This is a genomic window from Caballeronia sp. INML1 (assembly GCF_023631085.1).
GTDB lineage: Bacteria > Pseudomonadota > Gammaproteobacteria > Burkholderiales > Burkholderiaceae > Caballeronia > Caballeronia turbans.
Map to the genome: position 1 here is coordinate 114,651 of NZ_JALQDT010000010.1, position 55,231 is coordinate 169,881.

Sequence of the window (55,231 nt, forward strand, 5' to 3'; positions counted from 1 at the left end):
CTTCACGAGGAGCGCCGTGATGATCGACGCCACCAGAATCGCGGTGCCGGTCGCGAGCGGCTGGAAGTCCCAGATCGCGCCGTACGGCTGCTTATAGAGCGTGATATAGACGGCCTTGTCGAGTCCGGGCCACGCGACCTTGACGTCGCCGATCAGGAAAATCTTGAGCACCGTCCACACGATCACGACCGCCGACACGACGATCCACGGCACCCAGCCGTGGCCGCCCGAAAGCGCCGCGCGCTTGTCGTCTTTATCGCCGAGGCGCTCGACGTTTACGGCGAAGCGCTCGTCGGCGACGGGCTTCCACACGCGCAGGAACGCGATCGTCAGAATCAGCGAGACGAGCGAGGAGAGCACGTCGGTCAGCGCATAGCTGATGTAGTTCGACGTCACGAACTGCGTGAGCGCGAACGCGCCCCCGGAGACGAGCAGCACGGGCCAGACGCGCGTCATGTTGCGAAAGCCTGCGTAGATGCCGATCACGTAGAACGGCAGGAAGAACGCGAAGAACGGCAACTGGCGGCCGACCATTTTCGCGAGGGCGTCGGTCGGCAGGTGCGTGACCGCGCCGAGCACGGTGATCGGCACGCCGAGCGCGCCGAACGCGACCGGCGCCGTGTTGAAGATCAGCGTGAAGGTGAGCGCTTCCAGCGTCGGGAAGCCGAGCAGAATCAGCAGCGAGCTCGTGATGGCGATCGGCGTGCCGAAGCCCGAGATGCCTTCGAGCAGCGCGCCGAACGAGAAGCCGATCACCACCAGCACGATGCGCCGGTCGTTCGGGAGGTTGTCGACCATCCACAGACGAAACGCTTCGAAACGCCCCGAGCGTTGCGCGACGTTGTAGAGCAGGATCGCGGCGAAGACGATCCACATGACGGGCCACAGCGCAAAGACGGCGCCGGCCGCGACCGAATCGAGCGCGAGCCCGGCCGGGAAACGCCAGCCCGCCACGGCGATCACGAACGCGAGAATCAATCCGGCGAGCGATGCCTGCCACGCGGGGCGGCGCGCCCAGCCCAGCAGCACGAGCACGAGGATGATCGGCAGCGCGGCGACGATAAAGGACGCGAACAGCGAATTGGCGATCGGGGTGAGTAGCTGGTGAAACATCAGGGTCTCCTTCTCTTTGTCATGAGCCGAAGCGGCGCGAAGCAAAGCCGCGATGCGCGTGGAGTTTGATGTTCAGCAGGAGTCGGCCGCCGACTTAAGCAAACGCATAAACGCGCCCACTAAGAATAGGGCGCGAACGGCCTGCGTCAAGTCGTGAATGCCGGTTATTGCGGCGTGGGCGTAGGGCGCGGGCGTGACGAAGCGCGCCGCTTGGGGCGCGTCGTCGATGCGCGAGTGGCGCGGGAGCGTGCGTAAGTGGCGGGCGTCAGCCTTTGGCGACCGCATCGGGCGCGCGATCGTCAGGGCCGGCAGGAGGCGTCTGGCGGAACACCCACACGGTCAACAGGCCGAGCGAGGCAAGCATCCACAGCAAAAAAAACATAAAGGCCATCATGTCCGATCCCCCGATACGGAAAGTGCGCCGATGATGCGCGCGAAGTTTTGCTGCTAGGTGCTTGGATCGCCATTGCGGCGTGGCGAATAGGGGACCTATGTAGCCAGAACTGTGCCAATCGTCTGGCGAAATGTGCCGAAGCCTTGTCGGATAAGGAAAGTGTCCGGGCGCACAGTCGCGCAATCCGCGCGCGAAGGCGTGTGCGCGTCAGAAAATGTTGCAGCCCTGTTACGGGGCGACGGAAAAAACGATTTTCCGTCGCATGTCGCGCGCGCCGACGCGCGGCACCGCGCTCAGTGGCCGTGGCCGCCGCCACCATGCCAGCTGCCGCCGCCGCCGTGCCATCCGCCTCCGCCATGCCCGCCATGCCCGCCGTGGCCGTGCCAACCGCCGCCGTGCCCGCCGTGGCCCCAGCAGCAACCGCCGCCGCCCCAATAACCGAATCCAAACGAGACCGCCGGATAGCCGTAGCCATAGCGGTAATAAGCCGGGTAAGCGGCGTACGGCGGATAGTACGGATAAGGGTACGGATAGGTCTGGTAGTAGTCGGAATAGGGCGAGCCGACTGCGTACTCGTATTGCGGCGGAAGGGTGGCAGGCGACGAAGCGACGGCCGCACCCGACGCCGGCACCGTGAATTCGCGCTGCGTGTAGATCGCGCTGGTGACGGGATAGGATGGATAAGCCGGATAGCCGTAAGGGTAATAACACCCGCTCAGAAGAAGCCCGACGGCGAGCGCGGCGGCGGCCGTTACGAGTCCGGGAATGCTGCGGGCGGAAATCATGATGCTGCTCCTTGCACTACGGCTGGCCGGACTCCGGGATCGATAAAAATCGAACGGTCCGTCAAGAAACAGCTTAGGCCAACGATGAGGGGCAAGCGTCCGGCGTCATGTGACAAAGCATTACCGAAGCGTTTTTCTGTAACAAATTTGAAACGGCGGACTCTTTTATGGCGGCGAAGCGGAACACTTCGCCGCACAGGCAACGGTTTCGCTACTTGCCGACCTGATTCCCGATGATGCCCCCAACGGCGGCGCCGCCCAGCGTCGAAAGTGCGCTGCCGCCGATCACCGCTCCGCCGGCCGCGCCGACGCCAGCGCCGATGGCGGTATCCCGTTGACGCGTGGTCATGTCGCTACAAGCGGTCAATCCTCCCAGAAACGCAACGACCACTGCAGCGGCGCCGATCTGTTTGATGTTTTTCATGTCGACTCTCCAATTCGATGATGAGATGAATCGGCTCCGGTTCGCCCGCGACTACGCGCGACGCGGTGCAACCGTTTCGGCGTCGGCCCAAAGGGGGGCCGCCATGTTTTCGCCGGTTCGTGCACATCTCCAGCAGAAAAGGTGCCTGAATCGTCAGATCAATCTTTCCTCCAGGCGCGACAAGACATTGCGCCCGGTCCCCATAAAAAAACGGCCTTTCGCACGCGCTGTGCGAAAGGCCGTTGTCAGCCAAAAACGAGCATCAGGTCGGCTGATAGATTTCCGAGCCCTTTCTCACGAATTCGATCGCCTTCGTCTCCATGCCTTTGGCGAGCGCCTCGTTTTCGCTCAAGCCCTGCTTCGCGGCGAAATCGCGTACGTCCTGCGTGATCTTCATCGAGCAGAAATGCGGGCCGCACATCGAGCAGAAGTGCGCGACTTTGGCCGAATCCTTCGGCAGGGTTTCGTCGTGGAATTCGCGCGCCTTGTCCGGATCGAGGCCAAGGTTGAACTGGTCTTCCCAACGGAACTCGAAACGCGCCTTGGACAGCGCGTTATCGCGAACTTGCGCGCCCGGATGACCCTTCGCCAGATCCGCCGCGTGCGCCGCGAGCTTGTAGGTGATGATGCCTTCCTTGACGTCGTCCTTGTTCGGCAGGCCGAGGTGTTCCTTCGGCGTGACGTAGCAGAGCATCGCCGTGCCGAACCAGCCGATCATCGCCGCGCCGATGCCCGACGTGATGTGGTCGTATCCCGGCGCGATGTCCGTGGTCAGCGGCCCGAGCGTGTAGAAGGGCGCCTCGTCGCACCATTCCAGTTGCAGGTCCATGTTCTCCTTGATGAGCTGCATCGGCACATGGCCGGGGCCTTCGATCATCACCTGCACGTCGTGCTTCCAGGCGACCTGCGTCAGTTCGCCGAGGGTCTTGAGCTCGCCGAGCTGCGCTTCGTCGTTGGCGTCGTAGATCGAGCCGGGGCGCAGGCCGTCGCCGAGCGAGAACGAGACATCGTATTGCTTCATGATTTCGCAGATGTCTTCGAAGTGCTCGTAGATGAAACTTTCCTTGTGATGCGCGAGGCACCACTTCGCCATGATCGAGCCGCCGCGCGACACGATGCCCGTCATGCGGTTGGCCGTCAGCGGCACGTATTGCAGGCGCACGCCCGCATGAATCGTGAAGTAATCGACGCCTTGCTCCGCCTGCTCGATCAGCGTGTCGCGGAAGATTTCCCACGTCAGGTCCTCGGCCTTGCCGTTGACCTTTTCGAGCGCCTGATAGATCGGCACGGTGCCGATCGGCACCGGCGAATTGCGGATGATCCACTCGCGCGTTTCATGAATGTGCTTGCCCGTCGAGAGATCCATGACCGTGTCGCCGCCCCAGCGGATCGCCCACGTCATCTTGTCGACTTCCTCGCCGATGGAGGAGGTCACCGCCGAATTGCCGATGTTCGCGTTGATCTTCACGAGGAAGTTGCGTCCGATGATCATCGGCTCGCTTTCCGGGTGATTGATGTTCGCCGGGATGATCGCGCGGCCGCGCGCCACTTCCTCGCGCACGAATTCGGGTGTGATTGCCTGGAGCCCGTCCTTGCCGAACGCCGCCGCGCCGAACGCCTGGCCGGGGTGCTGGCGGCCCATCATGGCCGCGAGCTTTTCGCCGTTCGGGCCGCTCTTCTTCAGGCTTTCGAGATATTCGGCGCGCCGCTGGTTCTCGCGGATCGCGATGTACTCCATCTCCGGCGTGATGATGCCCTGCCGTGCGTAGTGCATCTGCGAGACGTTCTTTCCGGCCACCGCGCGACGCGGATGGCGATGCAGGTCGGGGAAGCGCAGTTCGGCCGTCTTCGGATCGGCGGCGCGCTCGCGGCCGAATTCGCTCGACAGTCCCGCGAGCTCCTCCGTGTCGCCGCGACGCTCGATCCACGCGCGGCGCAGCGCGGGCAAGCCCGAGCGGATGTCGATCTTCGCGTCCGGGTCGGTGTACGGGCCGGACGTGTCGTACACGTACACCGGCGGATTCTTCTCGCCGCCGAAGCCGTCGGGGGTGTCCGATTGCGTGATTTCGCGCATCGGCACGCGGATGTCGGGCGTCGAGCCGGTCACGTAGACCTTGCGCGAGTTCGGCAGCGGCGCGATGGCGGCGGCATCGACGACGGCATTCTCGGACAGGAATTTCGGGTTGGCATTCATGTGGCTGTCTCTCCTGTGTGGGACGGTTTTATCCGGACTCGACGCGGACGAACGCCGTCGAGCTCGGCTGATTCAGGAGCTAAACAGGGAGGAACGAGATGGAAAGGTACGGGTCCGGAAGAAGTGGCCTGGATGCTGCGAACCATGGAACCCGAACGCTTCCCTGCGCTGGCATTATCCAGATCAGGTTCAAAGGGTATTTCTCACCCACGCCACACGAAGCGATTTCGTCGAATGAGCCGATGATCGAAATCACGATGTGCAACGCAGGACCCCCGCGTTAGCAGCCGACACGTTACACCGCGGCGTGGCGTCTTGGCAACCATTCGTAAAGTTGTGCAATCGCGTTCCGTGCTTACTGCATAATGTCGAGCGCCGCGAATTCTCGGGGTTTTCCCGGGGATTGCGCGGTCTCTCCTCGCGCAATCCGCACTTCCTTCGTTCCGTCATGTCGTCCAGTCTGGTAGTTGCCGCAGCGTCTGTCCCGGTCTCTTTCGCAGTCATCCGGCGCGCAGCCGTCGCGGAGTAATGCATGTCCGCTCTGCCGCCGCCGCGCCTGCCGTTCAGTTTCCCCGACCGCTTTCCGTTTCGTGCGCCGCGCTCCTTCAAAGGGCAAGTCGCGCTCGCGCTGGCCGTCGTGTATCTCGTGTGGGGCTCGACGTATCTCGGGATTCATCTGTCGCTCGAATCGTTCCCGCCGCTCATGCTCGGCGGCCTGCGAAACCTGTGCGCCGGGGTCGGGCTCTTCGCGATCGCCGTGCATCGCAAGGCGGTGTGGCCGAGCGCGCGGGAAGTGCGCAATGCGGCGATCGTCGGCACTTTGCTGGAGGGCTTGTCGAGCGGGATGATGGCCTACGGCATGCGCACGGTGGGCACCGGCACGGCGGCGGTGATGGTAGCCACCGTGCCGCTCTTCGCGACGATCTTCACCGCGCTCAGCGGGCGCGGCGTCGCGAGAGGCGAATGGTTCGCGGTGGCGCTCGGTCTCATCGGCATCGTGCTGCTGAACCACGGCGATCCTTCTCCGAGTTCGACTGTCGGCACGCTGGCGATTCTGTGCGCCGCGATTTTCTGGGCGGGCGGCGCGCATCTGGCGACGCGTCTGCGGCAGCCGTCGGATCTGCTCATGTCGACGGCCTTGCAGATCGGCCTGGGCGGGCTGATCGCGACGGCGATCGCGCTGGCGTCGGGCGAGCGTCTGACGCACATGAGCGCCGGCGCGGGATTTTCGTTCGTGTATCTCGTGGTGATCGGATCGATGGCTGCATATGTCGCGTATAACTTTCTGATTCGCAATACGAGCACGATTGTCGCGACGAGTTGTCTTTATGTGAATCCGGTGGTCGCGGTCATGTTGGGCGCGTTGTTGCTCGGCGAAGTCGTCACGCAGTGGACCGTGATTGCGACGGTCGTTATTTTGCTTTCCGTGGGGCTTTCTTTTTGGTTCGATTATCGGCGGCGGGGGCTGGCTTGACAGACTTCTTGCCGAAGAGCGCGTAATCGTCGCGAGTCCGTAATCGCTGGGCTGGGTGTCCGTATCGCGGCGCGGATATTCGGGCGCTCCCGAACTTCTATCTTCGGACCATCAGGGTGAAACAATCTGTCTTCGTACTTGCCCGGGCGCCGAGCGCCGGACAGAATCAGCGGCCAGAGCGCGTCGCGGAGCCGTTTTTTCACCGACGTTAACGCTCGCGCGTCGTTTGAGAACCATCGCCGCTATTGCGCGCGGCAGGGGTACGCACACGAATACGTCGGTGCGAGCGCGATCGGCTGGTTGCAAATGCGCATGATCCTGAAATACCAGGTGTTGTTGCGGACCCTGCGTGCCTGCGCCGAGGGCGATCTTGCTGACGCAAGACTCCCTGCTTTTGACCGATATCCGATGCGAAACGCTGATGGAGGATCGCAGCTCAGCAGGTGGTCGCCAAATTCGCGGACAAGTCGTCCGTCTACTCGAACGGCGGCGATCAAGATCTTTTCATTCACGTAATGCGGCGCAATGGCATGGCCGCCGAAGACGAGTTACTCGATTGCACGACGCTCAACACGCCTAATCAGCTTCAGACGCCCACGAGCTTCATGGTGCACTACATGGGTATGTGGCCCGTCCTTCGCGCACTGGTGACGCATCATGGCGAACAGATGAGTCTAGAGCTTGACGCGAGCCGTCGAAGGCATATCCGGAAGGCGCGCTCAAGCGTTCGTGCGTCGGACTGCCGTTTAAGCGCAGAATGCGCTTCGCCCTCGTTGGGCACCCGGCCTAATACATCGGTTCCTCCTCTGCCTTATACACCTGTCGAACGGCTCGCCATTGAGTGACGAAATCGCGAAACTGTTTCATGGGACGTTCCCGGCGAACGCTTGGTCGTAAAAAACCCCTAAAAGATCTTGGCGATTAGGCGGTCCGTGAACAGGCTGATGGCACGTTGCCCCCGTTAATGCAAGCCGCCATTTATAACGAAATGCGCTAATGCCTAAAAGGCAGGCAGATTGGTAAAAAAGGAAGAGATGAGGCCCTCCTTTCAATCGTCTCTCTATAATGCTGGATCGGCAATCAAATAGTAATGCTAACTAATGTTAATCACATAAGACATCTGAATCAGCTGATGAAGAGCCATAAAAAAGCGCACAGTCGCACAGGGATCGAAACCGACAACTGTCTTTTGCAATGAAGTGATTTAACTCACTCAGGTTTGCGTTATTCAATTTATGCTGCGATAAGAGATGAGTTCGGACAGCACCGTCGCACCAAGACGATCGCCTTCAATAGCGAGCTAGGCGCAATCGGCAGGATGAGGCCCTGACGTCGCAGCATCACTGTAACACAGCACGGTTTCAGTTCATGGCCCGAAGATCTTAAACACTCAAGGCTGGAAAGTGATTTTCGCGTGAGCGAAAAGAATGCTGCATTTGGCGACCACTTCGCCGGGAGCCGAACGCAGCGCAGTGTAAATCAAATTAACTATTAAAAGGATTTAATCATGGGGTTCTGTTCTTTCCGATTCAAGCCGGTAACGGTGGCGATCCTCGGCAGCATCGCGGTGCTCGCGACGGCAAACGTCTCGGCTGGCACGATCATAGGTTTTAATAATTGGGTGGAATCGTCCGTCACGCGCGATGGTCTCAACGTTATTGGCGATAACAGTTACATAGGTTCAAGCGGAGTAATGATTGGCGACGTAGGGCTCATTAATATTCCGGACAGCGTGGTGATCGGTAATCACGCAAACGCGTTCTTTGTCGAGGGTTCGAAGGGCCCGGCCGTCGTTATTGGAAATAATGCTCAATCGCGCCCATCGGGCGTCGCTGTAGGTGCTGATACATCTGCTGAATTTTACAGTGCTGTGTTTGGTACGGGAGCGCATGCGAACCCTTACGGCGTTGCCTTGGGCACTGATTCAAGCGCTGATTCTTCAGGCGTTGCGGTGGGAGCCAAAAGCTCCGCTGGCGGCGACGCTGTGGCCATCGGATCGAACTCCTCTGCGTTCGACGGGACGGTTGCTATCGGCACAGGCGCCCGTACCGACCAGGGAGGCGTGGCACTCGGCGCTGGAGGTTTCGCAGCATGGAACGGCGTTGCGCTCGGAACGAATGCGATGTCGGGGGGCGATAGCGTTGCTATAGGCACGGAGGCACGAGCAGACTTTTGGGGGACGGCCGTCGGCCGGTCGGCCTCAGCAGTCTCAGGAGGGTCGGCTTTTGGCGACTATGCAATCGCCACGAACGGTGGCGCTACCGCTATCGGCAGTGATGCTCACGCGGAAGGTAGCTCTAGCACAGCTATCGGAGTAGGCGCCAGTGCATCGGGCCGCAGCTCTGTCGCTATAGGCGCCTCCAGTGAAGACGGTGGTGAGCAGAACGTTGTCAGCGTCGGCGGTGGCATGCTCAATATCCACCGTCGTATAACAAACGTCGCAGATGGCATTCACGGCAACGACGCCGTGAACATGAACCAGCTAAACGCCGTGAGCCAGCTCGTCGCGCAAAACACCGCCGACATCCTCGCGCTCCAGAGCGACGGCAATGGCCGTGTCGAAGGCACGATGCTCCGCTCGACCATGCGGGCCGCAGCTCCGATGGTCCTCGGCGCTGCCGCGCCTGCAGTCTCCGACTCGCTCTTTGCGGCGAGCGGCGAAGCCGGCGAAACCGCCACGGCAGCGGGCGTCCACGCCACTGCCATGGGTGCGAACGCCAGCGCCAACGCCGACAACTCGGTGGCCCTCGGCGCGAACTCCGTCGCGGATCGAGCGAACACGGTCTCCGTCGGCGCGGCAGGCAGCGAACGTCAGATCACGAACGTCGCGGCCTGCACGCAAGGCACGGATGCGGTCAACGTCAATCAGTTGAACGACAAGATCTCGCAGGCCAACGCCTACACCGATCAAGCCGTCGCAGGCGCTAACGCCTACACCGAACAGGCAATCGAAGGCGCGAAGCACGACATGGAACGCTACGCTGATCGCGCAGCGGCATCGACCCTGGCCATCCCGAGCATTCCGGTGCTCAACCCGGGCGAGAAGTGGGCCGGTGTGGCAGTCGGCAACTACGGTAGCGCGACCGCCGTCGGCGTCGCCGCGGCCTATCAGGTGACGATGAACTTGAACCTCGGCGTCGGTGTTTCGTCGGCGAATGGCGGTTCGACTGCCGTCAAGGCTCAGGCAGGCTACCGCTGGTAAGCGCACGTCGATAGAACTGGCGGCATTCCGCCAGTTCCATTTGACGACTCTCGGACCCGGGCACACCGATATAGGTATGCCCGGGTTCACCGCTTGTAACGCCATTCAGGAACTACAACCGCCAGGCGTCCTGTTGCAGTTCTGCGAGGGCGCGTGTCAACACTTCATCCCAATCGCCGCGTTCTTTCTGGTTGAAAATCCGCATGCCCGGATACCACGGCGTGTCTCCATGATCACGCATCCAGCGCCAGCAGCTTCGATGCCGATCGAGCAACCATACGCGCTTGCCCATTGCGCCAGCGAGATGGGCTATGGATGTGCCGACACAGACCACGAAATCCAGCGATGCGACGAGCGCGGCCGTATCGGCGAAATCCTCTATCTCATTGATCCAGTCGACGATATGAGCACGTTGCCGGCGTAGCAGTTTCTTCGCGTCGCTCACTGGTTTCTGCAAGCTGATCCAAACTGCATGCGGCCACGAGATGAACGCGTCGAATCTCGACCGGCATGTTTCGTCCCGCGTCCACTTCCGGTATCAGCGTGCGGCCGGCGCATGCAAGGCCGATACGCGGCAGCGACGAGTTGTGCAGGCCGGCGAGACGTTTCGACCATCGTTGCGCTGCGCGCGGTTCCGCGTGCAGATACGGGATCGCGGTCGGGCTTGTGTCGACATCCGGTCCGAATGCCATAGGCAGTGACAGGAGCGGAGCTGTACTTGTCCTTGTCGCAAGTCGACGCGCGTCGCGTCGTTATTTGGGAACTGGAGCACGACACGGAAGAAAGAGCGAACGTGGGTTTGCGCCGTCGTCTTTCCCAAACTCCCATCACGAGGCACCGCCGATCTGACTTGACGGCACTCGTACCCGAAAATTTCGGTGAGTGAACCCCGCTTCGCCGCTTGTAAGATTCGGCCAATAATGGCGCGTCTGCGCATCTCGTCCACCTTCCGCATCTTCTCTCCCGAAGCAATCCTCTAACGAAAGCAAAGCCTTCTCTCGCAAGGCTTTGCGGCCTCTCCGAGGGATTACGCACCGATCAAGGGCACGTCGATTGCTCAATGCCTTCACCCGTCATGGCGGTGTCATCGAAGCTGACAACGCCACCGACGGCCGAGGAAAGTCAACCCGGGAGAGTCGCGACGTCGAACGCGAATGCGCAGTACGCGCCACGCAATCGCGCCGCGGACTCAGAGAACGATCAAAACAAAGGAAGGTGGAACCATGAAGCTCATCCGCACCGCTGCCGCGCTCGCCGCCGTCGCCGCTTTGCTCTCCGCTTGCGGAGGAAGCTCCGACGATGTGGGCAAGGAAATCGGCGTCACCCAGCCGCAGGTCCATTTCATTCACGCGATTCCGAGCGGCCCGAACGTCGACTTCTACGACAACGCCAAGATCCTGCAGCCGAATCTCGCCTACAAGGCGGTGACGAATTTCGCGAACATCGACACGGGCCAGCACAGCTTCTCCTACGCGGCCGTGAACACGACGACGCAACTCGCCACCGATACGAGCATCTCGAATGCCGCGAAAGGGCATGAGTACACGGTGATCGCGCTGCCGGACGCGGGCTTCGTGCCGTCGATCGCGGTGATCGACGATCCGTTCGACAAGGGCCTGCTTTCGGGCAGCGCACGCGTGCGCGCCTTCAACGCGTCGACGAACGCGCCGAATCTCGATGTCTATCTCGTCGCGCCGGGGACGAACATCGCGAGCGTCAGCCCGACGATGGCGGGCGTCGCCTACAAGAACGCCGTGCCCGCGACGACGCAGGATTCCATCTATGTCTCGGGCGGCACGTATCAGTTGATCGCGACGCTGCCGGGCTCGAAGACGCCGGTATACAAGTCGGCCTCGTTCGATCTCGTCAACAACGCGGACTGGCTCGTGACCACGCTGCCTTCCGGAAATGCGGCCTCGCAATTGGTGCCGGAAAAGATCCGCGTGCTGGTCGCGCAGGGCGGCAACACGCAACAGCCGGCGCTGGAATTGCCCGACACGCAATGACGTTTCGCGCCTGAAGCGACGAAGCCCGGCCGCGCGCATCGGCCGGGTTTTTTTTTTCGCCCGTCACGCGCGCGAGGGCGACGCAAAAAAAATCCCGCCACGCGAACGTGGCGGGAAGACAGGGAACTACCTCAACGCTATGGAACGCCCTGAGCGCGTGCGCCGCGATCACGCGGCGCACGTCGCCGCTTACTTGTGCTCCTCGGCGGAATTCGAAATGGCCTGACCGCCCTTCGAGATGTCCTGGCCAGCTCCCGAAACGGTGTTGCAGCCCGCGAGAGCCGCCGTGCCTGCAATCAGCAGTAGAGCGATGAGTCGAGTCATGTTTATTCCCCTTTGGAGTTGAAATGCGTGACAGGAATTGAGTTCGCGCATTGTGTCGAATGACGGGCGCCTTGTCGTCGCCCCGTCGCCCCCGCTTACCTGTGTGAACAATCATAAAAAAAGCGCGCGGTCTCAGGCTGTCGGCACGCGTGCGATTTTCCTGTCGGCGGCGTCTGCATTCGATGTCGGCATCGTCCTACGCGGACGGCATGGCGACCGACGCGCCCGCGCTGCGCTCGCGCGGCATCGACACGCTGATCGCCGTGCCATGCGGCGACGCGCGCTCGATCTCGAAGCGCCCGCCGCGCGCCGATACGCGCTGGCGCATGCCGACGAGTCCGTGCGTCTGCGTGCGCTTGAGATCCTGCGGCCGGATGCCGATGCCGTCATCGGTGATCGAGAGCGACACGTTCTCTTCATCGACACGAAGCGTCACGCGGATACGGCTCGCGCGCGCGTATTTCGCCGCATTCGTCAGCGTCTCCTGCGCGACGCGGAAGAGGGCGATCTCGATCGCCTCGCCGAGCTTCACGTCATCGCCCGGCAGATCGAACTCGACGCTCCAGCCGTTGCGTTGCGCGGCTTCGTCGACGAGCGAGCGCAGCGCGGTCACGAGACCGAAGCTGGCAAGCACGGTCGGCCGCATGTCCTCGATGATGCGGCGCTTCAGTGCAATGCCCTGATCGAGATTGCCGAGCGCGCGAGCGAGTTTTTCGGCCATCGCCGGCTCGCTGTCCTTCAGCTTGCCGCGCACCCACGCGACATCCATCTTGCTCGCGGTGAGGATCGAGCCGAGCTCGTCGTGCAGTTCGCGCGCAAGCTCCGTCTTCTCGTTTTCGCTGACCGATTGCAGGTGCCAGGCGAGCGCTTCGAGCTGGCGCGTGCGCGCGAACACGAGCTGATCCAGCTCTTCCTGCTGCGTGATGAGCGCCTTCTGCACGCGCGCCTGCTTGTCGAGCTGAATGCCCAGATTGCGAAAAAGGAGGATGAACAACACGATGTTGAGCGCGCACAATGCCGCGACGCAAAGCGTCGAGATGCGCTGATCGGCGCGGCTTGCGTCGAGCGCGTGCTGTGCGCGCTGTTCTTCGTTCAGGCGCAACAGCGACAGCGCCGCGTCCAGCGTCGCGCTCGTGTCGGCCGCCGGCAGCGCGAGCGCGCGCTCACGCAGGGCGGCGCCAGTCGGCGGCGCAGCGAGGCGCGCCGTGCCTTGCGCGATTTCATCGTCGGCGGCGGCGCGGATCTGCGCGAAGCTCGCGAGGGCGGTGTCGTCGCCGATGCGCCGGTAGTACGCATCCAGCCACGCCAGCGTGCGCCGCACGCGTTGCGCCGTTTCCCGGAAGTGCGCCGGGAACGCGCCGTCGGCCTTGAGCGCGAAGCCGCGCTCGTCGGCGGTGAGGGTGGCGATATCGGCGGCGAGCGTCGAAAGCTGCGCGGTGGCGCCCTTCGCTTCGAGGGCGGTTTCGTATTCCGACGCGATCCGGATGCGCCCCGATTCGAGAATGATCAGCCCGCCCACGGTGATGACGATTGCGACCGTCATCGCGACCGCCCAGCTGTACCGGCGCATCCATTCGTTGAAACGCGCCGCGCGGCGCGCGAGGCCGGCGGGCGCCGGCGCTTTTGGATTGTCGGGCTCGTCCGTTGCAAAGGGCGGCGGGTCGTCCGGCAGGATCGCGGGCATCGTGGGTATCGTGGGTATCGCGGCGCGCGGTACGTGGCTCATGGTGTCGGAAGTTCGGCGTTTCACTTAGGCAGCCGATTTGAAAGCGAGTGTCGGTGGATTCCCACAGCAAAAAAGGAGCCTGCCCGAATGCGCCGCGCGGCGGGTATGGCTAGCATGGTTCCGTCATCCATTCACTACGGGGAACGATCATGCTGAAGTGGGCCTTGTTTTTCGCGATCGTGGCCGTGATCGCCGGCGTGCTGGGCTTTACGGGCGTCGCTGCCGGCGCCGCGGCCATCGCCAAATTCCTGTTCGTGCTGTTCCTGATCCTGTGCGTCGTGTTTTTGGTGCTGGGCTTCGTCGTCACGAAAAAAGCCATCGATTAGCGCCGCTTCGCGAGCATCGCCGATCGTTTCCGACCAATCATGAAGGAGCTCACATGCTTCATTACGCTGCTGTCTTCTTCGTCATCGCCATCATCGCCGCCGTGTTCGGCTTCACGGGGATCGCGGCCGGCGCGGCGGAAATTGCGAAGATTCTTTTCTTCATTTTCCTCGTCGTGTTCGTCGTCACCCTGCTGCTCGGCGTGTTCCGGACGTGACGCCCGGATAGGGCGAAAGCCATGAACCATCAAGCCGCGCGCGGAAGTCACGACCGTCGCGCGGTTTTTTCGAGCGATCAGGCATGGCGCATGCATCCGGTTTTTCGATTGGATAGGAGCGGTCTATGCGCGCCGCATTGCAAGGGCCTGCTCCAGCGAAACGTCATGTCACCCATCCCAGAGGAGCGAACCAAATGTCCAAATCGTCTGCTGTAAATACCGGGTCGAACCAGTCCACGGACGCTTTTGTCCTCGATGTCGAGAAAATTCGCGCCGATGCGCGCCAGCACATGGACGAAGGCGCGGTGACGGAGGGCTACGGCGCGGACCGTGAGACGGTCCTGAAGCTGCTCAACGACTCGCTCGCCACCGAAATCGTCTGCACGCTGCGCTACAAGCGCCACTACTTCATGGCGAAAGGCATTCACTCGGAAGCGGTCGCGCAGGAATTCCTCGAGCATGCGAACGAGGAACAGGAACACGCCGATACGCTCGCCGAGCGCATCGTGCAACTGGGCGGCGCGCCGAATTTCGCGCCGGACGGGCTCTCGTCGCGCTCGCATTCCGAGTACAGCGAAGGCAAGGATCTGATCGACATGATCCGCGAGAACCTGATCGCCGAGCGCATCGCGATCGATACGTATCGCGAGATCATCCGCTATCTCGGCGACAAGGACGTCACGACGCGACGCATCTTCGAAGACATTCTGGCGGTCGAGGAAGAGCACGCCGACGACATGGCGGACCTGCTGGAAGGCCGCAACGGGTAAGGGCGATGCCCCGGATACGCAACGCGTATCCGGCGCCTGCATGAAATGACCGATCAACTACTACAAGAACGTCCGGCAGCGCGGACGACGCGAATGATTCGAGTCTTGATAGCCGACGACCACGCGATCGTGCGCAGCGGGTTCAGGCAGTTCGTCGTGGACGAACCCGACATGGAAGTCGCGGGCGAGGCCGCCACCGGCGACGAAGCCATCGCGCTCGTGCGCGCGCAGGCGTTCGACGTCGTGCTGCTCGACATCGCGATGCCCGACAAGAACGGCGTCGATACCTTGCGCGTGATCAAGCAGATCCGGCCGGAGCAGGGCGTGCTGATGCTTTCGGGCTTCCCGGAGAGCCAGTACGCGATCAACCTGCTGAAGGCGGGCGCGAACGGCTATCTGAACAAGGACGCGGCGCCCGAGGAGATCGTGCGTGCGATCCGCACCGTGGCGCGCGGGCATCGTTACCTGTCGGAGTTCATCGCGGATGCGCTCGCCGACAAGCTCGACAAGCCCGCCGCCGAACGGCCGCACGAGCTGCTGTCCGAGCGCGAGTTCCAGATCTTCTGCAAGCTCGCGGGCGGCCGGCTTCCGACGGAAATCGCGCAGGAACTGCATCTGTCGGTGAAAACGGTGAGCACGTATCGCGCGCGCGTGCTCGAAAAAATGCGGCTCTCCAGTAACGCCGATCTCACGTATTACGCGATCAAGAACGGCCTGATCGAATAGCGGCGCACCGTTCGAGATCCGCGAGCAAAGCCGGAGGGCGCCCGACGTGAGCCATCACACCACCACTGACGACCGAAGCGGGCCGCCGACGCCGCGGGCGCCGCTCGCGGTGCTGCTGATCGAGGACTCGCCGCTCATCCGCCGCAGCCTGACCGAGGCGATCGAAGCACTCGGGCCGTGGCGCGTGACCGCGTTCGCCGATGCGCCGCACGACGCGATTGCGCTGCTGTCGGCGCAGGCGTTCGACGCGGTGATCGTCGATCTGCAGCTGAAGCGCGGCTCGGGCATCGACGTGCTCGCGTGGCTCAAGGAGTGCGGCGCGGCACGCTCGCCGGGTGCGTTCGTCGCGGTGCTCACCAATCACGCGCTGCCGACCTATCGCGAGCGTTGCCTGCAATACGGCGTGCATCACTTTTTCGACAAGTCGCTCGAATTCGATCGCGTGCTCGACGCGTTGTGCGACTACGCGCGCGCGCGCATCTGAATCCGCTATCGCCGGCCGCGCCCGCGCCAGTGGCTGAAACCGGCGAGACCCGTCGCGGCGAGACCGGCGAGACAGACGCCCGTCCAGCCCATCGCCTGCCACGCTAGCGATGCGAGTCCCGAACCCAGCGCCCCGCCGATGAAATAAGCGACCATGTAGACCGTGTTCACGCGGCTGCGCGCCTCGGGCTTGAGCGCGTAGATGCGCGACTGATTCGAAATCTGCGCGGCCTGCACGCCGACATCGAGCACGATCACGCCGATGACGAGCCCCGCGATGCTTGTCGCCGAGAACGCGAACACGACGAAGGACAACCCGACCAGTCCGATGCACAGCGAGATGACGGCGCGCGGCCCACGCTTGTCGGCGGATTTTCCCGCGAGCGGCGCGGCGAGCGCGCCCGCGGCGCCCACGATGCCGAAAAGCCCGGCCGCCTGCGGACCCATGTGAAACGGTTCGCCCGCGAGCAGCAGCGTGAGCACCGACCAGAAAATGCTGAACGCGGCGAAGAGCGCGCCGCCCGTGAAGGCGGCCTCGCGCAGCGCGCGGCTTTCCACCGTGAGGTGCCACATCGAGCCGAGGAGTTTGCCGTAGGTGAGCGTCGAGGTCGGCTGGCTCTTCGGCAGCCGCGCGATCACGACGACGGCCAGCGCGATCGTCGCGAGCACGGACGCGCCGAACACGGCCCGCCAGCCGAAGTACTGCGCGACGAAGCCCGACACCGTGCGCGCGAGCAGGATGCCCAGCAAGAGCCCGCTCATTACCGTGCCGACGGCGTGGCCGCGCTCGGCGGCGGGCGCGAGCTCGGCGGAGAAGGGCACGGCTTGCTGCGCGATCGTCGATACGATGCCGATCGCGAGACTGGCGGCGATCAGAACCGCGAGCGTGGGCGCGCTCGCCGCGGCCACGAGCGCAGCGCCCAGCGCCGCGAGCTGCAGCAGGATCAGAAGACGCCTGTCGAAGCGGTCGCCGAGCGGCGCGAGCACGAGCATGCCGAGCGCATAGCCGAGTTGCGTCGAGGCGGGCACCGCGCCGATCAGCCGGGCGTCGTCGGGAAAGCTGGCACGAAAGTCGCCGAGCAGCGGCTGGTTGAAATAGATGTTCGCGACCGAGACGCCCGCAATCGTCGCGAGCAGCCACAGGGTGGCGCGCGAATAGTGCGGATGGCGCACCGGAGGATTGGATTGCGGAGATTCGAGCATGAATCGAGGACGATGGTCAGCCGCCGATCATACTGAAGACGCGCGAGCGCCGCAGCGCGCCGTTAAAAAGGCTGCGGGCCGCCGCCTTGCTCGACGCTCACGCAATGCGTGACGAGCCCGAGATCCGCGCGCCACAGGTGCAGCCCGAACGCAGGCGGCTCCATGACGAATGCATCGGGGCCGCCGGGTTTCAGTTGCAGCGCCACCTGATGCGCGGTCGACGGCACGCACCAGGCGAGCGTGCCGCCGAATCGCACACCGATGGCCCGATGCACATGACCGCACACGATGCGCTCGACGTTCGAATGACGGCGCACGAGCGCATCGAGCGCGCGGCTGTCGTCCGGCGCGAGGCGGATGTCGTCCATGAAGCCGATGCCGCACGCGACCGGCGGATGATGCATGCCGATGACGACAGGCTGCTGGCCGCTCGCGTCGAGCTGCGCTTCGAGCCAGGCGAGGCGCGTGGCGCACAAGCGACCCGCGCCCGAACCGGGATCGAGCGTGTCGAGCGCGATCACGCGCACTTCGCCGACATCGAACGCGTATTGCACGAAGCCGTCGTGGCCCGCGAGTTCGGGGCGATCGCCGAACACCGCGCGCAGATTCGCGCGGTCGTCGTGATTGCCGACCATGACGCGCCACGGGATCGCGAGTGTATCGAGGAGCGTGCGCAGATGCCGGTATTCGTCGATACCGCCCGCATCGACCAGATCGCCCGTGACGAGCACGGCGTCGGGGCGAGGATCGAGCGCATTGAGCACGCCGATCGCGCGGGCGAGAAAGGCGGCCGTATCGACGCGGCCGTAGGCGAGCGTGCCCTGCGCCGTGATGTGCAGATCGCTGATCTGGGCGAGCAGCATGGGCGTCGATCTCCTCGTCGCGGGCGGATTTCGGACTTAATCGTCGGATGCGGCGACGGGCGGCTTCGGCGCGAGCTTCGCGGGAACGAGCCACTGGAAGCCTGTCATCGACGTCTCGCTGAACGTGCATTCGGCGGCCGCGGGCACCGGCGCCGACCTGGTGGCCGGCGGCTTCGGCGGCGTGTGGATGGTCCCGTGCACGACCACGCGCGAGCCATGATAACTCGCGCCGGAGCCCGTGATTTTCAGCGGCGCGCTGGCGGCGTCGGGGTAGTCCGCGCGCACCCTGTCCTTGCAGGCTTCGACGTTCTTGTAATAGGACGTGCAGCCCGAGACACAAGCGAGGGCAATGGTGAGCAGGACGAGCAGCGGGTGGCGGGTGCGATGGTTCATCGAAGGCGTCGAAGCGAAAAGAGGACGGGGCGAAACTTTATATCATGCGCGCCGCGCGAGGGTCGGACCGGGCGCTTGTTTTCTCGCGCGATGCGGTAGCACAATCGGCACTGTCATTCGATCAGCGCGTTGCGTACCGATGGAGACGACCGCCATGCAGAAGGACATCGAAGTAGGCGACTACTTGCTCGCCATGCAGGCCACGCCCCGGCCGATCGAGCCCGACGGCGACGCGGACGCGGCTCCGTCCGAGGGTTACGCGATCCGCGTGCGGGTAACGCGGATCGACCAGAAACCGGTGCACGGTTCGACACTCGCCGACGACTCGGGCGAAATGACGGGCGACCACGGTCCTTTCGAGACCGTCGCGGAGGCGATCGCGCATGGCGAGGCGTGGGGACGGCATTACGTCGCGCGCGTCCTGGGGCACGCGGTGTAGCGGCGGGGGCCGCGAAAGGGGGGAAGCAGTCCCCGCGTCAGGCGGGTGCAGCGCGCGGGCGAGCATCGCTAGACTCTGGTGCATCGACCGGACCATCGCCGAGGCCGCCATGATGCCCGTTGCCCTCTATATCACCCCGAACTACATCGCGTCGGTGCGCAGCGGCAAGACGCGCGACTGCTTCGGCGGAACGGTGCGTTTCATCGGTGTGGATGCGTTGCCGTTCGATATCGAGCATGTGTGCCTGCTCGACCGCGATACGGCGATCGAGGCGCTGTTCGATGCGGTGAGGGATGCAGAGCGGTTGTTGAATGCGGTGTGAGGGTGTTTGCTCAAGATCTCGGAAGGCGGGTCGTTATTCCGACGACCAAATCCTTTACCGAAAACTAGAACTACACCGCCGTTGAACGATTAATGGGCGCAGGGCAATCGCGCCTGGTGCCGGGGACCGGACTCGAACCGGCAAGCCGTGAGGCGGCGGATTTTAAGTCCGCTATGTTTACCAATTTCATCACCCCGGCAGGGCGGACGCGATTCTACCATTGCCCGACAGCGCGCCAAAGCCGCGCCCGCCGCCGTCATCAGGCCGTTCGACAAGTGCTGGACCCTCCCGCATAATCGGCGGCACCGATTTCGGCGCGAGGACATACGATGGGCAAGACCCGGCTCGAAGCATTCAGCGATGGCGTCATCGCCATCATCATCACGATCATGGTGCTGGAATTGAAAGTGCCGCACGGCGATGACTTCGCCGCGCTGGCGCCGCTCCTGCCCGTTTTCTGCGCATACGTGCTGAGCTTCATCTACGTCGGCATCTACTGGAGCAATCATCATCATCTCTGCCACGCGATCCAGCGCGTGAACGGCCGGGTGCTGTGGGCGAATCTGCACGTGCTTTTCTGGCTGTCGCTCTTTCCCTTCACCACGAACTGGATGGGCGAGAACCATCTGACCGCCGTGTCGACCGCCTGCTACGGCTTCGTGCTCTTCATGACCGCCGTCGCGTGGTACATCCTCACCCGCACGCTCATTTCGATGCACGGCGAAAACGCCGCGCTCGAACGCGCCGTCGGCGCGGACCGCAAGGGCAGGCTTTCGGTGCTGCTCTATCTCGTCGCCATCGGTGTGTCGTTCTGGCAGCCGTGGATCGCCGCGACGCTCTACGCGCTCGTCGCGGCCGTATGGCTCGTGCCCGATCGACGCATCGAGCGCATCCTCGCGAACGAAGAAACGTGATGCGCATCGGCCTCATCTCCGATACGCACAACCTCGTGCGCCCCGAAGCGCTCGAGGCATTGCGCGGGTGCGCGCACATCATTCACGCGGGCGATATCTGCAAGCACGGCGTGCTCGATGCGCTCGCGTCCCTTGCGCCGCTCACCGCCGTGCGCGGCAACAACGATGTCGGCGATGACGTCGCGCGATTGCCCGGGGACGCGCGCATCGAACTGGGCGGTGCGACGATCCACGTCGTCCACGATATCGCCGACGCGCCGAAGCAACTCGATGGCATCGACGTCGTCGTGACCGGTCATTCGCACAAGCCGCTCGTCGAGCGGCGGGGCGGCGTGCTCTTCGTGAATCCCGGCAGCGCGGGGCCACGGCGCTTCAAGTTGCCGATCACGCTCGCGTTGCTCGATATAGACGATGGAAAACCGGACGCGCGCATCGTCGCGCTCGTGACATAAAAAAGGCCGGCGCTCACGCACCGGCCTTGCGCCTTCAGAAAGCCTGACGCCTTACGCGCGCACCGTGCCTTCCGGGAACGCGTCGTCCATTTCGGCGGCTTCGCGATGGCCGCGCAGGATCGCGTGCGCTTCCGACTTCGACGCCACCGCCGGCGGCGAGCCCTTCAGCGGCTTCTTCGCCGTTTCGTGCAGCGCGAGCACCGACACGATACCGATGAGCGACGCGCCCATCAGGTAGTACGCGGGCATCATCAGATTGCCGGTCTTCTCGACGAGCCATGCCGTGACGAGCGGCGTCGTGCCGCCGAAGAGCGACACCGACACGTTGAAGCCGATCGCGAGCGCGCCGTAGCGGATCTTCGTCGGGAAGAGGGCCGGCAGCGACGACGGCATCACGCCCGTGAACGTCGAGAGCAGCGCGCCGAGGATCATCATGCCCGCGAAGATCGACGGGACCGTGCCCACGCGGATCAGCGAGAGCGACGGAATCGACAGCACCAGCAGGCCGATGCAACCCGCGAGCATCACGGGCTTGCGGCCGATGACATCCGACAGGCGGCCAGCGATGAGCGTCAGCGGCATCATCAGCACCATCACGACGAGCACGATGAAAAGGCCGTGCGTCTCATTGAACTTGAGCGTCGCCGACAGATAGCTCGGCAGATACGAGAGGGCCATGTAGTCGGTCACGTTGAAGATCAGCACGAGGCCCACGCATTGCAGCAGCGGCTTCCATTGCTGGATCAGCGTCTCGCGAAACTGCGCCTTGGTCGTCTCGTGCGCCACCGCTTCCGCCTTCTCGGCTTCGCGCTGGAACGCCGGCGTTTCTTCGAGCTTCATCCGGATATACAGACCGATCAGGCCGAGCGGACCGGCGATCATGAACGGAATGCGCCAGCCCCAAGACAGCAGTTCGCGCTCCGACATCACCGCAGTGAGCACCGCGACGACGCCCGCGCCGAGCACATAGCCGACGAGCGTGCCGAACTCGAGAAAGCTCGACATGAAGCCACGCTTCTTGTCCGGCGAGAATTCGGCGATGAAGGTTGCGGCGCCGCCGTATTCGCCGCCCGTCGAAAAGCCCTGCACGAGACGCGCGACGAGCAACAGCACCGGCGCCATCACGCCGATCGACTCGTAGCTCGGAATGATGCCGATACAGAACGTGCCGACGGCCATCATGATCATCGTCATCGCGAGCACGCGCTTGCGGCCGATGCGGTCGCCGAGCGGGCCGAACACCATGCCGCCGATTGGGCGCACCAGGAACGCGGCCGCGAACGTGCCGAAAGTCGCGAGCAACTGCGCTGCCGGGCTGCTCGACGGGAAGAACACCTTGCCGAGCGTCACGGCGATGTAGCTGTACACGCCGAAGTCGAACCATTCCATCGCATTACCGATGGCCATTGCGCCGACCGCGCGCTTGAGCAGGGATTGATCGACGATGGTGATGTCGTCGAGGGTGAGATCGGACTTCTGACTGGATGAATCGTGTGTGCGCCAAACGCCCTCGTGAAGAGAAGACATAGTTCGAAAAACTCCGTATTCGATCCCGAGAGCTCGCGAAAGAGCTTCGGGCGCGCCGTCGTCAGGACAGCGCGTATTGCCGGGACAGTGCAGTTTCGCGACGGCGCCGCTTGCATTGCGGGGAACGTACGCAAATGGCTCCGCGCAGCGATCTGACGGAAGCAGATGCTGAAGAACGAAAAGAAAACGCGGTGCCGGTGCTTCGCGGTGGGTCGCGAAATTGCACTCGGATGAAACAAACGAATTTGACGTGCGGACGGCGAACCCGGCGAAACCTGAGTTGCCGCGGGTGGGCCGCGACGTCGGCGAAAAAACAACCTGAGACGAAAAAGGCCGGCGTGAGTCTGGCAAGACCAGCTAAAAAACCGACGCGCCTCTTTGTATGAAAACTGTCACTACCGCCGTGTGTCCGAACTGCGATACGCCGAACTCATGCGCGTGAATGAGGGTGAATTACTGTTGATAACAAACAAATGATAACACGATGACAGACGATGTGCAAACCGGCCGATGTTGGCAAGGTTCCGCGGGAGCCCCGATCCCTTGCCTGCTATAGGATTGCGCTGAATTTCGGTCCATTCACCTGATGGTCCAGCCGGTACATTTTGCGCAATGCGCGGCAACAAAAAACCGGCCGCTCTGGGCCGGTTGTAGCAGTGCGATCGAGCCGCGAATTCAGCTTTGCGGAGGGACGTAGCCCGTGGCGGTATCGGCGCCTTCGCCGAAGAAATATTTCTCGGTCTGCTTGATGAGGTACTGGCGCGCGCGCGGATCGGCCATGTTCAGACGATTTTCGTTGATGAGCATCGTCTGCTGCTTGAGCCAGCCTTGCCAGGCTTCCTTCGAGATCGTTTCGTAGATGCGCTTGCCGAGCTCGCCCGGCAGCGGCGGAAAGTCCAGTCCTTCGGCTTCCTTGCCGAGCTTCGCGCATTGAACCATTCGGGCCATTGTGAGTTTCTCCTCTGTATCGGGGGACGAAGCGCAGTTCGCGCTTCTCAAAGCGAATTCAAAGCTGTTTCATCAGGACGAGCGACTTGCGCTGCCAGTTGTAGAGGCGCCGGCGATCCTCGGGCAGATCGTCCACGGTCACCTTCACGAAGCCGCGCTTCAGGAACCAGTGCTCGGTGCGCGTCGTCAGCACGAAGATACGCGTGAGCCCGCGCGCCCGGGCACGCTGCTCGATGCGCTTGAGCAAGCGCTCGCCGTCGCCCGAACCTTGCGCTTCCGGCGCGACGGTCAGGCACGCCATCTCGCCGATGCGCTCCTGCGTGTAGGGATAGAGCGCGGCGCAGCCGAACAGCACGCCATCGTGCTCGATGACGGAGAAGTGGTCGATATCCCGCTCGATCTGGTGGCGCCCGCGCCGCACGAGCGTGCCGTCGCTTTCGAGCGGCTCGATCAGCGTGAGGATGCCGCCGACGTCATCCGGCGTCGCTTCACGCAGGCTTTCGAGGTTCTCGTACGAGATCATCGTGCCGACGCCGTCGTGCAGGAACAGTTCGAGCAGCACGCTGCCGTCGAGGCGATACGGAATGATGTGGCCGCGCGCCACGCCGCCGCGGCATGCGCGCACCGTATGCTTCAGATAGAACGCCGTGTCGCCTTGCAGCTCGCCGCTTTCCTGCAGGCGATAGGCGTCGTCGAGCGACAGCTCGCGGATGAGTTCGTTTTCCGAATCGACGAGACCCGGAATTTCGGTCACGAAGATGATCTTGTCGGCACGCAGCGCGATGGCGGCGGCGGACGCGACGTCTTCCATCGACAGATTGAACGCCTCGCCGGTCGGCGAGAAGCCGAGCGATGACAGCAGCACCAGCTTGTTCGACGCGAGCGACTGGCGGATCGAATCGCCGTCTATCTTGCGAACGACGCCCGTATGCTGGAAATCGACGCCGTCCAGAATGCCGACCGGTCGCGCCGTCACGAAGTTGCCCGACACGACGCTGATGTGCGCGTGGGCCATCGGCGTGTTCGGCAGGCCCTGGCTGATCGCGGCCTCGATGTCGAGACGCACTTCGCCGGCGGCTTCCTTCGCGGACTCGAGCGCGCGGGCATCGGTGATGCGCAGGCCATGCGAAAACGACGATTCGACGCCGTGAAGACTCAATTGCTCGTCGAGCTGCGGGCGCGAGCCGTGCACCAATACGACGTGGATGCCCATCGCGTGCAACAGGCCGACGTCCTGCACGAGCGCGTTCAGACGACCTTCCTGCACCAGTTCCCCGCCGAACGCCACGACGAACGTTTTGTTCCGAAACGCGTGAATGTACGGCGCGACAGAGCGCATCCAGTCGACGAACTGAGCGTGGAGATCCGGCGCTTCGGGCTCTGCGGCCGGCGGCGACGCGGTCATCGTGAGGTCGGTTTGGGAATTCATCCCGGGATTATAATGCGACGCTATGCCGAATGTTTCTCGTCCATCACGTCCCGATCAGGCGGGCAAGTCTCAGTCCGCCGATAAATCCCTCGATACTCAGGAGCAGTTGCGACAACTGCGTGAAAATCTGCTGCGCGATGCGCGGGAGGGCGGGGGGGCGTCCGGCGATTCCGGCGAACCTGCGGGGCTGAGCAAGAAAGAGCTCGCTGCGCGACGCTTTGCGGCGGGCGCGCCGGCCGCGTCCGCGCCGTCGGGCAAGGCGGCGGTTGCGCCGCTTCAGAAGGGCGGCGAGGCCGGTAGTCCTGCTAGCAAGCAGGGCGCCGTGGCGGCGACGAAACGACCGCCTGCGCCCCAGAAGCCGCAAGCTGCGCCGCCTGCCCGCGATCGGGCGAAGCCGAATCCCGCGCTAGCGGGGAAAACGGACCGCGCTCCGGCGCGCGCGCCGCATTCCGGATCTCAACTGCCCGCGCCGGCGAAACGCGATGACGCGCGTGCGCCGCGCGAGCCGCGCTCTGAATCTCAGCAGCACGCACCAGCAAAGCGCGATGACGCCCGTCGCGCGCAACACGCGCGTGCGCCGCGCGAGGAACATCGAGCCGAACGGCGGGAGAGCGGCGCTCCGCCCAAAGCAGCCGATACACGCAGCAACGACCCCCAACGCGTCGAGCGTCGAAACGAGCATCTCGCGACCAGCGCGCGTCGCGAGCCCGTTGGCTCGGCGCCAGCGGCCGAACGCGCGCCGGCAGCGCGAGAACGCGAGGCTCGCGAGCCTCGTCCGCCGCGCCCGTCACGCATCGTCACACCGAATCCGATTCCGCCGATCACCTTCCCCGAAGCACTTCCGGTATCCGGCCGACGCGAGGAAATCGCACGCGCGATCGCGGCGAATCAGGTCGTGATCGTCAGCGGCGAAACCGGCTCGGGCAAGACCACGCAACTTCCGAAAATCTGCCTCGCCCTCGGGCGCGGCCTCGGCGCGGGCGGCAGCGGTCTCATCGGCCATACGCAGCCGCGCCGTATCGCCGCTTCGGCCACGGGAAGGCGCATCGCGGAAGAGCTCGGCACGCCGTTCGGCGAAGTCGTCGGCTACAAGGTGCGCTTCACGGACAATCTCGCGCCGGGCGCGTCCGTCAAGCTGATGACCGACGGCATCCTCCTTGCCGAAACGCAGACCGATCCGCTGCTCAACACGTACGACACGATCATCATCGACGAGGCGCACGAGCGCAGCCTCAATATCGACTTTCTGCTCGGCTATCTGAAGGAAATCCTGCCGAAGCGCCCCGATCTGAAGCTGATCGTCACGTCTGCGACTATCGACGCCGAGCGTTTCGCGCGCCATTTCGGCAGCGACGACAAGCCCGCGCCGGTAATCGAGGTGAGCGGGCGGCTGTATCCGGTGGACGTGCGTTATCGGCCGATTGAAGAGCAAAGCGAGGCGATCAAAAATGCGCAAGGCACGGCGCCCAGGCGCAACGACCGCAGAACCGACCGCGACCTGATGGAAGCCATCGTCGATGCCGTCGACGAACTGTGCCGCGTCGGCCCCGGCGACGTGCTCGTGTTCCTGCCCGGCGAGCGCGAAATCCGCGACGCCGCCGAGGCGCTTCGCAAGCATCATCCGCCGCACACGGAAATCCTGCCGCTCTTCGCGCGCCTTTCCGCGCAGGAGCAGGAGCGCGTGTTCAGGCCGTCGAACGCGCGGCGCATCGTGCTCGCGACCAACGTCGCGGAGACGTCGCTGACGGTGCCGGGCATTCGTTACGTCGTCGATACCGGCATGGCGCGCGTGAAGCGCTATTCGTATCGCAACAAGGTCGAGCAATTGCAGATCGAGCCGGTGTCGCAGGCGGCGGCGAATCAGCGCGCGGGCCGCTGCGGGCGCGTCGCGGACGGCGTATGTATCCGGCTCTACGACGAAGCGGATTTTCAGGCGCGGCCGCGCTTCACCGATCCGGAAATCCTGCGCTCGTCGCTGGCCGCCGTGATTCTGCGCATGAAGTCGCTGCATCTGACGGCGATCGAAACCTTTCCGTTCATCGAGCCGCCGCCGGGCCGCGCGATCGCGGACGGCTATCAACTGCTGAACGAACTCGGCGCCGTCGATGACGACAACGCGCTCACGCCGCTCGGCCGCGAGCTCGCGCGCCTGCCGCTCGATCCGCGCGTCGGCCGCATGATCCTTGCCGCGCGCGATCATCTGGCGCTGAAGGAAGTGCTCATCATCGCGTCGGCCTTGTCGGTGCAGGATCCGCGCGACCGGCCGATCGAGGCGCAGGAGCAGGCGGATCAGGCGCATCGCCAGTTCGTCGACGAGCGCTCCGAGTTTCTGCAATGGACGCGCATCTGGAAGTGGTTCGAGGACGCCGTCGCGCACAAGAAGTCGAACAAGCAGCTCGCCGATGCGTGCCGCGCGAACTTTCTGTCGCACCTGCGGTTGCGCGAATGGCGCGACGTGCATTCGCAATTGCTGACGGTCGTGCGCGAGCACGGCTGGCGCCTGAACGACTCGGATGCGACATTCGAGCAGGTGCATCTGTCGCTTTTGACCGGCCTGCTCGGCAACGTCGGATTGAAAGCCGACGACGAGCCGCATTATCTCGGCGCGCGCGGCATCAAATTCCATCTTTGGCCGGGCTCGGCGCTCCTGAAGAAAGCGGGGCGCTGGGTGATGGCGGGCGAGCTCATCGAAACGAGCCGGCTCTATGCGCGCACGATTGCGAAGATCGAGCCGGAATGGCTGGAAACTGTCGGCGCGCATCTGCTGAAGACGTCGATTTCAGATTCGCATTGGGAAAAGAAAGCCGCGCAGGTCGTCGCTTACGAGCGCGCGACGCTTTACGGGCTGACCGTCTACGCGCGCCGCCGCGTGAGCTTCGGCAAACAGGATCCGAAGCATGCGCGCGAGCTGTTCATCCGTGGCGCGCTCGTCGAAGGCGAGTTCGATACGCGCCTGCCGTTCTTCGCGCACAACCGCAAGCTCGTCGCCGACATCGAGCAGCTGGAACACAAGTCGCGTCGCCAGGACGTGCTCGTCGACGATGAACTCATCTACGGCTTCTACGATTCGCTGATTCCCCAAGGCATGTGGACGGGCGCGGCGTTCGAGCGCTGGTATCGCGACGAGCAGAAGAAAGAGGGCAACGAGAAGCTCCTTTTCCTCTCCCGCGACGACCTGATGCGCCACGAAGCCGCCGGCGTCACGACCGACCTCTTCCCGAAGCGCATGACGATGTCGGGCATCGAGATGTCGCTCACCTATCACTTCGAGCCGGGCTCGCCGCGCGACGGCGTCACGCTCGCGGTGCCGCTCTACGGGCTGAATCAGGTCGATGCTCGCCGCGCCGAATGGCTCGTTCCCGGCATGATCAAGGAAAAAGCGCAACTGCTGCTGAAGTCGCTGCCGCAGAAACTGCGCCGTCATGTCGTGCCACTGCCTGAATACGCGGCGGGTTTCGCAGAGCGTCATGCCGGGCCAAAATTCGGCGCGGGCGCGCTCGTCGATTCGCTCATCGCCGATATTCGCGGGCAGACGCAAATCGCCGTCAAGAGCGCGGATTTCAAGCTCGAAACGCTGCCGGCGCACCTCTTCATGAACTTCAAGGTGATCGACGAGCACGGCCGCCAGCTCGCGATGGGCCGCAATCTCGCGCAACTGCGCGCGGAGTTGGGCGGCCAGGCGCAACAGCAATTTCAGAAGCTGACGTCGGCCGCGGCGTTCGACGCGCTCTCGGGCGAGTCGGAATCGGCGCCGCAAACGCAACCGGCCACTGTCGGCACCGCGCTCTACGAAAACCTCACCACCTGGAACTTCGGCAAGCTGCCGGAATTGCTGGAAATCCGCCGTCGCGGGCAGACGCTTTTTGGCTATCCGGCGCTCGTGGATCGCGGCACGCATTGCGACGTCGAAGTGTTCGATTCACCCGAGGAAGCGGCGCGCATCCATCGTGCGGGATTGCGGCGGCTCTTCGCGCTGCAACTGCGCGAGCCGATTCGCTATCTGGAGAAGAATCTTCCGGGCTTGCGCGAAATGTCGATGCAGTACATGGCGCTCGGCACGGCGGACGAGTTGCGTGACCAGATCGTCGAGACGGCGCTCGATCGCGCGTGCCTGCAAGACCCGCTGCCCGACGACGACGGCAGTTTCCACACCCGCCGCGATGCCGCCAAAGGCCGCCTGACGCTGCTCGCGCAGGAGATCGCGCGGCTCGTCGGCGCGATTCTGGCCGAATACGCGGCGCTCGCGAAAAAGCTGGCGCAGGCGAAGACGTTCACATCGGCGTATGCGGACATGCAGGCGCAACTGAGCGCGCTCATTAGCAAGCGCTTCGTCATCGACACGCCGTATGCGCAGCTCGCGCACTTTCCGCGCTATCTGAAGGGGATCGGGCTGCGCATCGACAAGCTCAAGGCCGATCCGGCGCGTGATGCCCGTCTTTCCGCCGATTTGCAGCCGCTCGCGCAGCACTATCAGCGCGCTATTTCGCAGCGCGGCGGCGTCGCGGACGCGCGGCTTTCCGAGTACCGCTGGCTGCTGGAAGAACTGCGCGTGTCGCTGTTCGCGCAGGAATTGCGCACGCCAATGCCCGTTTCGGTGAAACGGCTCCACAAGGTCTGGGAGTCGATGCAGCGCTAGGCTGCGGCCAGCACGCGGCAAAATCTGCTATTTCTTGCGCCGCTTCAGCGTATTGCGCAAAAAGCCGCACCCGGTCAACGCGCCGCGCGAGGCAAACGTTCTACAATGACGCCTGCCTTCCGAAGCCTATTTTCCATGCGCAATATTTTCCATCCCGGCCGTGTCCGCACGGCCGCCGCACGCGCGGCGCTTGCCGTCGGCGCCGCTCTTGTCGCCACCGCGGCGTTCGCCAACAACGTGATCGTGCTCAACTCGGCGGAAGCCACGCTGAGCCTGATCGACGAAAACACGCGTCAGGTCATCGGCACCGTGCCGACCGGCAAGGAGCCGCACCACCTGATGCCGACGCCCGACGGCTCGTCGCTGATCGTCGCAAACTCGGTGTCGAACAACCTGATGTTCGTCGATCCGAAAACCGGCGCGTTCCAGCGCTGGGTGCAGGACATCGAGGATCCGTATCAGATCGGCTTTTCGCCGGACAAGAAATGGTTCGTGTCGACGGGCCTGCGCCTCGACCGCCTCGACATCTACCATTTCGACGGCAAGAACGTGAATCTCGCGAAGCGCCTGCCGCTCGCGACGATGCCGAGCCACATCGCGTTCACGAACGACAGTTCGACCGCGTTCATTTCGCTGCAGGTGTCCGGTGAAATCGCCGCGATCGATCTGGCGACCCAGACGGTGAAATGGAAGATGAAGGTCGGCAAGGTGCCCGCCGGCGTCTGGCTCACGCCCGGCGACAAATTCCTGCTCGTCGGCATGACGGGCGCGGACTACGTGGCCGTGGTCGACTGGCGCAACCAGAAGGTCGTCAAGACCATCACGACGGGCAAGGGCGCGCACAACTTCCGCTCGATGGTCGACGGCAAGCACGTGCTGGTGTCGAATCGCGTCGCGAACACGATCAGCATCATCGACGAGGACACGCTCACGAACGTCGGCGATATCACCGGTCTTCTGCCGGGCCCGGACGACATGGAACTTTCCGCCGACAAGAAGTATCTGTGGGTTACGTTCCGCTTCGCCAAGCACGTCGGCGTGATCGATCTGGCGAACCGTAAGCTGATCGAAACCATCAAGGTCGGCCGCTCGCCGCACGGCATCTACTTCTACAATCGCGCACCGGTGACGGCGCCCAACGGGGCATGAGCGGAGCAGAGGGCGCTTTACGCGCCCTATACTACGATTGAGGAAAGGCCGGCGCACCGGACGGCCCAAGCACCACGGAGCACCATGTTTCATTCCATTCTTTCGTCGCTGGACGGTCTCGTTTCCTGGCTGCAGACGCTTCTCTATGTCGATGTCGTGCAGCCGGCGCTGTTCAAGATCGGCATGATGGACTACGACGAGGACACCTACGACGCGCTCTACTGGGTGATTGTCGGGGTCCTCGAAGTGCTCGCGATGTACGCGATCCTGCGCCCGCTCGAAGCGTTCCGCCCCGCCGAGGAATGGAAAGACCGAAAGGGCGTGCGTGTGGACGTGCTCTATACGTGGATCGTCAAGCTCGGCATTCTCAATCTGTTTTTCTTTTTCACGTTCCAGCCGCTCTTCGATTCGATGCAGAGCTGGCTGCGCATCCATGACGTGCCGAACCTCGAGATCGACAACCTGTGGCCCGGCGTCACGACGCAGCCGCTCGTCACGTTTTTCATCTATCTGCTGATCCTCGATTTCGCCGGCTACTGGTATCACCGCCTGGAGCATCGCTTCGGCATCTGGTGGGAACTGCATGCGGTGCATCACAGCCAGCAGAAGATGTCGCTCTGGACGGACGATCGCAACCATCTGCTCGACGATGTTTTGCAGGCGAGCTTCTTCGCCTGTGTCGCGCTCGTGATCGGCGTGGAGCCGTCGCAGTTCGTTGTGCTCGTCGCCATTACGAATTTCATGCAGAGCGTGCAGCACGCGAACATCCGGCTGCACTTCGGGTGGCTCTTCGACCGCATCGTCGTGAGTCCGGCGTTCCATCGCCGCCATCACGCAATCGGCTTCGGTCACGAAGGGACGACCTACGGCTGCAACTTCGGCGTGCTGTTCTCGTTCTGGGACATCCTGTTCCGCTCGGCATCGTTCAACCGCACCGTCGAGCCGACCGGCATACGCGACCAGCTCGGCGCCCCGGGCGTGAAGCCCGTGCACTACGGCGACGGTTTCATCGAACAGCACTGGCTCGCGTTCAAACGCATCGCCGCGCGCCTTTCGGCGCGGCGCGCGGGCGCGTCCGCGTCCGACAACTCGGCGGCGGTCTGAACTTTCCGTCGAGACCAGCGCCCGCGTGCGGCGCTGGTTTATCCTGTCGGTTCCTCTTTTTCCTTCTTCGAATCACGCATGAGTGACCTGCTGCGTTCGTTCGTGCGCGCGCTTGCGAACGTCTTTCATCCGCGCATGCTCTGGCTGACGCTGATGCCTTTCGGCGTTGCCACCGTGGTGTGGGGCGCGCTCCTCTGGTTTTTCTGGCAGACGCTCACCGGCGCCGCGAACAGCTGGCTCGACGGCTGGGCGCTCACGTCCGCGATGTACCGCCTCTTCGATACCGTCGGCTTCTCGTCGCTGCACGCGGTGATCGCGCCATTCCTCGTGGTCATCATGACGGTGCCGCTCATCGTCGTCACGGTGCTGCTGCTGATCGCGACGCTGTCGATGCCCGGCGTCGTCAAGCTGCTCACGCGACGGCCGAAAGGGCATTATTCGTCGCTCGAAGAACGGCGCGGCGGCACGTGGTACGGCAGTCTCGGCCACTCGGTGCTGACGACGCTCGTGTGTCTCGTGTTGCTGGTCGTCACGCTGCCCTTGTGGCTGATTCCGCCGTTCTTCGCGTTGATTCCGCCGCTTATGTGGGGCTGGCTGACCTATCGCGTGATGACTTACGACGCGCTCGCGCTGCATGCCAGCGCGGAAGAGCGCCGCGCGATCGTGCGCGATGCGCGGTGGCCCCTGCTCGCCATCGGCATCGTGAGCGGCCTTCTGAGTTCCGTACCGACGATGCTCTGGGCGTGGTCCGTGTGGCTCTTGCCGCTCTTTCCGGTCGTCGCCGCCGTGACGATCTGGGCGTATGCCTTCATCCTCGTGTTTTCCGCGCTGTGGTTCGCGCATTACTGTCTGCACGCGCTCGAGCGCCTGCGCGCGAACGAGCCGGGTTATCCGGCGATCACGGTCGAATCCCGCGACGTTTCACTGTAAGAACAAAGGGGCACACATGGGCATTGGCGTCATCATCATCGGCGACGAGATTTTGTCCGGCCGCCGCACCGACAAGCATCTGCCGAAAATCATCGAATTGCTGAGTGCGCGCGGCCTGTCGCTCGACTGGGCCGAATACGTCGGCGACGATCCCGCGCGCATCACCGCGACGCTCGCGCGGACCTTCGCGTCCGGCGATATCGTTTTTTCGACGGGCGGCATCGGCGCGACACCGGACGATCACACGCGCCAGTGCGCCGCGAAAGCGCTGGGCGTGCCGCTCGCCTTGCATCCGGAAGCGGCGGAGCTGATCCGCGCGCGCATTCGGGAAACGGCAGCGCAGGCGGCGCAGGCGGGTGACAAGCCGGTCGATCTGCAGTCGCCGGAGAACCTGCATCGGCTGAACATGGGGACGTTTCCGCAGGGCGCGGAGATCATTCCGAACAGCTACAACAAGATTCCCGGCTTCTCAGTCGGCGATCATCACTTCGTGCCGGGCTTTCCGGTGATGGCCTGGCCGATGATCGAATGGGTGCTCGACACGAAGTACGCGCATCTGCATCACGCGACGCCGCATGTCGAGCGCTCGCTGCTCGTCTTCGGCCTGCCGGAATCGCGCATCACGCCGCTGATGGTCACGATCGAGCGCGATTTCGACGGCGTGCGCGCATTCAGCCTGCCGAGCGTCGGCGATGCGGCGCGCGGCGCTCTTTACGCGCGCTCGCATATCGACCTGGGCGTCAAGGGCGACCCCGAGCAGGCGAACGCGGCGTTCGAGGTGCTGCGTGAAGGCGTGATCGCGCTGGGCGGCGAGGTCGTGGAAGTGCCGCCGGAGGAAGCGAAGTGACGTTGCTTGAAGTCATCGCGACCACGGTCGCCGATGCGCGCGCGGCGGAACGCGGCGGCGCGAACCGGCTGGAGCTTGTCACCGCGATGGGCGAGGGCGGATTGACGCCGAGCATCGGGCTGATCGAAGCGGTGATCGACGCGGTCGGCATTCCGGTGAATGTAATCGTGCGGCCGCATAGTCGCTCGTTCGTCTACGACGCCGACGACTACGCGGTCATCATCCGCGACGTGCGTGCAGTGGCGAAGACGCGGGCGAATGCGATCGTCGTGGGCATGCTGAACGCGAATGGCGATGTCGATAACGACGGCCTCGCGCGCGTGATCGAAGCGGCGGATGGCTTACAGCTCACTTTTCACCGCGCGTTCGACGAAGCTCGCGATCTCTTCGCCGCGTTCGATACGCTGCTGACATTCGATGCCGTGACGAACGTGTTGACGTCGGGCGGCAAGCCGTCGGTGCTGGACGCGCAGACGGTGATCGCGAAGCTCGTCGAAAGGGCGGCGGGAGAGCGCTGCACGGTGCTCGCGGGCGCCGGACTGACCGTCGATGCGGCTGCGCCTTTCGTCGCATCGACGGGCGTGCGCGCGGTGCACTTCGGCTCGGGTGTGCGTGTCGATGGAAAGGGGCTCGCGCCTGTGGATGAAGCGAGCGTCAGGCGCGTGCGGACACTGCTCGACGCGCGGGACTGAGCAAGCCGCTCAAGCCCCGATCCACGGCAGCTTGCGGAAACACCATCCCGACACCGTTTTCCGATGCCCTTGCCCATCCTTGTCGCCTTCGAATCCTTCGAGCAGGTCATACGCTTGCGCATATCCCGCTTTCTGCGCCGCGACTGCCGCCAGCTTCGAACGCGCGGCGCTGCGGCACAAAAACACGACAGGCGTATCCGGGGTGGCGACTTGTCTCAATTGTTCGATAAACTCGGCGTTCGGCACCGAGCCGGGGTAACGAATCCACTCGATGTGCGCGTACTGCGCGCCATCGATGGCCGGGCGGCCGACCCAATCCAGTTCGGCACGCGTGCGCACGTCGACGAGGCGCGCGCGTGGGTCGAGTTGCAGCAGTTCGAAAGCTTCGACGGGCGAGAAGGCGCCTGCGTAGGTCAGGTTGTTCTCGGCGGCGCGTTTTCCGGCCTGGCTATAGAGTTGTTCGAGTGTGCTCATGGCGCATCAGTCTCCGTTAAGCGCAAAGAATTATTCTAGCGCGGCACGCGGGGACCACCGAGCGCGGGCAAAGCCTTAGTGCCTGATGTGCGAAAGTGGTGCACGTCAGGCGCGACGCACCCAAAAGGTGCTCCGATAATACTGAGCAAACTCGGACGCACCGAAAAGGTGCAGACGGCTTGACAGCGCATTAATGGCCGTCGCAGGAAATGAAGTCGTTTCACACAAAACGCACGCTGCTTCAAGCGCTTAGCGCAGAGATGGTGCGCTTGGCACGGAAGCTGCTTTTCCAACCTCGATTGAATTGATGTACAGGATTGGTCGGGGCGGCGAAGCGATTCGCCGACTTTTGTTAATCAGGAGATAGGTAATGAGTAAATCCGTGGCCGACGTCATGCAACTCGTCAAGGACGAGGACGTCAAGTTCGTCGACTTCCGCTTCACCGACACGCGCGGCAAAGAACAACACGTTTCCGTGCCGGTCTCGGCATTCGACGAAGACAAATTTGAAAGCGGCCACGCTTTCGACGGTTCGTCCATCGCCGGCTGGAAGGGTATCGAAGCGTCGGACATGCTGCTCGTGCCGGATGCGGACACCGCGTTCATCGACCCGTTCTATGAAGAGTCCACGCTGGTCCTGACCTGCGACGTGGTCGAGCCCGCCGACGGCAAGGGCTACGAGCGCGACCCGCGTTCGCTCGCACGACGCGCGGAAGCCTATCTCAAGAGCTCGGGCCTGGGCGACACCGCCTTCTTCGGTCCGGAGCCGGAGTTCTTCATTTTCGACTCGGTGCAGTGGAACACTGACCAGTCGGGCACGTTCGTGAAGATCGGCTCGGAAGAAGCGCCGTGGTCGTCGGCGAAGGAATTCGAAGGCGGCAACACCGGCCACCGTCCGGGCACGAAGGGCGGCTACTTCCCGGTCGCACCGGTCGACACGTTCCAGGACATCCGCTCGGAAATGTGTCTGCTGCTCGAGCAGATCGGCATTCCGGTCGAAGTGCATCACCACGAAGTGGCGGGCCAGGGCCAGAACGAAATCGGCACCAAGTTCTCGACGCTGGTTCAGCGCGCGGACTGGCTGCAGCAGATGAAGTACATCATCCATAACGTGGCGCACACGTACGGCAAGACGGCGACTTTCATGCCGAAGCCGATCGTCGGCGACAACGGTTCGGGCATGCACGTTCACCAGTCGATCTGGAAGGACGGCCAGAACCTGTTCGCGGGCAACGGCTACGCAGGCCTGTCGGAATTCGCGCTGTTCTACATCGGCGGCATCATCAAGCATGCGCGCGCGCTGAACGCGATCACGAACCCGGGTACGAACTCGTACAAGCGTCTCGTGCCGCACTTCGAAGCGCCCGTGAAGCTGGCTTACTCGGCTCGCAACCGTTCGGCATCGATCCGTATTCCGCACGTGAGCAACCCGAAGGGCCGCCGCATCGAAACGCGCTTCCCGGATCCGCTGGCGAACCCGTACCTGTGCTTCTCCGCGCTGATGATGGCGGGTCTCGACGGCGTGCAGAACAAGATTCATCCGGGCGAAGCCGCGGACAAGAATCTGTACGACCTGCCGCCGGAAGAAGACAAGAAGATCCCGACCGTGTGCGCGGGCCTCGATCAGGCACTCGACGCGCTCGACGCGGACCGCGAGTTCCTGACGCGCGGCGGCGTGTTCACGGATTCGATGCTCGACGCATACATCGAACTGAAGACGAACGAGCTGCAGCGTTATCGTCAGGCGGTGCATCCGATCGAGTTCGAGATGTACTACTCGCTGTAAGCGGCATGGCCCGAGCGCGCTTCGAAGCGAGCAGTCCGGCGAAGCGCGCGACGCATGCGATGCAGTGAAAAAAAGGGACGGCGCGCCGTCCCTTTTTTAATCGCCGCAATGTCATAGATCGAGAAGAAGATCGGTGTCACGAACGACCTCAACCATTGCACGATGGTGTTAAAGAACCTGATCAAGGCGCGCAAGGGCCACGCGGATGCGCTGACGGACGACTCGCAACTGGCGGCAAGCGGACTGCTTCCGGGATTCGAGGCGCTGCCCACGAACGTGCTCGTTCTGGACATGCGCAATCTCAGGATCGCGTACGCGAACCCGTCGGCCGAAGCGATGCTGGAGATGTCGCGCAAGCAACTGACGCAGATGAACTGGCCCGAGCTGTTCGCGAATGCGGACGAGCTGGCGACCACGATCGCGTCGATCGCGGAGAACCGCTTCAACGCGACGCGGCTCGACGCGGTGCTCGAACGTCAAAGCCGCGAGCCGGTGCATGTGCACGCCATTGTCGGCTATCTCGAAGCGGCGTCGGAGTACGTGCTGCTCGAACTCTTCGAGAACGAGCGCCATCTGCGCACCGATCGCGAAGAGCGCATCCACGATCTCACTGCCGTCAACAAGCAGCTGATCCGCAATCTCGCGCACGAGATCAAGAACCCGCTCGGCGGCATCCGGGGCGCCGCGCAGTTGCTGGAGTTCGAGCTCGGCGCACGCGAACGCGACGAACTGCGCGAGTACACGCAGGTCATCATCAAGGAGTCGGATCGCCTGCAGACGCTCGTCGATCGCTTGCTGGAGCCGCACCGGCATCCGCATATCGTCGGCGATGTGAACATCCACGAAGTATGCGAGCGCGTGCGGGCCGTGATCCTCGCGGAGTTCCCGCGCGGCCTCACGATCGAGCGCGACTACGACGTGAGCGTGCCCGACCTGCGCGGCGACAAGGAGCAACTGATTCAGGCGCTCCTCAACGTCGTGCGCAACGCAGCCGAAGCGCTGAAGGAGCGCATTTCTCAGGGCGATGCGCGGATCGAACTGCGCACGCGTATCGCGCGCAAGGTGACGATCGGCAAAAAGCTGCACAAACTGGCATTGGACTTGCATATCACTGACAACGGTCCCGGCATCCCCAGCGAAATCCGCGACCGGATCTTCTTCCCGCTCGTATCGGGCAGGGAAGACGGCAGCGGACTCGGTCTCACGCTCGCGCAGTCGTTCGTGCATCAGCACGATGGCTTGATCGAAGTCGAGAGCCGGCCGGGTTGCACCGAATTCGCCATCTTGTTGCCGTTTGAGAATTGATCACGATCGACCAGCGACGTCACGCGAAGCACGTGACACATCAGGCATCGAAGCCTGACCGTTTCGACGGGCTCACACCGAACCATACGAAGACTTCTCGCCGAACGATATGAAGCCGATCTGGATAGTAGACGACGACCAATCCATCCGCTGGGTGCTGGAAAAGGCGCTGGCCCGAGAAAACTTCACGACGCGCAGTTTCTCCGGTGTGCGCGATGCGCTCGCCGCGCTCGAAGGAGAAAGCCCGCAAGTGCTCGTCTCCGACATCCGCATGCCGGGCGGCTCCGGGCTGGAGCTGCTGCAGACCGTGCGCGACCGCCTGCCGGGTCTGCCCGTCATCATCATGACGGCGTTCTCGGATCTGGATAGCGCCGTGGCCGCATTCCAGGGCGGCGCGTTCGAATATCTCGCCAAGCCCTTCGATGTCGACAAGGCCGTCGAGCTGATCCGCCGCGCCGTCGACGAAAGCATGCGCGGCGAGGCGGCCGTCGACGAGCGGGTGACGGAAACGCCCGAGATGCTCGGCCAGGCGCCCGCGATGCAGGATATGTTCCGCGCGATCGGCCGCTTGTCGCATTCGGCGGCGACCGTGCTCATCACGGGCGAATCAGGCACCGGAAAGGAGCTTGTCGCGCGCGCTTTGCACCGACATAGCCCACGCGCGAACGGACCGTTCATCGCACTGAACACGGCGGCGATTCCGAAGGATCTGCTGGAGTCCGAACTGTTCGGCCACGAGCGCGGCGCATTCACGGGCGCGCAGGCGATGCGCCAGGGCCGCTTCGAGCAGGCCGAGAACGGCACGCTCTTTCTCGATGAAATCGGCGACATGCCGTTCGACCTTCAGACGCGCCTGTTGCGCGTGCTGTCGGACGGACAGTTCTATCGGGTGGGCGGGCACAATCCGCTGAAGGCGAACGTGCGGGTGATCGCGGCGACGCACCAGAATCTCGATGCGCGCGTGCGGCAGGGCTTGTTCCGCGAAGACTTGTATCACCGCCTGAACGTGATTCGCCTGCGTCTGCCGGCACTGCGCGAGCGCAGCGAGGATATTCCGCTGCTCACGCGCCATTTCCTGCAAAAGAGTGCGCGGGATCTCGGCGTCGAGCCCAAGCGTGTGTCGGATGCGGCGCTCGCGTATCTCGCGTCGCTGCCGTTTCCCGGCAACGTGCGTCAGCTCGAGAACCTCTGCAACTGGCTCACGGTGATGGCGCCCGCGCAGGTGATCGAGCAGAAGGATCTGCCGCCCGATCTCACGCCGCGGCAAGATTATGCGCCGGAGGTCATTGCCGTTTCTTCCGATGGCGCGGTGGCGCCGGCGCCCGCTGCGCCGAACGGCGCGATCGCGTCGGCGCCGACGGTCGCGGGCGTCGCGACGAGCGTGTGGGAGAACGGCTTGCGCACCGAAGTCGCGCGCCTGTTGCGCGAAAATTCCGCCGACGTGATGGATGAACTCGCGCGCCGCTTCGAAGCCGCGGTGATCCGCGAGGCGCTGGATTTCACGCGCGGGCGCAAGGTCGAGGCGGCGGAGCGGCTGGGCATCGGCCGCAATACGATCACGCGCAAGATTCAGGAACTGCATCTCGACGCGTGAGCGGGGCTTGAACAGGGATCAGTCGATCGTCGCGATCACGGGCGCGTGGTCGGACGGCTGATCCCACTTGCGCGGCACCTTATCCACTTCACATGACGTGCAGCGCGCCGCGAGCTGTTCCGACAACAAAATGTGATCGATGCGCAGCCCCGCGTTGCGGCGGAACGCCATCATCCGGTAGTCCCACCACGTGAAGAGCTTCTCGGGCTGCTCGAACTTGCGGAAGGCATCGGTCAGGCCGAGCTCGACGAGCTGCGCGAAGTGCGCGCGCTCTTCGGGCGAGACGAGATTCTGTCCTTCCCAGGCCTTCGGATCGTGCACATCGCGGTCTTCCGGCGCGATGTTGTAATCGCCCAGTAGCGCAAGCTGCGGGTGACGCGCCATATCCTCGCGCAGCCATTCACGCAGCGCATCCAGCCAGCGCATCTTGTAGGCGAACTTCTCGGAGCCGGGCGCCTGACCGTTCGGGAAATAGGCCGAGACGATGCGCACGCCGTCGATCGTCGCGGCGATCACCCGTTGCTGCAAGTCCTCGAAACCGGGGATATTGCGCACCACGCTGATTTCATCCACTTCGAAGCCCGCGTCCGCTCGCACCAGAATGCCGACGCCGTTGTACGTCTTCTGTCCCGCGAACCAGCTCTTGTAGCCGGCGGCTTCGAGTTCGGCGCGAGGGAATTTCTCGTCGGGCATCTTCAGTTCCTGAAGGCACAGCACGTCGACGCCCGAGAGCGCGAGCCAGTCGATGACGTGTTGCTGGCGGACTTTGAGTGAGTTGACGTTCCAGGTGGCGATTTTCACGAGATTCAGAGAGGCTTTGTCAGTAAGGCTTTGAGGAGGGCGGGGCGCCTTGGGCGCGGGCTAGCTACCCACTTGGCTACCCATCCGTGCCCTGGTGGGCGATCGGGCGGGGTCGAGGGCGCCAGCCATTCTATCCGCGCTCACTTCCATTGGCACGACGAACGCCGACGGCACGCCTAATCTGAGCGCACCGCAGGGCCAGCTTGCCTCGAGCACAGCAGCGATCGTCGGCGCAAAAAACGACGACATCCTCGAGGTCGTGAACGGCGTCGATCCCGACACATCGGCCGGCCGGTTCCAGGACGGGATCGGGCGCATCTACTTCATCGAGCGTCACCCGGCGCTGCCGACCACAGTCATGGCGACCTGCTTGGGTCTCCCGGGCACGTCAATTCCTGTGGGTGCCCGAGCGCGGGCCACGGATGCAGCGCTACGGGGCCGATCGAGGTATGCCCCTCACCAACCAGGGGGCGTACCTGTTGACAAGCCAACAGAACGGCATCAACGCAACGATCGCGACCAGGGCGTAGATCACTCCCCACTTGAGTGTGTCCTGGACATGCCAATCAGTGATCTGCGCATTGTTCAACTGTCCGATGACAACGTTGATAAGTATTAAAACGTTGCCTTGGAACATGAAAAGCGTGAGGCTGTTCTCGCCTAGCCGCTTCAATACTCGGACGCGCGACAGCGCTTGCGCCAGCGAGATGCAGGCAACAATGCCTGCGGCTGATCCGGCAGCATAGAGGTACAGGTGTCGCCCGTAGCCGAGTCCGAGCATGTCGCTTCGGCTATTGAACTGCACCACGACCCATACCGCGAAGAATAAGAGCGCTGCGATACAAAACGAAGTGCGTCTTCGCAAACTCTCGACAACGGGCGACAGCGGCCGGCATAGGTAGCCAGCAATCATGAAGCAAACAGCCATCAATGCTGTATCGGAACTCCAGGGCCACCTAGGCAGGTGCATTGACCTTGCGATTGAGCTGTATTCGTAGGCGACGATCGAAAGAAAAACGACTGCTACTGCTAATGCCCGGGTAGTCCTTAGTCTTGTGAGAAGCTTGAAATACGCGAAGGTCACGAACAGGCACGGCAGGAACCAGTACGGTTTGTCGATTTTCAGCGCCGGGGCAGACGAGTACAGAAAACCCCATATCGCCTGCGCAGTCGTCGTCGGGTCGTCGATGAGCGCCTTTTCGTAAGACGTGAAAATCGCAAGCTGTATGAGGCACAACAGCAAGTAGGGAATCAGCAATGACTTGGCCTTGTCAGCCATTGAAAGCGAATTTGCATTGGCGACGAGAAACCCTGAAAGAAAGAAGAACAACGGCATGTGGAACGCGTACACGAACGCTCGACTCTCGTAGGAGAGCGGGCTGTGCCCGAGAACCACAAAGAAAATGCCGATTCCCTTAGCCGCGTCGATCCAATCCACTCTGCGCTTTGCCACTGCTCCCCCTGTTTTAGAGCGCGCATTTTACCAGTGACAAACCAGCCGCCCGCGAGGCGGCAAGCAGGTGCAGACCGGTCACACCAAGCCACCTTCGGGTGGCTTTTTCTTTTGAGGTTACGACCGTCTTCCGGCCGTCCTGCGGCAGGCGATGCAGCCTCGGGCGACGACTAGTCGGCTGGTGCAGCAACGGCCGCATCGACCTTTCGCGTTGATGGCAGCAGAGCCCTCCACTCCTTGACCGCCCCAAACTCGATGTATCGATACGACAGCCAGGACACGAGATATACGAGACCGAGGTAGCCGAGAAACGTGGGCGCAGTGTAGGCCAGCTCGACCGTGCGCACGCATTTCGCAAGCAGTACACGAAGAGCAAGGCCGTGCTCGCGGCCGATGGTCTCGTCGATCTCGCCGAGCAACTTACGCAACTCGTCCTCGGATAGCATGACGCGTGATCTGACCGGCGGACGCGGGCCCATGATCGACTTCTGCGTGATGCCGACGCACGGATTGACGTCGATCATCCGCTTCCGTGAGGCGTGCGCAAACAGTTGCGTCGATGTCGTGAGGATGCGTTTGCAGACGGTCCACGATCGCTTGCTGCGTTCCAGCATGTGCATGATGTCAGCCGGCGTGACCTTGCGAACTTCCATCGAGCCGAGCTTCGGGCGAAGCACGTTTTCCAGATCCCACTTTCGGTAATAGATCGTCCCGTCAGCGAGAGGCGCTTTCAGCGTCTTGTCTTTGAAGTCATCGATCAGATCCGAGACGTTCCACGCGGCAATCGACCGGACCTTTTCGGCGCGCTTCCCAGCGGCTGGATCGTGCCCGGCATCTACTGCGGCGCGATGCGTGCGCGCGGCCTTTGTGTCGTGACGACAGCCTGTTTACGCGATTTTTACGCCCCGATTCCCACCTTTGTCGCGCCCTTTACGTCCATTTCCTTAATCTCGACCCTGTCCTGAACCACACAAGGGGAGAACACGACATGGACCTGCTTTACCTCGCCGGCATCGTCCTTTTTTGGGGACTATGCGTGGCGCTCGCGGGCGGCTGCGAGCGATTGCGCCGCCGCGTGCCCGGAGGCCGCTCATGAACGCCTGGATGATGTGGCTCGCGGCAGCCTCGACGCTGCTGCTTCTCGTGTACCTCGTGTACGCGCTCCTGCGTGCGGAGGATCTCGAATGAACGCCAATACCTTCGTGCAGACGGCGATCTTCATCGTCGTACTCATCGCGCTCGCGATTCCGCTCGGGCGTTACATGGCGGGCGTGCTCGACGGCACGTCGATCGTCGTGCGCAGAATCGGCCGCCCGCTCGAATCGATGCTCTACCGCATCGCCGGCGTCGACCCCGATGCCGAGATGTCATGGAAGCATTACGCGCTTGCCGTGCTGCTCTTCAATGTCCTCGGCGCGCTCGTGTTGTACGCGTTGCTGCGCCTGCAAGGCATGCTGCCGCTCAATCCGCAATCCATGAGCGGCATGACGCCCGATGCCGCGTTCAACACCGCCGTCAGCTTCGTGACCAACACGAACTGGCAGGACTACGGCGGCGAAAGCACGCTCGGCTATCTCGCGCAGATGTTCGGCCTTACCGTGCAGAACTTCCTGTCGGCGGCGACGGGCATCGCGGTCGTCGTCGCGCTGATTCGCGGCTTCAAGCGGCACTCGGCGCAGACCATCGGCAACTTCTGGGTGGATCTCACGCGCACGACGCTGTACATCGTCGCGCCGCTCGCCGTCGTCTTCGCGCTCGTCTTCGTGAGCCAGGGCGCGATCCAGAACTTCAAGGCGTCTCAGGACGTGCCGACGCTTCAGGTCACGCGTTATCAGATGCAATCGACTGACGCGCAGGGCAAGTCCGTCACGCAAACGCTCACGGCCGACAAGCAGACGTTGCCGATGGGCCCGGTCGCGTCGCAGGAAGCGATCAAGATGCTCGGCACCAACGGCGGCGGCTTCTTCAACGCCAACTCCGCGCATCCGTACGAGAACCCGACGCCATTCTCGAACTTCATGCAGATGCTCGCGATGCTGATCATCCCGGCGGCGCTGTGCGTCGTGTTCGGCCGCACGGTCGGCGACGGCCGGCAAGGCTATGCCGTGCTCGCCGCGATGACCATCGCGTTCGCGGCCGCGTGCGTCGGCGAGATTTCGGCGGAGCAGGCGGGCAATCCGCTCTACGCGTCGTTGCACGTCGATACGCGCGCCTTCGCATCGCAGGCGGGCGGCAACATGGAAGGCAAGGAAACGCGCTTCGGCATTGCGCAATCGGGCATCTTCACGGTCGCGACCACGGCGGCGTCGTGCGGCGCGGTTGCGAACATGCACGATTCACTGACGCCATTGGGCGGCCTCGTGCCGATGCTGCTGATCCAGCTCGGCGAAGTGATCTTCGGCGGCGTCGGCTCTGGGCTCTACGGCATGCTTGTCTTCGCGCTGCTCGCGGTTTTCGTCGCGGGGCTGATGATCGGACGCACGCCGGAATACGTCGGCAAGAAGATCGAGTCGTTCGAGATGAAGATGGTGTCGATCGCGATCCTGCTCACACCGCTGATCGTGCTCGTGGGCACGTCGATCGCCGTGCTCACGGCGTCGGGCACCGCGGGTATCGCGAATCCCGGCGCGCATGGCTTCTCCGAAATCCTCTATGCGTTCAGCTCCGCCGCCAACAACAACGGCAGCGCGTTCGCGGGCCTTTCGGTGAACACGCCGTTCTATAACTCGATGCTCGCCATCGCGATGTGGTTCGGCCGCTTCGGCTCGATCGTGCCCGTGCTCGCCATCGCGGGCTCGCTCGCGGCGAAGAAACGTCTTGCCGTGACCGCCGGCACGCTGCCGACGCACGGTCCGCTCTTCGTGGTGCTGCTGCTCGGCACGCTGCTGCTCGTCGGCGCGCTCACGTATGTGCCGGCGCTCGCGCTCGGTCCCATCGTCGAGCATCTCACCATGATCACAGGCCACTGAATTCGGGAACAGCATGACTCAATCCAATCAACCTCCGCTGCATCGCCCGGAGAATCTCGGGCAGGCACGCACGGCGGCGCGCTCGATGTTCGACCCGGCGCTCGTGAAGCCCGCGATCGTCGATGCGTTCAGGAAGCTCGGGCCGCGCACGCAATTGCGCAATCCGGTGATGTTCTGCGTCTACGTCGGCAGCATCCTGACGACGGTCCTCTTCATTGCCGCGCTCGCCGGCCAGGCCGAAGCGCCTGCCGGTTTCATTCTCGCGATCGCACTGTGGCTCTGGTTCACCGTGCTCTTCGCGAACTTCGCCGAAGCGCTCGCGGAAGGGCGCTCGAAGGCGCAGGCCGCGTCGTTGCGCAGCGCGAAGCACAACGTGATGGCGAAGAAGCTCAACGAGCCGCATCCGAAGTCGCCGATCCGCATCACGACGTCGACCGATCTGCGTAAAGGCGATGTCGTCCTCGTCGAAGCGGGCGATGTGATTCCCGCCGATGGCGAAGTGATCGAAGGCGTCGCATCCGTCGACGAATCGGCGATCACGGGCGAATCGGCGCCGGTGATCCGCGAGTCGGGCGGCGACTTCTCGTCGGTGACGGGGGGCACGCGCGTGCTCTCGGACTGGATCGTCGTGCGTGTGTCGGTGAATCCGGGCGAGGCGTTTCTGGATCGCATGATCGCGATGGTGGAGGGCGCCAAACGTCAGAAGACGCCGAACGAAATCGCGCTGACGATCCTGCTCGTCGCGTTGACGCTCGTGCTGCTCTTCGCCACGGCCACGCTGCTGCCGTTCTCGCTGTTCTCCGTGGAAGCGGCGAAGCAGGGCCACGTCGTGACGATCACCGCGCTCGTCGCGCTGCTCGTGTGTCTGATTCCGACGACGATCGGCGGGCTGCTTTCGGCGATCGGCGTCGCGGGCATGAGCCGCATGATGCAGGCGAACGTGATCGCCACGTCGGGCCGCGCGGTCGAGGCGGCGGGCGACGTCGACGTGCTGTTGCTCGACAAGACCGGCACGATCACGCTCGGCAATCGCCAGGCATCGACGTTCGTCGCGGCGCCAGGCATCGCCGAGCGCGATCTCGCCGATGCGGCGCAACTCGCATCGCTCGCCGATGAAACGCCGGAAGGCCGCAGCATCGTCGTGCTGGCGAAGCAGCGCTTCAATATCCGCGAGCGCGACATGGCGACACTGCACGCGACGTTCCTCGCGTTCACGGCGCAGACGCGCATGAGCGGCGTCGATCTTCAGAATCGCGAGATCCGCAAGGGCGCGGCCGATGCGGTGAAGAAGTACGTCGAAGAGCACGGCGGGCGCTTTGCGCAGGACGTGCAGAACGCCGTCGACGAGATCGCGCGTCGCGGCAGCACGCCGCTCGTGGTCGCCGAGCGCGTGAACGATACGACGCGTGCGCTCGGCGTGATCGAGTTGAAGGACATCGTGAAGGGCGGGATTCGCGAGCGGTTCGCGGAGCTGCGCAAGATGGGCATCAAGACGGTGATGGTGACGGGCGACAACCGCCTGACGGCCGCGGCGATCGCGGCGGAAGCGGGCGTCGACGACTTCCTGGCCGAGGCGACGCCCGAGGCCAAGCTCACGACGATCCGCGAACATCAGGCGCAGGGGCGGCTCGTCGCGATGACCGGCGACGGCACCAACGACGCGCCCGCGCTCGCGCAGGCCGACGTCGCGGTGGCGATGAACACCGGCACGCAGGCCGCGAAGGAAGCGGGCAACATGGTCGACCTCGATTCGAATCCGACGAAGCTGATCGAGATCGTCGAGATCGGTAAGCAGATGCTGATGACGCGCGGCTCGCTGACGACGTTTTCCATCGCGAATGATGTCGCCAAGTACTTCGCGATCATCCCGGCCGCGTTCGCGACGACGTATCCGCAGTTGCGCGTGCTGGATGTCATGCATCTGGCTTCGCCTGCGTCGGCGATCTTGTCGGCGGTGATCTTCAACGCGCTGATCATCGTGTTTCTGATTCCGCTGGCGCTCAAGGGCGTGAAGTATCGCGCGCTCGGTGCGGCTTCGTTGTTGCGACGGAACCTGCTGATCTACGGCCTAGGCGGAATTCTGTTGCCGTTTCCGTTCATCAAGCTGATCGATATGACGATCGCCGCGCTGGGCTGGAGTTGACCGCATCTTTTATCGAGGCATGTACATCATGAAGAGCTTTTTGCGTCCCATGCTGGTGTTGTTCGTCGCGTTGAGCGTCGTGACGGGCGTGGTGTATCCGGCGGTCGTGACCGCGATCGGACAGGCGGCGTTTTCGCATCAGGCCAATGGCAGTCTGATCGAGCGCGATGGCAAGGTGATCGGCTCGGCGATCATCGGACAGCAGTTCGATGCGCCTGGGTATTTCTGGGGCCGTTTGTCGGCGACGACGCCGAATCCGTATAACGCCGGGAATTCCGGCGGCTCGAATCTCGGGCCGACGAATCCCGCGCTCGCCGATGAGGTCAAGGCGCGGATCGCCGCGTTGCATGAGCTCGATCCGGGCAATCGGGCTGCCGTGCCTGTCGATCTCGTGACTTCGTCGGGGAGCGGGCTCGATCCGGATATCAGTCCTGCTGCCGCGGCTTATCAGGTTCCTCGCGTTGCGAAGGAGCGCGGGATGTCGGTGGCGGAGGTCGAGGCGATTGTCGCTCGGGCCACGAGCGGGCGGCAGTTTGGTTTGCTCGGAGAGCCCAGGGTGAATGTGCTTAAATTGAATCTTGATTTGGATGAGAAGCACGTGGGGCGGTAGGGGTTTTTTTTTGCCGGATCCCGTTTTGTTTTTGGTTTATTAGCACTGCCCCTGTGCGGGGCGGCAGTCACTTTCTTTGCTGCTGCAAAGAAAGTAACCAAAGAAAGCAGCTTGTTAGGCCCGCGGTCACACGCAGTTTGGCCATGCTTGCCAGGCGATCGTGGGCTGCCTAAGTGTCGCCCTCACAAGACTAATCGGGCTTGGATCGCACACGGTCTGACAAGCTAGTTGTTCAAGCGCGCTGGTTCAGCACAAAATGGCGCCGGCACAGCGCTACGCGCTGCCGCAGGGTATGCAAGGGACAACATCGGTCTGACTTGCAGTGAGATGGAGGCGTTAGTAAAGAAGGTTCGGCAAACCCGATTGACCGGTCGGCCGCGAAGCGGGCTGGAGCCATTTGGCGCTGAGCCAGTGAGTGAAGCGGTGCGAGGCGACAGACCGTGCGCGAGCCAAGCCCGGTTGGGCCTATGAGGGAGACACTTAGGCAGCCCACGATGGGCTGGCAAGCATGGCCAAACTGCGTGTGACCGCGGGCGTCTCGAGCTGCTTTCTTTGGTTACTTTCTTTGCAGCAGCAAAGAAAGTGACTGCCGCCCCGCACAGGGGCAGAGCCAATCGACCGACACGAACACAGGATTCCATAGAAGCCCGAGCAAACCGAAGCAAACCAAAGCAAAGCGAAGCAAAAAACCAGAACCATGCCCCGCCCAACCCCCGACGAACTCCTCGACAAACTCCACCGCGACGAAGAAAAACGCCAGCGCGGAAGGCTGAAGATCTTCTTCGGCGCCTCAGCCGGCGTAGGCAAAACCTTCGCGATGCTCCAGGCCGCGCGCCGCCGCCGCGACGAGAACGTGGAAGTCGTCGTCGGCGTGGTCGAAACGCATGGCCGCAAGGAAACCCTCGCCCTGCTCGAAGGGCTCGAAACATTCCCGCCTGCGCGCATCGAGTACCGCGGCCGTCTGCTCGCCGAATTCGACCTCGACGCAGCCCTGGCAAGAAAGCCCCAACTCATCCTCGTCGACGAACTCGCACATTCGAACGTGCAAGGCTCGCGCCACATGAAGCGCTGGCAGGACGTGCAGGAACTGCTCGACGCGGGCATCGACGTCTACACGACCGTCAACGTCCAGCACCTCGAAAGCCTGAACGACATCGTGGGCCGCATCACCGGCATTCGCGTCTGGGAGACCGTGCCCGACCGCATCTTCGATCTCGCCGATGAAGTCACGCTCGTCGATCTTCCGCCCGAAGAACTGCTCGACCGTCTGCGCGAAGGCAAGGTCTATCTGCCGCAGCAAGCCGAGCACGCGGTGCGCAACTTCTTTCGCAAAGGCAACCTGATCGCGCTGCGCGAGCTCGCGTTGCGCCGCACGGCGGACCGCGTCGATGCGCAGATGCGCGAATATCGCGCCGATCAGTCGATCGAACGCATCTGGCGCGCGCGCGAGCGGCTCATCGCGTGCGTCGGGCCGGGACCGGAAAGCGCGACGCTCGTGCGCGCGGCGGCGCGGCTCGCCGCTGCGCTCAAGGCCGACTGGCTCGCCGTCTACGTCGAAACGCCGAAGCTGCAACGCCTGTCCGACGACATCCGCCGCCGCACGCTCGATGCGCTCAAGCTCGCCTCCGAACTCGGCGCGGAAACGGTGACGCTCGACGGCGCCGATGCCGCCGCGACGCTCATCGACTATGCGCACATGCGCAACGTGTCGAAGCTCGTCGCGGGCGCATCGGCGAGTGAAGGATGGCGGCGCGTGTTCGCGCGGCCGGTCAGCGAGCGCATCATCCGGCAGGGCTCGGATATCGACGTGACGCTCGTTTCGACCGGCGCCCGCGACGAGCGACGCCGCACGCTCGCGCAGGCGTTCGGCATCTGGCGCGACGGCGCGCACTCGCCGCCGCGCGCCTATGTCGTCGCGCTCGCGATCGGCGGCGCCATCACGCTCGTCGCCGACATGCTGGCCGCGCATCGGTTCGCGCTCACGAATCTCGTGATGCTGTACCTGCTCGGCGTGATCTTCGCAGCGGTGCGCCTCGGGCGCGGGCCGGGCGTGATGCTGTCGTTCCTTTCCGTCGCCGCGTTCGATTTTTTCTTCGTGCCGCCCGAGCTGTCTTTCTCCGTGACGGACACGCAGTATCTGCTGACCTTCATCGTGATGCTGCTGACCTCGCTCACGATCAGCCATCTGACGTCGAGCCTGCGGCGCGAGGCGCGCATCGCGTCGCAGCGCGAACGCCGCACCGGCGCAATGTACGCGATGACCAGGGAACTCGGCGCCGCATTGATGACCGAGCAGATCATCGAAATCGGCACGCGTCACGTCGCGGAGGTGTTTCAGTCGAAGGTCGCGATGCTGTTGCCCGACGCCGCCGAAAAAGTGCGGCAGAAAGTGGGCGAGCCGAATCCGGATGTAACGCTCGACGCCGCGCGTCTCGATCTCGACATCGCGCAATGGGTCTACGACCAGCAGAAGCCCGCGGGCCGCGGCACCGAAACCTTGCCCGCGAGTCAGGCGCTCTATCTGCCGCTGAAAGCGCCGATGCGCACGCGCGGCGTGCTCGCGCTTGCGACCGAGCGCGAGGCCGAACTCGCGGTGCCCGAGCAGCGCCGCATGATCGAGACGTTCGCGTCGCAGATCGCGCTCGCGCTGGAGCGTGTGCATTACGTCGAGATCGCGCAGGACGCGCTCGTCAACATGGAATCGGAGCGCTTGCGCAACTCGCTCCTGTCCGCGATCTCGCACGATCTGCGCACGCCGCTCACCTCGATCGTCGGCTTCGCTTCGGTGCTGGAGGAACGGGCGCGCGAAGCCGGAGGCGGCGCGGATGAGGCGCAGGAACTCGTGCACGCGATCCACGAGGAAGCGCTGCGCATGAGCGGGCTCGTGACGAATCTGCTCGACATGGCGCGCCTGCAAGCGGGCGCGATTCGCCTGAACCGCCAATGGTCGATGCTCGAGGAGACCGTGGGCGCGGCGCTCGCGACCTCGCGCCGCGTGCTCGCAAGACGCGCCGTGCAAGTGCGCGTGCCCGCCGATCTGCCGCTTCTGCAGCTCGACGCGGTGCTGATGGAGCGTCTCTTCGCGAATCTGCTGGAAAACGCCGCGAAGTACACGCCGCCGGGGACACCGATACACATCAGCGCCGCGCTGGAGCACGACGGCGATGCGCGCTTCGTGCGGGTGTGCATCGACGATGAAGGCCCGGGGGTGCCGTCCGGCATGCAGACCCGTCTCTTCGACAAGTTCACGCGCGGCGAGAAGGAATCGGCGCAGCCGGGCATCGGGCTCGGTCTCGCGATCTGCCGCGCGATCGTCGAGGCGCATGGCGGGCAGATCGGGGCGGGAAATCGTGAGGACGCGAACGGACGCATACAGGGCGCGCGCTTCTGGTTCACGCTGCCGGCCGACGATGCGCCGCCGGAAGACGTGCCGCCCGATGAAGATATCGAATCGAAGGCGGCGACGCCGGGAGCGGGCGATGCCTGATGCGGCCGTATCGGTCGTCGTCATCGAGGACGATCCGCAGATTCGCCGCTTCGTGCGCGCGACGCTGCATGCGCACGGCATGACGGCGATCGAAGCCGATACGGCCGCGGCCGGCCTGCGCGAAGCCGCGACGCGCAAGCCCGATCTGATCGTGATCGATCTCGGCTTGCCGGACGCGGACGGCATCGACGTGATCCGCGAGCTGCGCGGCTGGACGCGCACGCCGGTGATCGTGCTCTCGGCGCGCACGAGCGAGCAAACGAAAGTCGCCGCGCTCGATGCGGGCGCCGACGACTATCTGACCAAGCCCTTCGGCGTGCCCGAACTGCTCGCGCGCATGCGTGCGCAGTTGCGGCGCAACGCGCAGGCGCAGGACGAGACGCCGATGATTCGCTTCGGCGATATCGCCGTCGATCTGGGCAAGCGGCTCGTGACGCGGGAAGGGCAGCCGGTGCGCCTCACGCCGATCGAATACAGGCTCCTGACTGTGCTGATGCGTCACGCGGGCTGCGTGCTCACGCATCGGCAGTTGTTGCGCGAAGTGTGGGGACCGGAACACGTCGGGAACGCGCATTACCTGCGCGTCTACATGGGGCATTTGCGGCAGAAGCTCGAGCGCGACCCCGCGCAGCCCGTGCATATCGTGACGGAGACGGGCGTCGGATATCGGCTCGCGGGCATCGGATAGCGCGGCGAATTATGATGTCGTCTCAACGCAAACCTGCCGACAGTCGATGAGCCAACCGACCCTGAACGGGCAACGCGTGCAGCTTCGCCCGCTGCAACGCGATGACCGTGCCGCCTTGCTCGATGCCGCCGCCGATGGCGAGCTCTGGAATCTGAACGTGACGGTCGTGCCGAATGAGGACACGATCGACCGCTACCTCGACACCGCGCTCGCGGGTCGCGATGCCGGCACGGTGATGCCCTTCGTAATCGTGCAGGCCGATGGCGGGCGCGTCCTCGGGAGCACGCGTTACTGGAAGATCGATCGCGCGAACCGCAAGCTCGAAATCGGCCATACGTGGCTCGCGGCATCGACGCAGCGCACCGGCATCAACACGGAAGCGAAATATCTGCTGCTCGCGCACGCGTTCGAAGCGATGAACTGCGTGCGCGTGCAATTCTCCACCGACGAGCTCAACGAGACATCGCGGGCGGCGATACTCGGCATTGGCGCGAAACAGGAAGGCATCGTGCGGCACGAGCGCATCATGCCCGATGGCCGCAAGCGCAACTCGGTGCGCTTTTCGATCATCGACGACGAATGGCCCGGCGTCAAAGCGATGCTTCTCGCGAAGCTCAGGCGTCGAGCGTAGCGGTCGCCTTCAATGTCTTCACGCGCGCTTTCATGAACGCGACGAAGCCGTGCGTGACGGTATCGTCGCGTTCGGCCTGCCATGCAAGGCCGACGCGCCATCGCGCGGCCTGATCGCGCAAGGTCAGCACGCGTGCATCGCGCAGCAGGTATCGCGCACGCGATGGCAGGAACGCGGCGCCCACGCCGCCCGCCACGGATGCGAGGACGGATTGAATGTCGTCCGCTTCCTGAATCACGCGCGGCACGAAGCCGTGCCCGGCGCACCAGCGATCGATCTGCGCGGCGAGACCCGGCCCGCGCGTGCGCGATAGCGCGATGAATCCCGGCTCGTTCAGTTCGTTCAGGTCCACGGGCAGACGTTTGTAGCGCGTGTGCTCGGGCACGGCGAGCGCGAGCGTTTCATCGAGTACGGTGAAGCCCGAAAGCCCGGCGTTAGCGGGCATGCGCATGAATCCCACATCGAGCTTGTTCGCGAGGATGCGGCGCGTCTGCTCGTGGGACGAAAGATCGTGCAGCGTGATGCTCACGCCCGGATTGAGCGCGCCGAACTCCGCGATCAGCTTCGGCACATGCGTAAGCGTCGACAGGCACAAGCCGACGCGCAGAAACCCGCGCGCACCGCTCGCGGCTTCGCGTGCGCGCACGAGCACGGCGTCGGCATCGCGCACCAGCGCTTGCGCATCGGCGATGAAGCCGGCGCCGAACGCCGTCAGATCCGCGCCGTGGCGCCCGCGTTCGAACAGACGCGCGCCGAGGCTCGCTTCGAGCGCGGCGACCTGCTTGCTGAGCGCGGGCTGGCTGAGGTGCAGGGCTTCGGCAGCGCGGCCGAAATGGCGCAGTTCGGCGATGGTGAGGAAGGCGCGCAGGAGTTTCAGTTCCATCGGATATTCGATTCCTTCTGGCGATCGAATCGATCGAAACATTCATTTTACTTATCGATGTGCGAGCGGTTCAATGAGGCCATCTACTCGATTGTTCCGGAGCCTCGCTTGGATGCCACTTCGTTTCGCATCGCCGTGACTGCGCTCGATTCACAGCATGGCGATGCCGCGCGCCATCGTGCGCTGATCGCCGACGCCGCATTTCAGAAGGTACAGCTGGTGGTGTTCCCGCAATTGAGCATCGGCGTACCGGACGACGCATCGCGTGCCGAATCGTTCGATGGCCCTTCGATCCGCGCGATCGCCGCCGCCGTCGACGATACCGGCGTCGCGGCGGGCGTCGGCTGGATCGAGCGCACCGAAGACGGGCGCCTTTACGACAGCTATGCGATGCTCTTTCCGGGCGGCGCGCACGTGCGCCATCGCAAGCTGCATGCGTCGCATCGCGGGTTGCATAGCGGTGAGCGCTTCACCGTGTTCGATGCGCCCTTCTGCGCACGCATCGGCATTCTGATCGGCGATGACAACGACGTCGTCGAAAACGTGCGAATGACCGCGCTCCTTGGCGCGACGCTTCTCATCGCACCGATGCGCGGCGATCGAACGCATCGCGGGATGCTCGCCGCGCGCGCCGCCGACAACGGCATGTTCATCGCGTGCAGCCACACGTCGGGCGACGAGGCGCTGATCGCCGGCCCGGACGGCCGCGTGCTCGCTCGTCGTGCGTCGGGCAATGACCATCTCGTCGTCGCGGACGTGCGGCCATCGTTGGCCGAGGCGAGTGCAGGGCGCAAGGCGCTGGCCGCGCGCCGTCCTGATCTTTATGAACCGCTCGCGCGCCAGGGCAACGCCTATCCGCTCGCGATCGAACCGGAACGCGCCATGCCGCGCGGTTCGCTGTCGCTCAGTTTCGCTGTGGTCGGACGCCATCGCGTGATGCGCTGAATCGAACGCGCACGGCTTTTCTGTCCCGATACAATCGGACGAACACATCGGACGAACGGCCTGACGGAGGTTTCGCACATGGATTTGATCATTCGCCGCGCATCGCTCGCGAACTCGCGCGGGCTTAACGATATCGGCATGGAAGCGGGGCGTATTGCCGCGATCGAGCCGCATCTGGCGGCCACCGCGCGAGAGGAAATCGATGCGAACGGCTCGCTCGTCACCGCGCCTTTCGTCGATGCGCACTTCCACATGGACGCGACGCTTTCCTATGGATTGCCGCGCGTGAATGCGTCGGGCACCCTGCTCGAAGGCATTGCGCTGTGGGGCGAGCTGAAGCCCGAGCTCACGCAGGAAGCGCTCGTCGAGCGCGCGTTGCAGTACTGCGACTGGGCCGTGGCGCGCGGGCTGCTCGCGATCCGTTCTCACGTCGATGTCTGCGATCCGCGCCTCCTGGCCGTGGAAGCGCTCGTCGAAGTCAAGCGTCGCGTGAAACCGTATCTCGATCTGCAACTCGTCGCGTTTCCGCAAGACGGCGTATTGCGCAGCGCGGGCGCGTTCGACAACCTGAAGCGCGCGATCGCGATGGGCGTCGATGTCGTCGGCGGCATTCCGCACTTCGAGCGCACGATGGCCGACGGCGCGGCATCGGTGAAGCTCCTGTGCGAATACGCGGCGGAGCAGGGCTTGCGCGTCGACATGCACTGCGACGAATCCGACGATCCGATGTCGCGCCACATCGAAACGCTGGCGGCGCAAACGCATCGGCTCGGACTGCACGGCCGCGTGACCGGCTCGCATCTCACGTCGATGCATTCGATGGACAACTACTACGTCAGCAAGCTCATTCCGTTGATGCGCGAGGCGGGCGTCGCGGCGATCGCAAATCCGCTCATCAACATCACGCTGCAAGGGCGCTCGGATACGTATCCGAAGCGACGGGGCATGACGCGCGTGCCCGAACTGATGGCGGGCGGCATCACGGTCGCGTTCGGCCATGACTGCGTGATGGACCCGTGGTACAGCCTCGGCTCCGGCGACATGCTCGAAGTCGCGCACATGGGTCTGCACGTCGCGCAGATGACCGGCGTCGATGCGATGCGCGCCTGCTTCGATGCGGTGACGAAGCATCCCGCGCGCATTCTCGGGCTGGAAGGTTACGGCATCGAAACCGGATGCAACGCGGATTGCGTCGTGCTCGACGCGCGCGATCCTATCGAAGCGATACGCCTGCGGGCGGCGCGCACGGCCGTCGTGCGACGAGGCAAGGTGATCAGCCGAAGCCCTGCCGTTCGCGCGTCGCTGGCGCTGGAAGGGCGGCCATCGGAGATCGATTTCAGGATCGACAGGCGATAAAAAACCCCGGTCCCTGGATTGAACTGCACCCCAAAAGTTGGACAACCGTCCAACGACTTGGGGTGTTTTTTATGAGCAAGCACAGCGCGCAATTTA

The 55,231-nt window shown here is 63.7% G+C and carries 50 protein-coding genes, 1 tRNA gene and 1 riboswitch (1 of these 52 running past the window's edge); of the genes, 30 read left to right on the forward strand and 21 right to left on the reverse strand.

Features of this window, described 5'->3' with window-relative positions; all coding sequences use genetic code 11:
* From NCR38_RS04540 to thiC, 5 genes are all read right to left on the reverse strand, one after another.
* Nucleotides 1–1,113, reverse strand: partial view of an L-lactate permease gene (locus NCR38_RS04540; RefSeq protein WP_250476505.1) — the 5' portion only. The gene continues 498 nt to the left of window position 1, outside the view; only the first 1,113 of its 1,611 coding nucleotides appear in the window; the start codon lies at nucleotides 1,111–1,113; its stop codon lies off the left edge, out of view.
* A gap of 265 nt (nucleotides 1,114–1,378) precedes the next feature.
* Complete coding sequence (locus NCR38_RS34125) at nucleotides 1,379–1,507, reverse strand: hypothetical protein (RefSeq protein WP_284502139.1); 129 nt, start codon at nucleotides 1,505–1,507, stop codon at nucleotides 1,379–1,381.
* A gap of 293 nt (nucleotides 1,508–1,800) precedes the next feature.
* Entirely contained in the window at nucleotides 1,801–2,292 is a 492-nt protein-coding gene (locus NCR38_RS04545) for a hypothetical protein (protein ID WP_061119900.1), read from the reverse strand.
* 211 nt (nucleotides 2,293–2,503) lie between these two features.
* Entirely contained in the window at nucleotides 2,504–2,716 is a 213-nt protein-coding gene (locus tag NCR38_RS04550; RefSeq protein ID WP_061119899.1) for a glycine zipper 2TM domain-containing protein, read from the reverse strand.
* A 262-nt stretch (nucleotides 2,717–2,978) separates the two neighbouring features.
* Complete coding sequence (gene thiC / locus NCR38_RS04555; RefSeq protein WP_061119898.1) at nucleotides 2,979–4,910, reverse strand: phosphomethylpyrimidine synthase ThiC; 1,932 nt, start codon at nucleotides 4,908–4,910, stop codon at nucleotides 2,979–2,981.
* Between the two features lie 142 nt (nucleotides 4,911–5,052).
* Nucleotides 5,053–5,197, reverse strand: a riboswitch (TPP riboswitch).
* 245 nt (nucleotides 5,198–5,442) lie between these two features.
* Here thiC and NCR38_RS04560 point away from each other — a divergent pair.
* Nucleotides 5,443–6,384 carry an EamA family transporter gene (locus tag NCR38_RS04560; protein ID WP_061119897.1) on the forward strand — a complete coding sequence of 314 codons (942 nt, stop codon included), beginning with the start codon at nucleotides 5,443–5,445 and terminating at the stop codon, nucleotides 6,382–6,384.
* 1,507 nt (nucleotides 6,385–7,891) lie between these two features.
* On the forward strand, nucleotides 7,892–9,586 hold the full coding sequence (locus tag NCR38_RS04565; RefSeq protein ID WP_250476506.1) for a YadA-like family protein: 1,695 nt from the start codon (nucleotides 7,892–7,894) through the stop codon (nucleotides 9,584–9,586).
* 112 nt (nucleotides 9,587–9,698) lie between these two features.
* Here NCR38_RS04565 and NCR38_RS04570 read toward each other — a convergent pair whose 3' ends face one another.
* On the reverse strand, nucleotides 9,699–10,031 hold the full coding sequence (locus NCR38_RS04570; protein ID WP_061119895.1) for a hypothetical protein: 333 nt from the start codon (nucleotides 10,029–10,031) through the stop codon (nucleotides 9,699–9,701).
* Between the two features lie 778 nt (nucleotides 10,032–10,809).
* On the opposite strand from NCR38_RS04570, the gene NCR38_RS04575 reads away from it, so the two are divergent.
* A complete protein-coding gene (locus NCR38_RS04575; protein ID WP_061119894.1) occupies nucleotides 10,810–11,592 on the forward strand; it encodes a DUF4397 domain-containing protein in 783 nt (260 codons plus the stop codon).
* Nucleotides 11,593–11,781: 189 nt separating this feature from the next.
* Here NCR38_RS04575 and NCR38_RS04580 read toward each other — a convergent pair whose 3' ends face one another.
* A complete protein-coding gene (locus NCR38_RS04580; RefSeq protein ID WP_016344885.1) occupies nucleotides 11,782–11,916 on the reverse strand; it encodes an entericidin A/B family lipoprotein in 135 nt (44 codons plus the stop codon).
* 196 nt (nucleotides 11,917–12,112) lie between these two features.
* Nucleotides 12,113–13,600, reverse strand: a complete 1,488-nt coding sequence (locus tag NCR38_RS04585; protein WP_250476507.1) for a sensor histidine kinase — start codon at nucleotides 13,598–13,600, stop codon at nucleotides 12,113–12,115.
* A gap of 191 nt (nucleotides 13,601–13,791) precedes the next feature.
* Between NCR38_RS04585 and NCR38_RS04590 the strand changes: the two genes are divergently transcribed.
* The 5 genes from NCR38_RS04590 (at nucleotide 13,792) to NCR38_RS04610 (ending at nucleotide 16,163) form a co-directional block, all read left to right on the forward strand.
* Entirely contained in the window at nucleotides 13,792–13,968 is a 177-nt protein-coding gene (locus NCR38_RS04590) for a DUF1328 domain-containing protein (protein ID WP_008350561.1), read from the forward strand.
* Nucleotides 13,969–14,021: 53 nt separating this feature from the next.
* Nucleotides 14,022–14,183, forward strand: a complete 162-nt coding sequence (locus NCR38_RS04595) for a DUF1328 family protein (protein WP_016344888.1) — start codon at nucleotides 14,022–14,024, stop codon at nucleotides 14,181–14,183.
* Nucleotides 14,184–14,377: 194 nt separating this feature from the next.
* A complete protein-coding gene (locus NCR38_RS04600; protein WP_061119892.1) occupies nucleotides 14,378–14,953 on the forward strand; it encodes a bacterioferritin in 576 nt (191 codons plus the stop codon).
* A 93-nt stretch (nucleotides 14,954–15,046) separates the two neighbouring features.
* Nucleotides 15,047–15,679, forward strand: a complete 633-nt coding sequence (locus tag NCR38_RS04605; RefSeq protein ID WP_061119891.1) for a response regulator transcription factor — start codon at nucleotides 15,047–15,049, stop codon at nucleotides 15,677–15,679.
* Nucleotides 15,680–15,725: 46 nt separating this feature from the next.
* On the forward strand, nucleotides 15,726–16,163 hold the full coding sequence (locus NCR38_RS04610; protein ID WP_061119890.1) for a response regulator: 438 nt from the start codon (nucleotides 15,726–15,728) through the stop codon (nucleotides 16,161–16,163).
* Nucleotides 16,164–16,168: 5 nt separating this feature from the next.
* Here NCR38_RS04610 and NCR38_RS04615 read toward each other — a convergent pair whose 3' ends face one another.
* The 3 genes from NCR38_RS04615 to NCR38_RS04625 form a co-directional block, all read right to left on the reverse strand.
* On the reverse strand, nucleotides 16,169–17,365 hold the full coding sequence (locus tag NCR38_RS04615) for an MFS transporter (protein WP_061119889.1): 1,197 nt from the start codon (nucleotides 17,363–17,365) through the stop codon (nucleotides 16,169–16,171).
* Between the two features lie 62 nt (nucleotides 17,366–17,427).
* On the reverse strand, nucleotides 17,428–18,228 hold the full coding sequence (locus NCR38_RS04620; RefSeq protein WP_061119888.1) for a phosphodiesterase: 801 nt from the start codon (nucleotides 18,226–18,228) through the stop codon (nucleotides 17,428–17,430).
* Nucleotides 18,229–18,264: 36 nt separating this feature from the next.
* Nucleotides 18,265–18,621, reverse strand: a complete 357-nt coding sequence (locus NCR38_RS04625; protein ID WP_061119887.1) for a hypothetical protein — start codon at nucleotides 18,619–18,621, stop codon at nucleotides 18,265–18,267.
* A 154-nt stretch (nucleotides 18,622–18,775) separates the two neighbouring features.
* On the opposite strand from NCR38_RS04625, the gene NCR38_RS04630 reads away from it, so the two are divergent.
* Nucleotides 18,776–19,060 carry a hypothetical protein gene (locus tag NCR38_RS04630; protein ID WP_061119947.1) on the forward strand — a complete coding sequence of 95 codons (285 nt, stop codon included), beginning with the start codon at nucleotides 18,776–18,778 and terminating at the stop codon, nucleotides 19,058–19,060.
* Nucleotides 19,061–19,169: 109 nt separating this feature from the next.
* Entirely contained in the window at nucleotides 19,170–19,382 is a 213-nt protein-coding gene (locus NCR38_RS04635; RefSeq protein WP_061119886.1) for a hypothetical protein, read from the forward strand.
* 114 nt (nucleotides 19,383–19,496) lie between these two features.
* Here the strand turns inward: NCR38_RS04635 and NCR38_RS04640 are convergent.
* Nucleotides 19,497–19,581 (reverse strand) — tRNA-Leu (locus NCR38_RS04640).
* A gap of 130 nt (nucleotides 19,582–19,711) precedes the next feature.
* On the opposite strand from NCR38_RS04640, the gene NCR38_RS04645 reads away from it, so the two are divergent.
* Nucleotides 19,712–20,296, forward strand: coding sequence for a TMEM175 family protein (locus tag NCR38_RS04645; RefSeq protein WP_061119885.1), 585 nt, complete (start codon nucleotides 19,712–19,714; stop codon nucleotides 20,294–20,296).
* A complete protein-coding gene (locus NCR38_RS04650; RefSeq protein ID WP_061119884.1) occupies nucleotides 20,296–20,748 on the forward strand; it encodes a metallophosphoesterase family protein in 453 nt (150 codons plus the stop codon). Before NCR38_RS04645 ends, NCR38_RS04650 begins: the two co-directional genes overlap by 1 nt.
* 51 nt (nucleotides 20,749–20,799) lie before the next feature.
* Here NCR38_RS04650 and proP read toward each other — a convergent pair whose 3' ends face one another.
* The 3 genes from proP to argA form a co-directional block, all read right to left on the reverse strand.
* A complete protein-coding gene (gene proP / locus NCR38_RS04655; protein ID WP_061119883.1) occupies nucleotides 20,800–22,275 on the reverse strand; it encodes a glycine betaine/L-proline transporter ProP in 1,476 nt (491 codons plus the stop codon).
* 675 nt (nucleotides 22,276–22,950) lie between these two features.
* Nucleotides 22,951–23,223: an oxidative damage protection protein gene (locus NCR38_RS04660; protein WP_035506430.1), complete on the reverse strand. Its 273-nt coding sequence runs from the start codon at nucleotides 23,221–23,223 to the stop codon at nucleotides 22,951–22,953.
* Nucleotides 23,224–23,281: 58 nt separating this feature from the next.
* Nucleotides 23,282–24,652, reverse strand: a complete 1,371-nt coding sequence (gene argA, locus NCR38_RS04665; protein WP_061119882.1) for an amino-acid N-acetyltransferase — start codon at nucleotides 24,650–24,652, stop codon at nucleotides 23,282–23,284.
* A gap of 22 nt (nucleotides 24,653–24,674) precedes the next feature.
* Here argA and hrpA point away from each other — a divergent pair, with 22 nt between their 5' ends.
* The 6 genes from hrpA (at nucleotide 24,675) to NCR38_RS04695 (ending at nucleotide 34,010) form a co-directional block, all read left to right on the forward strand.
* Entirely contained in the window at nucleotides 24,675–29,288 is a 4,614-nt protein-coding gene (gene hrpA / locus NCR38_RS04670) for an ATP-dependent RNA helicase HrpA (protein WP_250476508.1), read from the forward strand.
* Between the two features lie 135 nt (nucleotides 29,289–29,423).
* Nucleotides 29,424–30,437 carry a beta-propeller fold lactonase family protein gene (locus NCR38_RS04675; RefSeq protein WP_061119880.1) on the forward strand — a complete coding sequence of 338 codons (1,014 nt, stop codon included), beginning with the start codon at nucleotides 29,424–29,426 and terminating at the stop codon, nucleotides 30,435–30,437.
* Nucleotides 30,438–30,521: 84 nt separating this feature from the next.
* Nucleotides 30,522–31,541 (forward strand): sterol desaturase family protein, encoded by a 1,020-nt coding sequence (locus tag NCR38_RS04680; RefSeq protein WP_061119879.1) that lies wholly within the window; start codon nucleotides 30,522–30,524, stop codon nucleotides 31,539–31,541.
* 78 nt (nucleotides 31,542–31,619) lie between these two features.
* Nucleotides 31,620–32,471: an EI24 domain-containing protein gene (locus NCR38_RS04685; protein WP_061119878.1), complete on the forward strand. Its 852-nt coding sequence runs from the start codon at nucleotides 31,620–31,622 to the stop codon at nucleotides 32,469–32,471.
* Between the two features lie 16 nt (nucleotides 32,472–32,487).
* Nucleotides 32,488–33,318: a molybdopterin-binding protein gene (locus NCR38_RS04690; RefSeq protein ID WP_061119877.1), complete on the forward strand. Its 831-nt coding sequence runs from the start codon at nucleotides 32,488–32,490 to the stop codon at nucleotides 33,316–33,318.
* Nucleotides 33,315–34,010, forward strand: coding sequence for a copper homeostasis protein CutC (locus tag NCR38_RS04695; protein ID WP_061119876.1), 696 nt, complete (start codon nucleotides 33,315–33,317; stop codon nucleotides 34,008–34,010). Before NCR38_RS04690 ends, NCR38_RS04695 begins: the two co-directional genes overlap by 4 nt.
* A 9-nt stretch (nucleotides 34,011–34,019) precedes the next feature.
* On the opposite strand, the gene NCR38_RS04700 is transcribed toward NCR38_RS04695, so the two are convergent.
* A complete protein-coding gene (locus tag NCR38_RS04700; protein WP_250476509.1) occupies nucleotides 34,020–34,484 on the reverse strand; it encodes a rhodanese-like domain-containing protein in 465 nt (154 codons plus the stop codon).
* 370 nt (nucleotides 34,485–34,854) lie between these two features.
* On the opposite strand from NCR38_RS04700, the gene glnA reads away from it, so the two are divergent.
* Entirely contained in the window at nucleotides 34,855–36,270 is a 1,416-nt protein-coding gene (glnA, locus tag NCR38_RS04705) for a type I glutamate--ammonia ligase (protein ID WP_061119874.1), read from the forward strand.
* Here glnA and NCR38_RS04710 read toward each other — a convergent pair.
* A complete protein-coding gene (locus tag NCR38_RS04710; RefSeq protein WP_250476510.1) occupies nucleotides 36,258–36,410 on the reverse strand; it encodes a hypothetical protein in 153 nt (50 codons plus the stop codon). The two genes, glnA and NCR38_RS04710, sit on opposite strands and share 13 nt — an antisense overlap.
* Before the next feature lie 22 nt (nucleotides 36,411–36,432).
* Between NCR38_RS04710 and glnL the strand changes: the two genes are divergently transcribed.
* Together glnL and ntrC are read left to right on the forward strand one after the other, a co-directional pair.
* Nucleotides 36,433–37,575 carry a nitrogen regulation protein NR(II) gene (gene glnL, locus NCR38_RS04715; protein WP_061119873.1) on the forward strand — a complete coding sequence of 381 codons (1,143 nt, stop codon included), beginning with the start codon at nucleotides 36,433–36,435 and terminating at the stop codon, nucleotides 37,573–37,575.
* 109 nt (nucleotides 37,576–37,684) lie between these two features.
* Entirely contained in the window at nucleotides 37,685–39,169 is a 1,485-nt protein-coding gene (gene ntrC, locus NCR38_RS04720; RefSeq protein WP_061119872.1) for a nitrogen regulation protein NR(I), read from the forward strand.
* Nucleotides 39,170–39,187: 18 nt separating this feature from the next.
* Here ntrC and xth read toward each other — a convergent pair whose 3' ends face one another.
* The 3 genes from xth to NCR38_RS04735 form a co-directional block, all read right to left on the reverse strand.
* The gene (gene xth, locus NCR38_RS04725; protein WP_250476511.1) at nucleotides 39,188–39,970 is read right to left on the reverse strand and encodes an exodeoxyribonuclease III; all 783 of its coding nucleotides are present in this window, start codon (nucleotides 39,968–39,970) and stop codon (nucleotides 39,188–39,190) included.
* A 430-nt stretch (nucleotides 39,971–40,400) separates the two neighbouring features.
* Nucleotides 40,401–41,423 (reverse strand): acyltransferase family protein, encoded by a 1,023-nt coding sequence (locus tag NCR38_RS04730; RefSeq protein WP_061119869.1) that lies wholly within the window; start codon nucleotides 41,421–41,423, stop codon nucleotides 40,401–40,403.
* 170 nt (nucleotides 41,424–41,593) lie between these two features.
* Nucleotides 41,594–42,208 (reverse strand): phage integrase central domain-containing protein, encoded by a 615-nt coding sequence (locus NCR38_RS04735; RefSeq protein WP_409241421.1) that lies wholly within the window; start codon nucleotides 42,206–42,208, stop codon nucleotides 41,594–41,596.
* 307 nt (nucleotides 42,209–42,515) lie between these two features.
* On the opposite strand from NCR38_RS04735, the gene kdpF reads away from it, so the two are divergent.
* The 7 genes from kdpF to NCR38_RS04770 all read left to right on the forward strand — a co-directional run bounded on the left by kdpF (nucleotide 42,516) and on the right by NCR38_RS04770 (nucleotide 51,951).
* Nucleotides 42,516–42,611: a K(+)-transporting ATPase subunit F gene (kdpF, locus tag NCR38_RS04740; protein WP_040049727.1), complete on the forward strand. Its 96-nt coding sequence runs from the start codon at nucleotides 42,516–42,518 to the stop codon at nucleotides 42,609–42,611.
* Nucleotides 42,608–44,392 carry a potassium-transporting ATPase subunit KdpA gene (kdpA, locus tag NCR38_RS04745; protein ID WP_250476513.1) on the forward strand — a complete coding sequence of 595 codons (1,785 nt, stop codon included), beginning with the start codon at nucleotides 42,608–42,610 and terminating at the stop codon, nucleotides 44,390–44,392. Before kdpF ends, kdpA begins: the two co-directional genes overlap by 4 nt.
* Before the next feature lie 85 nt (nucleotides 44,393–44,477).
* Nucleotides 44,478–46,535, forward strand: coding sequence for a potassium-transporting ATPase subunit KdpB (gene kdpB / locus NCR38_RS04750; protein WP_061119946.1), 2,058 nt, complete (start codon nucleotides 44,478–44,480; stop codon nucleotides 46,533–46,535).
* A 28-nt stretch (nucleotides 46,536–46,563) separates the two neighbouring features.
* Nucleotides 46,564–47,145 (forward strand): potassium-transporting ATPase subunit KdpC, encoded by a 582-nt coding sequence (kdpC, locus tag NCR38_RS04755; RefSeq protein ID WP_061119945.1) that lies wholly within the window; start codon nucleotides 46,564–46,566, stop codon nucleotides 47,143–47,145.
* 697 nt (nucleotides 47,146–47,842) lie between these two features.
* Nucleotides 47,843–50,632 carry a sensor histidine kinase KdpD gene (locus tag NCR38_RS04760; RefSeq protein WP_061119866.1) on the forward strand — a complete coding sequence of 930 codons (2,790 nt, stop codon included), beginning with the start codon at nucleotides 47,843–47,845 and terminating at the stop codon, nucleotides 50,630–50,632.
* Nucleotides 50,625–51,320 (forward strand): two-component system response regulator KdpE, encoded by a 696-nt coding sequence (gene kdpE / locus NCR38_RS04765; protein ID WP_061119865.1) that lies wholly within the window; start codon nucleotides 50,625–50,627, stop codon nucleotides 51,318–51,320. Before NCR38_RS04760 ends, kdpE begins: the two co-directional genes overlap by 8 nt.
* Before the next feature lie 46 nt (nucleotides 51,321–51,366).
* Nucleotides 51,367–51,951: a GNAT family N-acetyltransferase gene (locus NCR38_RS04770; RefSeq protein ID WP_061119864.1), complete on the forward strand. Its 585-nt coding sequence runs from the start codon at nucleotides 51,367–51,369 to the stop codon at nucleotides 51,949–51,951.
* On the opposite strand, the gene NCR38_RS04775 is transcribed toward NCR38_RS04770, so the two are convergent.
* Nucleotides 51,935–52,834: a LysR family transcriptional regulator gene (locus NCR38_RS04775; protein ID WP_250476514.1), complete on the reverse strand. Its 900-nt coding sequence runs from the start codon at nucleotides 52,832–52,834 to the stop codon at nucleotides 51,935–51,937. The two genes, NCR38_RS04770 and NCR38_RS04775, sit on opposite strands and share 17 nt — an antisense overlap.
* Before the next feature lie 108 nt (nucleotides 52,835–52,942).
* On the opposite strand from NCR38_RS04775, the gene NCR38_RS04780 reads away from it, so the two are divergent.
* Both NCR38_RS04780 and NCR38_RS04785 read left to right on the forward strand, forming a co-directional pair.
* A complete protein-coding gene (locus NCR38_RS04780; RefSeq protein WP_061119944.1) occupies nucleotides 52,943–53,779 on the forward strand; it encodes a nitrilase-related carbon-nitrogen hydrolase in 837 nt (278 codons plus the stop codon).
* Nucleotides 53,780–53,857: 78 nt separating this feature from the next.
* A complete protein-coding gene (locus NCR38_RS04785; RefSeq protein ID WP_061119862.1) occupies nucleotides 53,858–55,135 on the forward strand; it encodes an amidohydrolase family protein in 1,278 nt (425 codons plus the stop codon).
* Nucleotides 55,136–55,231 lie beyond the last annotated feature (96 nt).

Bases quoted from the DNA above. Each gene is read 5' to 3' on its own strand.
- NCR38_RS34125 (WP_284502139.1), bottom strand. From the start codon at position 1,507: ATGATGGCCTTTATGTTTTTTTTGCTGTGGATGCTTGCCTCGCTCGGC.
- NCR38_RS04545 (WP_061119900.1), bottom strand. From the start codon at position 2,292: ATGATTTCCGCCCGCAGCATTCCCGGACTCGTAACGGCCGCCGCCGCG.
- NCR38_RS04550 (WP_061119899.1), bottom strand. From the start codon at position 2,716: ATGAAAAACATCAAACAGATCGGCGCCGCTGCAGTGGTCGTTGCGTTT.
- thiC (WP_061119898.1), bottom strand. From the start codon at position 4,910: ATGAATGCCAACCCGAAATTCCTGTCCGAGAATGCCGTCGTCGATGCC.
- NCR38_RS04560 (WP_061119897.1), top strand. From the start codon at position 5,443: ATGTCCGCTCTGCCGCCGCCGCGCCTGCCGTTCAGTTTCCCCGACCGC.
- NCR38_RS04565 (WP_250476506.1), top strand. From the start codon at position 7,892: ATGGGGTTCTGTTCTTTCCGATTCAAGCCGGTAACGGTGGCGATCCTC.
- NCR38_RS04575 (WP_061119894.1), top strand. From the start codon at position 10,810: ATGAAGCTCATCCGCACCGCTGCCGCGCTCGCCGCCGTCGCCGCTTTG.
- NCR38_RS04580 (WP_016344885.1), bottom strand. From the start codon at position 11,916: ATGACTCGACTCATCGCTCTACTGCTGATTGCAGGCACGGCGGCTCTC.
- NCR38_RS04585 (WP_250476507.1), bottom strand. From the start codon at position 13,600: ATGCCCGCGATCCTGCCGGACGACCCGCCGCCCTTTGCAACGGACGAG.
- NCR38_RS04590 (WP_008350561.1), top strand. From the start codon at position 13,792: ATGCTGAAGTGGGCCTTGTTTTTCGCGATCGTGGCCGTGATCGCCGGC.
- NCR38_RS04595 (WP_016344888.1), top strand. From the start codon at position 14,022: ATGCTTCATTACGCTGCTGTCTTCTTCGTCATCGCCATCATCGCCGCC.
- NCR38_RS04600 (WP_061119892.1), top strand. From the start codon at position 14,378: ATGTCCAAATCGTCTGCTGTAAATACCGGGTCGAACCAGTCCACGGAC.
- NCR38_RS04605 (WP_061119891.1), top strand. From the start codon at position 15,047: ATGATTCGAGTCTTGATAGCCGACGACCACGCGATCGTGCGCAGCGGG.
- NCR38_RS04615 (WP_061119889.1), bottom strand. From the start codon at position 17,365: ATGCTCGAATCTCCGCAATCCAATCCTCCGGTGCGCCATCCGCACTAT.
- NCR38_RS04620 (WP_061119888.1), bottom strand. From the start codon at position 18,228: ATGCTGCTCGCCCAGATCAGCGATCTGCACATCACGGCGCAGGGCACG.
- NCR38_RS04625 (WP_061119887.1), bottom strand. From the start codon at position 18,621: ATGAACCATCGCACCCGCCACCCGCTGCTCGTCCTGCTCACCATTGCC.
- NCR38_RS04630 (WP_061119947.1), top strand. From the start codon at position 18,776: ATGCAGAAGGACATCGAAGTAGGCGACTACTTGCTCGCCATGCAGGCC.
- NCR38_RS04635 (WP_061119886.1), top strand. From the start codon at position 19,170: ATGATGCCCGTTGCCCTCTATATCACCCCGAACTACATCGCGTCGGTG.
- NCR38_RS04645 (WP_061119885.1), top strand. From the start codon at position 19,712: ATGGGCAAGACCCGGCTCGAAGCATTCAGCGATGGCGTCATCGCCATC.
- NCR38_RS04650 (WP_061119884.1), top strand. From the start codon at position 20,296: ATGCGCATCGGCCTCATCTCCGATACGCACAACCTCGTGCGCCCCGAA.
- proP (WP_061119883.1), bottom strand. From the start codon at position 22,275: ATGTCTTCTCTTCACGAGGGCGTTTGGCGCACACACGATTCATCCAGT.
- NCR38_RS04660 (WP_035506430.1), bottom strand. From the start codon at position 23,223: ATGGCCCGAATGGTTCAATGCGCGAAGCTCGGCAAGGAAGCCGAAGGA.
- argA (WP_061119882.1), bottom strand. From the start codon at position 24,652: ATGAATTCCCAAACCGACCTCACGATGACCGCGTCGCCGCCGGCCGCA.
- hrpA (WP_250476508.1), top strand. From the start codon at position 24,675: ATGCCGAATGTTTCTCGTCCATCACGTCCCGATCAGGCGGGCAAGTCT.
- NCR38_RS04675 (WP_061119880.1), top strand. From the start codon at position 29,424: ATGCGCAATATTTTCCATCCCGGCCGTGTCCGCACGGCCGCCGCACGC.
- NCR38_RS04680 (WP_061119879.1), top strand. From the start codon at position 30,522: ATGTTTCATTCCATTCTTTCGTCGCTGGACGGTCTCGTTTCCTGGCTG.
- NCR38_RS04685 (WP_061119878.1), top strand. From the start codon at position 31,620: ATGAGTGACCTGCTGCGTTCGTTCGTGCGCGCGCTTGCGAACGTCTTT.
- NCR38_RS04690 (WP_061119877.1), top strand. From the start codon at position 32,488: ATGGGCATTGGCGTCATCATCATCGGCGACGAGATTTTGTCCGGCCGC.
- NCR38_RS04700 (WP_250476509.1), bottom strand. From the start codon at position 34,484: ATGAGCACACTCGAACAACTCTATAGCCAGGCCGGAAAACGCGCCGCC.
- glnA (WP_061119874.1), top strand. From the start codon at position 34,855: ATGAGTAAATCCGTGGCCGACGTCATGCAACTCGTCAAGGACGAGGAC.
- glnL (WP_061119873.1), top strand. From the start codon at position 36,433: ATGGTGTTAAAGAACCTGATCAAGGCGCGCAAGGGCCACGCGGATGCG.
- ntrC (WP_061119872.1), top strand. From the start codon at position 37,685: ATGAAGCCGATCTGGATAGTAGACGACGACCAATCCATCCGCTGGGTG.
- kdpF (WP_040049727.1), top strand. From the start codon at position 42,516: ATGAACGCCTGGATGATGTGGCTCGCGGCAGCCTCGACGCTGCTGCTT.
- kdpA (WP_250476513.1), top strand. From the start codon at position 42,608: ATGAACGCCAATACCTTCGTGCAGACGGCGATCTTCATCGTCGTACTC.
- kdpB (WP_061119946.1), top strand. From the start codon at position 44,478: ATGTTCGACCCGGCGCTCGTGAAGCCCGCGATCGTCGATGCGTTCAGG.
- kdpC (WP_061119945.1), top strand. From the start codon at position 46,564: ATGAAGAGCTTTTTGCGTCCCATGCTGGTGTTGTTCGTCGCGTTGAGC.
- NCR38_RS04760 (WP_061119866.1), top strand. From the start codon at position 47,843: ATGCCCCGCCCAACCCCCGACGAACTCCTCGACAAACTCCACCGCGAC.
- kdpE (WP_061119865.1), top strand. From the start codon at position 50,625: ATGCCTGATGCGGCCGTATCGGTCGTCGTCATCGAGGACGATCCGCAG.
- NCR38_RS04770 (WP_061119864.1), top strand. From the start codon at position 51,367: ATGAGCCAACCGACCCTGAACGGGCAACGCGTGCAGCTTCGCCCGCTG.
- NCR38_RS04775 (WP_250476514.1), bottom strand. From the start codon at position 52,834: ATGGAACTGAAACTCCTGCGCGCCTTCCTCACCATCGCCGAACTGCGC.
- NCR38_RS04785 (WP_061119862.1), top strand. From the start codon at position 53,858: ATGGATTTGATCATTCGCCGCGCATCGCTCGCGAACTCGCGCGGGCTT.